The following is a 51,381-nucleotide window of genomic DNA, read 5'->3' as shown; positions in this document are numbered from 1 at the left end:
TCCTCCTTCTCTATCTAAAATAAATTTAATTGATTATGGCATAGTTTTCAATCTGTAATAAATGGTATTCCAGTAATTTCATTCGTTATATACCATGAAAGGATATATATACTTTTTATAACAAAAAAAGAAGGCCTTGATAAGGCCCCATTAAAATTAGAGAAAAACAATAAATAAAGGGTTAAAAAAATGACAAATAAAAATATACCATTTACAGTGCGCACCATGCAAGTGGTGAAATTTGCAACCTGTTGTGAGGAACATATGCGAAACAACTCAAATAATAAAGCGACCCTCTGGCCGCTTGGTCACCGACTTTCCATCAGTTCGTTGGCCACTTTCCAAATGCGTTTCTGGAGAGCTGGCCGATCTCCCATATGAGCTGCGATATCTAACAGCTCATAGTAGCTAAGAAAGACTGCTTGCTCGAGCTGATCATACAGCTCCCTATAGTCGATTTTATTTTTCAAGTGTACCACCACCTTATCATTGTTCCCATTATACATCGATGAATAAAAGGGGCCATTTTTATGCAAGCTAAAAGGGATCGACCGATCCCAACGTGTTTGCTTGAAAAAGGCCTCCATCCCCTATATATCAAGGATGAGGGCCTTTTTGCATAAAAAATGAATTGGAAATGGATAGGTTACGTAACGTTGTCTGTTGCTCTGTAAAAAGGCTGTAAACCTTGGTATACCTATGTTTATGCCGTTTGTAGGGAGGGGGTTACAAGGTTACGTAGCAATCCGTTATACGCTTACCCACACCAAAACGGGCTGTATGCCCTATACAGTCCGTTAAAGCAATCAAATGAGTTTATTACCTAAGTGGTCCTTTAGAGTGCCACAATAAGTAACTATATGCTATTGGTTAAACAAAGCTTGGGTGCGTTGCTAGCAACGATGACACAAAAAAATGGACTGCAAACTCATGCAGCCGATAAGAGAGAGGAATGATTCATGCTACCCTGACTCGGTAGCCTACCTAATATATGAAATTCCATTACAAATTGCTTTGACACTAACGGAGTACAGAGGTATCATTGCTGTTTCCTTACTTGCTGAGGATGCCTTCCCCATACCAGCCTTTATTTTGCTCCAGTTGGTAATTGTGAGCTGGATCCCAGGTGTCTACATAGTAACTGTACGTATAGTTCATCATACAGACTGGTTGATTTCCACTTGGATCATGTTGTAATCCATAATTATGGGAGATTTCGTGTCTTGCAATATATTGAGAAGTTGTTGAATCGTAGTACCGAATGACACTGTAGCCAATATTATTGATGGGACTCAAGTAGGCAACTCCACCGTATGGGAAACGAGAATCATTGGTAATACCAACGACTAGATCATAGGCAGTGCTGTTGTACCACTTTGGGGGCAAATCGCTAAGTAACACCGGGTCAGTACCAGTGGATTGCCATCTAGCGATTCCAACGATTTCAAAATCGATTTGATGGTCACGGATATAAGCATCATCAGATCCTTCTACCACATCGATAGCTCGTTGTTGCCAATCCGAATATTTTGAACGAAACTCTTCATCCCCCACGATAAGAACTTTGACAGTTTGCTCTATTGCCATATCATTCGACCTATTTTTACTTTTCTTTATTTTTAGGGATCCTTCAGATCTACCGTTACTATTAAGTAGTTTGACAGTAGAGTTTTTTTCAACGACCGATTTATTATTCCTTTGTTTTAATCCTTTATCAAAGGCCTCTTTTTTGTCAGTCACAATGGTAGGTTTAGGCAAACTGTTTTTTTGAGAATGGACCATTTGTACTTGAGATAACCCAAAGAAAAGGAGAGCGCATAGCGACAACGCGATGACCTTACTTTTCATTCATATATGCTCCTTTATTGTTTTCCAGTGTAAGCTGGCTAAGAGTATATAAAATATAAGCAACTTCGATATACTAGTAATATATGAACATATTGGGGAGGACGTCCGGGCTATTTAAACGTTATCCTCACACAAAAACGGGACTGCATAGAGTTTGCAGTCCCGTTTTCGAGAATATATGTGGCTACCGGACACCTTATTCTTTACACCCTACACGTTGCTCAGAATCTACGTATGTTCGTTTAGCAATAATAGTTAATTTCAGTAATGATTTCATTCGCCGTCCTTTTAGCGTCTCCCCACCAATTTTGGGATTCATATTCAAGTCGATCCCGAACTACGTAAGGATAGTCGGACGGTTCTGTGATTCCCGCTGAGTAAAGTAGATCTTTTGCATCTTGGACTGAATTGGAACATTTACCCCATTTACTCTTAGCGACTAGGGGTGATTTCGTCATATGATCATTGGTAGGCGTACTGGCCTCACTCACTCCGCTCCCTAGTAGCGAAAAGCCAAGTAACAACGTGAAAACCATAGTGATCTTTCGAAAGTTCAACCCACTCATGTTATTGCCTCCTCATGGCCTTTTTATCTTACAAACTCAGTATATTACTTATATAAAAAGAAAAAAAGAAGGAATTTCATCCTTTATTATTCATAAAATAAATGGATAAAGAATTTTATTTTATGAATGTAGAATAATTTTTATAAATGAAACGACTACCCTAAGAGTAGTGGGTCATCTTAATCAACCGGGGCACATGAAGATAATAAGTGGTGAGGTGGTGAATCATGGCCAGGGCACGTAGCCCGAATAGAGACAAAGCCTTTGAGATATGGAAAGAGCATGATGGAGAGATTACTAACCGGAAGATTGCAGAGATGGTTGCAGAGAAAGAAAAGACCATCAGTGCGTGGAAATCCCGCGATAAATGGAATGTAGTACTACAATCGGATGAATGTAGTACTACAAAACGAAAACGGGGTGCGCCCAAAGGGAACCAAAATGCTAAGGGGCACGGAGTACCAAAGAGAAATAGAAATGCTGTTGGCAACCGTGGTGGCAGGCCAGCCTCGGGTAATCAGAATGCCCGCAAACATGGACTATTCGCTAAATATGTTCCGCTTGAGGTGTTAGAAATCATGGATGCCCTGAATCAAGAAGATCCACGGTTAAATTAGAACGGCAGATTGCTCTTCTAGAGGCACAGATCATTCGTGCCCAGTCCATTATGAATGTCACAGAAATCGATAGCCTCGGCTAGGCACTCCTTTTGATATCAACACCTTCACCGGAGAAATCGGCGAATTAGGGACCATACCTGAAGAAGAACGAGGCAATGAGGTGTTGTTCATCAGCAACCACTCCCCGTAGTCGGATTACTACGGTACTCCTGATGTGGTTCCCGCCCTTGGCGCAATCCTAGGGGATAAACAGCGCGAAGAATATAACATCGACTTCTTTGAGAACTTCGGTGTCCCGGCCTATGCCGTAACAGTGACGGGGACAGAGCTGGATGATGAGGTCGTTCAGCAGATCAAACAGTATTTCCAGAAGGATCTTAAGGAGCATCGACATTCTACCTTGGTGCTCACCGCTCAAAAAGACATCACGGACCCCGAGGCACAGGATATTTCCTTTAACTGGCCAAGAGATAAGGCAGATCACCGGAAACTCCATGGCCAGGTAATCCGGCGAGGAGAGCGATTCTCGAACGGACTTCGGTATCCAAGAGATCGCGAATCCACTCCGATTAAAGAATAGATTCAATGTCGGTGTACCATCGTGCCCTGGATTCCACCCAGGGGGTTGTTAGTAGCCAGCACGCCCTTTACCCCATGAAATAGAAAAAAGCGTCCAAAACGGACGCTAATCCCTAAGCCTCACTATTGAGAGTAAGGTCTTTTTTAATTACGAGACTTCTACTTTTTTAAGAAATTTCATATTGCCGTTCTTATCCACTTCAATATCATAGACGAACTTACGGTGTACTTCTTTCCCATTAAGCGTTCCATCGAATGTTCCATACATTGTGTGAATGCCTGGAGATGGCTTGAAGTTTTCAGGAGCGGTAAAAGACACGCCTTCACCGTTATCGGTCACGTTTTTCGAGTCTACATATAGAGGTTCTTTTCGAGGTTTATTGTCAAAAAAGACAACTCCATAGGTTCCTTCTGCCTTATATTCTTTCCGTAAGAAAAAGAGGCTGAAATCTTTTTTGCCTTCGGCATCTCCTGCAAGTTCAATCTCATCTTTTCCTAGGGATTTTCCTACGGAACTGTTATCTTTTCCGACAAGCTCGTTTCCACTTGCGAAGGCTCCTGGAGTAGCAAGGGTGAAAAAGAGCGCAAAGGCCACCATAAAGGGTAAAAAACGACGAACATGTTGCATGATCATTCACTCCTTAAATATTAATAAGGACCTATTGTAACAAATAAATATAAAATACACAAATCAATTTAGTATTAAAAATAACATATTACATTTAGAGACTATTTTTAATCATTAATCGGTTACTTTTCCTATTATTTAATCAAATTGTGCTTCGTGATACAATTTTTGGTTCTATTCCCTGAAAGAAGGTGAACCGAATGACAGAATTAACGGCCCCTATCATCGAAGGGGCCACAAAGTCGAACGAACAGCGAGTGGTTACCGGGCCTGTGCTCATTCCGGGTGAGCCAGACTTAGACGGTGATATGGTAGACGCAGCCACCATTGAACGCGTAGCCGATGGCTTGATAGAAAGTTACGGCAACATTGACTTACAGCATTCTTTGAAGAACGTCGGCAAGGTGGTTTGATCATGGATCAAGCCACCCAGTTCAAGGGATACGAAGTACCTGCTGGCCCTGGATGATGTCGGTCAAGGTGACTGATGATGCGGCTTGGGGAGCGGTGAAGAAGGGGAAGTTAACCGGGTTTTCCATCATGGGTCTGCGCGAACCGGTATTAAAATCGGCTCAAGGGAAGCTCTTAGACGATCCCGATAAAGCCGCTGCCACATTAAAAGGGGCCATCAAGCGAACAACGCTCGCCGATTTGGGAGATGATTGGTACGTAAATGCGGTCTCTCTAGTCGATGAACCTTGCGTGCCGAAAGCCAAGTTCATAGCGATTAAGTCGAAGGAGACCGCCAATGAGGGCGGTTTTTTTGCGAAGTTATTGAGCGCGATGAAGGAAGAGGTAGCCAACCTGGAAGGAGAGCCACAATCAACAGAAAAGAGCAAAGGAGATGATGAGATGACGGAAGAGGAGATCAAAGCCATTGTTAAATCCGTCCTTGCTGAGGCAGAGGCAGAACAAGAGCCTGAGAAGCCAGAAGAAAAGACAACCGAGGAAATCCCCGCCGCTGAAAAAGCAGTGGTAGCTCACAGACTTTTGAACAATGCTCCGCAGCGGATGCAGGGTATGATGAAGAACGTATCTAAGAAGAGATAAAGATACCGAGAAGAATTGGGTAATGTTTATTATAGATACGAGCGGGAAAACCCAGCCCTTCAGGGTTGGGATGAAAGCAAGCGTCAGACGAGATCTTCCCTCTCGCAAGGCTGACAATCCCCGTATATAATTAGATAAAGGGGAGGTAAACCCATGCACAAAGCGTTTAAATTTCGCTTGTATCCAACAAAGGAACAAACCATTCTCATCCATAAATCCATGGGATGTAGTCGTTTCACATTTAATCACTTTCTAGCCAGATTTATTGGATACATCGAGTGGCATATAACTCGGTTCTATACCGAATATCTGATCCGGGAGGTGGTGATTATGATTTGGAAAATGAAGGAGAAGGCCTGCCAAGCTGGACATTAATCGAGAGGACACATAGAAATAAGAATGGAAATGAACAGGAGGTTAGTACTGAACGGATTCTAGCAGAAATGCATTCTATTTTTCCTTACCGTCATCCTGAGATGTGAGTTGCAAAATTCTGGTTACTTAACAATAGGGGAGATTAAGAATGAAACAAATGATATTGGGTTATCGTCTTGAAAATGGGCTTAGCGTTGTAAATCTGCATTTTCCTGACGATACCCATAAGGAGATAAAACTATGGCAAAAAACAAATTACTAAGAATGGACAATGTCGGCATCGTTGTAGAATCCCTTGATGACGCAATCTCTTTCTTCGAGGAGATTGGCTTGAACCTCGAAGGGCGAGCCACTGTCGAAGGTGAATGGGCTGGTCGCGTAACCGGATTGGGTTCTCAGTGCGTAGAAATTGCTATGATGGTTACCCCAGATGGCCACAGCCGACTTGAACTTTCGAGATTTCTCACCCCACCTACTATATCAGATCACCGGACTACACCTGTAAACGCCCTCGGTTATCTACGCGTCATGTTCACCGTTGAAGACATTGACGAAATGGTATCCAGACTCACTAAGTATGGTGCTCAGCTCGTTGGCGAAGTGGTTCAGTACGAGGACTCGTATCGGCTCTGCTACATTCGTGGAACCGAAGGACTTCTAATTGGTTTGGCGGAACAACTCGGTAACAAATAAGTAAGTGACGTTTTATTTTTTCAAAATCCAAGTCCACGTAACAACAATGGAGCTATGTTAGAGCCTGATATTATTGACTTTGACAGTAGCGAAGAAATTTTGAAACTTTAGTAGATTTCCTCCCTAATAAAGTTGTTGGTGGAATTGTAGAAGTGACGCAAATTTTTCGGCAAAATCATGGTCTTCCTAATAAAGTAATCCCTGTTGCAGTTGATCCTGGAGGTAATTATTTTTGTTTTGACTTTCGTATCTCAGAAACCCACCCTTCTATTGTTTTCTTTGATCACGAAATTGACGCTTTGGATAAGAGTAATCTCACGTACGTTCGACCTAATATTACGGAGCTATTAAAAGATTTGCGTTATCTAGAGGACTGATTAGGGAAACTCGAAAAAGGTTAAATAATAACCGGGGCAAAGGCACCCCCGAGTATATTTGATATGGATACAAACCTCCTTTTGCATAATAAAAACGCCCTACATGAGCGCTCCTATTTAAAACTATGTTATCTCCTTTGTACCGCTTTACAAAGTATACGCTGACCTGGTTTTATCTTCAAAAGGATTAATTTTTTTGCTGTCCTACGACCTGATTTAGGATGTATGCACAGGGCAGCCCCCTGTTTACAACCTCTCGCAGATTTTCCAATAACTATTACGAGGGTATTTGGTGGTACTGGAATAACTCGAAGCCGTTTGTTTTCAATTGTAGGAGAAGGAGGAGCACCACCATTAAAAATTTCTACATCACCTCTCCTTAGATCAGCTACATCTACAGGATCACCATTCACAGGATTATAAATCACTCTCACAACCATCATTGAACACCTCCCTTAGAATAGCGTACTTACTTTGTATGCTCCTTCATGAATGTTGATTGTACGAATATCCATCAGATTAGCCCTTTTTATAGATAAAATATAAAATAAATTACAATCCTATTGGTTTATTTAAGAATGAATATCTCTGTCTCGTCCCTTAGCTAGATCGACTACTCCTGCTAGTGCATCCGGTAAGTCATCGTATGGACTCGTAGTTTTGAGGACTTTATCGAAAAGTTGACCCAAGAGTAGGATTTCTTCTCGGGAGGAAAAAATCGATAATGAGTCGATTTTGGTTCGTTAATATCCAGTCGGAAAAAGTGTGGAAAAAATTACGCCTTCAGTGGATATACTAATAGTACAGGTTGCATTAAGAGTGTAGAAAAGAGGTATCTGACATCAGTCGGGTATCTCTTTTAGTTATTGGAGCTTTGCTGAGAGTCATTTAATTAATTAAATTTCAACTTATTATTAAGTATCCAGTATCAGCAGCGTAAATCAAGTTGTTTAATTACACGAATGTGGTTTTTGACATCACATATCTGTGAAGCAATACAATCAAAAGGGAAGGTTTTGAGGGTGGTCCCTATGAACGCACAGCTAAATCGCTGGCTACCCAAGAGGTCGAAAAAGAAAGAAGTCTAATTTTCGAAAATATACTGGTAAAAGTACAGAGATTTTCAAAAGAAAGATACACCCGACTAAATTAAAGTCGGGTGTTTTTTAGTGTTTGTCCAACTCATGATACAAGCTGGCATTTGAATATATTTAAAACATAATTATTTAGTAGATAGAGGTGGGTTGATTTGAAAAATAGAGAGCTGGAATTTGTAATAATTCCTGGTGAAGAGGACTTAAATCAAATCATTAAGAAACCTATCGTTGATCATGTGAATAGAGAAATGGGCAGAGAAGTTCTGAAAGTAATCTGTCCTATTGAAAATTCAATTTACCCGGTATATAAGGAAAGTACTAAAGCGAAACAAGCTTAAGGACAGATACCAATAAGTTTTTTAAAATAGCTATAATAGGAAATTAGGGATTGTGTACAATTGTAATAATCAAAGGAGGGGCTGTCTTTGTCTAGCGAAAATAATCTATGTGCTGTATATGCTCGAGTCTCTTTGGATAGGCAGTCCGAATCGGTAGAGCATCAAGTAACGCTTCTCAGAGAACTTGCTAAGTCTAGGGAACTAGGTAAAATACCTGATGAGTTTATATATCAAGACACTGGAGTTTCTGCAACTAAACATTCACTTTGGAGTAGACCTGCAATGAAGCAACTGATGAATGATGCTGATTTAGGAAAATTCCAAGTAGTATTGTTTAAAGGTATCTCAAGGTTTGCGCGCAACACACAGGAAGCTTTGGATGCGTTAGATAGGCTTCGTTCAAAGGGTTTGCGGGTGATCAGCTACGAAGAAAACTACGATTCCGCTAAGGATAGTGGAAATTTTACTTTTACGATTCATTCAGCAGTCGCTGAATATGAAGCAGAGAAAATAGCGATACGTGTTAGACTGGGGAATAAAGAGAAGGCAAGAAAAGGGTTGTGGATGGGAATCCCCCCCTTTGGATACGATCTAAAAGATCGTCGGTTAATAATAAATAAAACTGAAGCAGAAATAGTAAGAAAAATATTTGATCTTTACATAAATGAAGGTTATGGGAGTTTTAAAATAGCAGAGTACCTTAATAAACAGCATTGCTATCCAAGGTCCGGAAAGAAATGGTCGAGGGGAACTATAGTATATATCTTGAAGAGAGAAGCTTATAAAGGGTGGATTGTATATAATCGGAAAACTCAAAAACGAATCCGTGATTATGACAGTGATATACAGGGAAAGAAAAAGTGGGTACGGAAACTAAATCCACCTGAAGATTGGATTGTGGTCAAGGATGCCCATGATCAAATTATCGATAATGAGATGTTTGCACGTGCACAAGAGATTATACACAGCAGAAAGTTGAAGGATACCGCTCCAAATGTCTACCACCCCTTAACAGGTTTATTATTTTGCAAGGCCTGTGGAGAAGGTATGGTTTGTCAAAAACGCACTTTTAGTAATAAAGAATATAGATATTATATTTGTAAAACATATCATAAATATGGACGTTCATATTGCAAACAAGCAAATGTGAACGCTGAAAAAATAGAGGATGGAGTCGCCCTGCATCTAGAAAAACTTATTAGAGAGAAGTACAATCACTTAAAGGCAATGGAAGGCATAGAAAAGACAGAAACAGATATAAGGGGGCTCGAGAAAAAGATTAAGGACATTGATTTTAGAACTGAACGACTAAATAAAGATAATGCAGACTTATATTTCGAAAGAGAGAACATGAATATAGAGCAATACCGTTATTTATCTCAAAGAATAAAGGAAGAAATGGACAAGCTGCTTGAAAAGAAAAAAGCCCTTGATTCTGAAAGGGCATCGATTCAAAATGATGATGATATGAATAAAGAGATACTTGATCACATTGAAAAATTTTTTAAAACAGACAGGTCGGATACGCCTAATTTTCGGCGTTTTCTTCATTATTTCATAGAACGTGTTGATATTGAGGAAGAAAAAACTTATATTCAAACAAGATTTAATTTTTGAGTATGTTAGTTAATTAAGGGTGTTGCGGGGATCCCGAGGTATCCATCATGGCGATGACTACAGCGCTGGAGTGAGGAGTAACGATATCTTCCCAGGTTTTGAAGCGAAGGTCTTCTTCGAGAATGGGACCAAAGCCCTTTTTTCCTTTTATTGCGTTGCGCTTTAGAGCATTGAGGAGCGTTCGTTTTTTATCGATGTTGCCCATGAGCCCTTTTTTGCGAACGTCATTGAAGCGGACGTCATGGGTAGTAATTTCGATCTCTTCCTTACGTTGTAGGTTGGGGAGCTCCATTTCCGAGAAAAGAAGGTTTTCCAATTCATCGACGGAGATTTCAGCCTCGTAATAGTCTTGACCAGGGGAATTACCCGCGCCCTGACCTTTGCCCTTCTCCCCAGGTTCCCGACCGAGGACGTCGCCCACTTGGCTTTTACCGTCACCTTGCCCTACATGTTTCCCTTTGTTGTAATTATAGCGGAAGTGATACTCATCCATGGAGCGAATAGGGATCTTTACTACTTGTTCACCGTCAGAGAGGATGATACTTTCTTCTGAGATCAGGTCGGCCATATTTTTTTTAATGGCTTCTTTTACTTTCTCTTGATGGCGTAGCTGATCTTGATGCCCTTTACGGTGCAGGGACCAGTCTTCCTGGGAGACAATGAACAGAGGGTTCTTTATAAAGGGTCACCTCCCATCTCTGTGCCAGGCCGTGTGCTTAAGCTAGCGATTGAGAAGGCTTCCTACATAACGAAGTAATTCATTAGCACTCGCAGTGGTATACGCATATTTGTCCACTAACGTGGCGATTACTTCATTGATTTTTTTCAACTGGCTTTCATCCGGTGTTTTCGAGGAGGTTGTAATTTTAACGACGTCTTTAAGGTCGGCAAACAGCTTTTTCTGGATCGCTTCGCGGAGGCGATCATGACTGTTGTAATCAAATTTTTTCCCTTTACGAGCATAGGCGGAGATACGGATTAATATCTCCTCCCGAAATGCTTTTTTGGCGTTTTCCGAAATGCCGATCTGTTCCTCTATGGAACGCATCAACTTTTCGTCGGGCTCAAGTTCCTCGCCAGTCAATGGATCACGGATCTTCATCCAATTACAATAGGCTTCCACGTTATCAAGGTAGTTGTCCATTAGGGTCTTAGCCGATTCTTCGTAGGAGTATACAAAGGCTTTTTGTACCTCTTTTTTGGCGAGTTCGTCGTATTCTTTGCGCGAAATTGAAATAAAATTCAGACAACGTTCCCGTTCTCCAGTGGAAATAGAGGGGTGTTGATCGAGGCCATCTTTGATTGCACGTAGGATATCGAGGGCATTGATATAATTAGCTTCGGTACGGATGAGTGCACTGGAGATGCGGTTAATCACGTAGCGAGGGTCGATACCTGACATGCCTTCATCGAGATGCTCATTGTGTAGTTCATCAACATCGGTATCTTTATATCCTTCCACGGTTTCACCGTCGTAGAGCCGCATTTTTTTAACAAGATCCATTCCTTGCTTTTTTGAATCCTTAAGGCGAGTGAGAATACTGAAAGTGGCTGCAGCTTTTAGTGCATGAGGTGCGATGTGAATGTGACTGAGGTCACTCTGGCGAATTAGTTTTTCGTAAATTTTTTCCTCTTCGGAGACCTTTAAATTGTAGGGAACAGGCATGACGATGATGCGGGAGTGAAGGGCTTCATTCTTCTTATTACTGATGAATGATTTGTACTCTGCTTCATTGGTGTGAGCAATAATGAGTTCATCTGCACTAATTAAAGCGAAACGTCCCGCTTTAAAATTGCCCTCTTGTGTGAGAGAAAGAAGGTTCCAAAGGAATTTCTCGTCACATTTGAGCATTTCTTGGAACTCCATAATTCCACGATTGGCTTTATTAAGCTCACCATCGAATCGATAAGCACGAGGATCTGACTCTGAACCATATTCGGTAATGGTGGCAAAGTCGATGCTTCCCGTTAGATCTGCGATGTCCTGGGATTTTGGATCTGAAGGGCTGAAGGTACCAATCCCTGTTCGATCATCCTCGGAGAAGAGTACGCGTTCAACCACCATATCTTCGATTCGACCATCATAATCTTCTTTTAATCGCATACGACAGGAAGGACATAGGTTGCCTTCGATGCGTACACCAAGCTCTTTCTCTACCTCAGGGCGCATGGAATGAGGGATTAGATGTAAGGGTTCCTCATGCATTGGACAGCCTTTGATGGCGTAAACCGCCCCAGCATCCGTGCGGGAGTACGCTTCCATACCGCGCTTCAACATGGTGACGATGGTTGATTTACCTCCAGAAACGGGCCCCATTAGGAGTAAAATACGCTTGCGTACATCCAACCTGCGAGCGGATGAGTGGAAATACTCCTCCACCAATCGTTCGATCGGTCGTTCTAACCCAAAGAGCTCTCGGCTGAAAAACAGATAGTTCTTGTTACCCTGGTCATCCTTTTCGACGCCGGATTTTTTGATCATATTGTAAACCCTCGAATGAGCGGTCTGCGCTAATTCTGGATTCCGCTGGACCATTTCGAGATATTCGACAAAAGGACCTTCCCACGCCAGTTGCTCTTCTCGTTGCCTTTGCTCGGCGATGCGTTTCAGGATGTCCATAAGAGCCTCCTCTCAGCTCCCGTTTGCTGATCACTCTCGAATTGATTACCCCCATGGTTATTCACGGTAGCCAGACTGCATGAACCTTTTAAAGTTAATAAAGCGTACCAGTCATTTCTAGCACATCCCTAAAAAGAGAATGCTGTTTGGGGTGCTATATATTTATGCGAATCGTCGGACAATGTTTCTCTTTGAAAGCCCTTGACAACCAGAAAAAGGCCTGTGTCGGGAAAGGGCTCTGCTTAATGAATTACTAGAAAACGGATCTGATTCAGCGGGATGTCGTGACGTTTTTCCTGTACATTTGGAGGACTGTTCGGTGGTAATAAGGTGGGGAGGGATTGTAGCCAAGAAAATAAATAATCATTAAATGAAAGGTTTCTTTAAATATACATTATAAGAAATAATAGGGTTTTTGCTAATATAGTCTAAATAGTCTATTGACCCGAATGAACGATGCGACTATGATGGAGTCGAGGTTGGAATAATTTTGCGTGAACAGAAGAGACAAAGGGGATAGGGAATTGAACAGGAGAAAAAAATCGGGGTTACCCAAGAACAAGAAGCTCCTGATTGGTGCTTCAGTAGCCGCAATTGTCTTAATTGGCTCGGGCGTTTATGCTACCATGACCAATGCGGGTGATGATCAAGCTGCTAGCAGCAAAGTACGTGAAAAGAAACAGGTAACAGCAAAAGCGCCAGATGATGCAAAAACGCCAGATGATGCAAGAGCTCCTGAGGAGTACAAAGATGTATCTGGTGAGAATATGGTGAAGCCCGGTAAGAAGTATTATGATGAGAGCTCCAAAACACCAGATCAAGTGAAACGTGAACAACCGAAAGCAGTTAATGTAGTAAAGAAAGTGACCGGGAGTACCCCAGACCTAAAAACTCAATCTGGCCGGGATAAAGTGCGTGAGGCGATTACCGATGTTGATAAACTAAATTCCACAGATCAAAAAAGTGTAAAAAAACTCCTCGTTGAAGTTTCTAAAATTGAGAATAAAAAGATTAATGCACGTATTCAAGGACTTGTAGCTAAAGGGAAGAAAGGTACGTTAACTTCTGCAGAGAAAGCAGAACTGAGTAGCCTTCTCCCAGAAAAAAATCCGGGACAACCGATTAAACCTGAGCCGGTAAAAACAACCCCTAAGAAGGAAACAAAAAAGCCGGATCAAGCTCCAAGTACACCTACAGATAAGAACGCTCAGGCAGGTATTACTCCCTCAAATGATTCAGAAACTCAAAACAGGAAACAAACCGATACCAACCAACCTGGGGATAACGAGCAAAACCAGAATCCTCAACAACCGGATACCATACAACCCAATCCAGGGCAGCAGGAACCTAATAACCCACAAACGCAAAAACCAACACCACCGAATCAAAACAAGCCTCAACAGAAACCTCGTATCGAAAGCAACGGCTACAATCGTACGAAAGCAGTTGAGTACGCATATAAATGGTGGAACAAACGCAACAATGCTAAATATGGTTACTACAGCAAGGCCAATGGCGGGTGCTACGATTGCTGGCTTGACTGCACCAACTTTATTTCCCAGGTACTTAAAGAAGGCGGATTCAAAGAGAAAAAAGGTCGCTATGACCGGTACGATTACTGGTACTATAGCGATAAGAAACCTGCCCTCACCTGGGGTGTAGCCCATAGCTTCTATAAGCATATGAAACACGTTCGCAAAGCTTCACAAGCAACAAAACCATCCCAACTAAAGGTTGGCGACGTTCTTAATGCGGACTTTGAAAAGGATGGCAAGATTGATCATACTGTCGTGATCTCAAAGATTAAGGACGGTATCATATACGCCACTTATCACACCAGTGATAATAAAGATAAGCCGATCAATGACTGGTTCGAATTGTATAATGTTTACGGTTGGAAAATGGATACTGCAAAATAATTAACGACTATACAAAAAAGAGGTTGATCCTAAGAGGTGTAACGATTCCTTAGGGTCAACCTCTTTTCTTCATCCGTGCTACATAATCTATAACATTAGAGAGCTACAGCAGAGAATATCCCTTTTCCTGCGCGAATGTCAGATAGGAGCTCTACCATGGTGCCTTCTCCATCAGGAGAGAAAGTCGGGGATCCACGATCAATTCGATGTTGGTTTACCCAATAGGTGGTCATACCCACGGTGGAGGCAACAAGATCCTCCTGCATATCGTTGCCAACCATGATGCACTCCTCTGGAGTAACTCCCATTGCCGCAGCTACTTCGCGATAGTAGCCGGGATGGGGTTTACACCAGTGAGTTTCTTCATATACAGAGACCCACTCCACTAGGTCCTCAACACCGGCCCAACGCATCCGCTCTTGGATGGCCGCTTTTGGGAAAACCGGATTGGTTGCAACAGCTACACGATAACCACGGTCTAGGGCACTTTGGACAATTTGCCGAGATAACGGAGCTTCAGCTACATGCTTCTTTAACGATGGAAAGTGATTGTCGTAAAAGTGATCAAAGATGTGCCAGATCTCTTCCCGTTTGAGGCCAGACTTCTCTAAAAAGCGACGCTCAAAAATTTGTTCGTTAGTGTATTGAGGTTCGTCACTTTCGATCATTGCCTTCGTAGCATCCCAGATGAGCGGTATGAGCTGATCGGGCCCCATGACAGGAGCGACATGGGGGGCAAGGGCTTTTAAATATTCACCGATGAATGCATCGGTATCTATTGGTAGCAATGTACCATCAAGGTCAAAACAAATCACTTTGATTATGAGAATCAACTCCCTCTTTGCTCGTGAATGGTGGATAAAATCTGTTAAGTTAAATGAGGAAAATCTAATTGACGGAGTGCTTCATAGATCACGATCGATGCAGCGTTACCCAAGTTGAGTGAACGAACTGTGGGGCTCATCGGAATTCGGATACAAGTGTCCTTATAACGGTCCAGGATTTCAGGGGGTAAGCCCTTCGATTCTTTGCCAAAGATAAAGATGTCTTCTTTCTGGTAGGTAAAGGAAGTATAGCTTTTTTGTGCTTTGGTCGTTGCACAAAAAAACCGTCCTTCTGGAAAAGCATCGGTAAATTCTGCAAAGGAATCATAGTAACGAACATCAACATGGTGCCAATAATCCATCCCTGACCGCTTTAGGTACTTGTCATCAGTGGAAAAGCCCAGGGGGCGTACGAGATGAAGCACAGAGCCTGTTACAGCACAAGAACGAGCAATGTTCCCCGTGTTATTAGGGATTTCAGGCTCTACTAGACAGATATGAAACGACATGAGCGCAGACGTCCTCTCCAACGTAAGTACCCTCCTATTGTAACAAATTGAAAGGAAATTCCCATTAGAAAGCAGGGAACAATTGGTGACAGGGTGTAGAACTATTCATTAAGTGGTTGTAGGATTCTTGTCTCCCGATTATACTTGGGATATTAAAGGGGGTTACCCATTGAACAAGATTGCGTTAGTAACGGATAGTTCCTGTGATTTGCCTATACAAATATTGCGAAAGTTCGATATTGAAAGCGTTTCACTCCGTGTTATATACAAGAATGAAGAGTTTCGGGATGGAGTGGATATTCAACCAACTGAGGTATATGAACGGTTGGAGACGGAAGTGCCAAAAACATCGATGCCTTCCCCCCAAGATATAAAAGATACATTTTATAGATTGAAAGAGCAGGGTTATACCCATTGTATCGTCATGGTGGTTTCATCCCATTTGTCTGGTACTTATAATAACTTTCGTTTGATGGCGGAGGACTTTGAGGGGATGAAGATTGATGTCATCGACTCAAAGGGTCTTTCCTGGATACTTGGTTATATGGTGTTGGAAGCTGCTCGTTCCATTCGTGCAAAGATGGACTACACCGAAATTCTAAAGCGGATCGAAGAAGCCCGTAAACGGGTTCGTGGTTATTTTGTACTGGATACCTTAGATTATCTTAAAGCAGGTGGGCGAATCGGTAAGGTGACTGCCACTCTTGGCACGATGTTGAATCTAAAACCGATCATTACTTTGGATGATCATGGAGGATTTATCCCATTTAACGTAGGGCGGGGTAAGAAACAAGCAGTTAAAAAGATGTTAGAGCATGTAACTAAACAACTGCAAACGACAAAAGCAAATATCGCGATTCTCCAGGGACGAGCTGAAAAAGAAGCAGAGGCGCTAAAGGAGAAGCTAAAGGATATTGAAAATGTGTGTGAATTAACGATTAGTGCCATCAGCCCAGCCTTGGTTGTCCATACCGGACCAGGTCTCGTAGGCCTTGTAGTGGATCCAATCGTTCATGAGAAGAAGTACGAATGATATCATCCATCAACTTATACGATGAATGCCCCCGTTCAGCTTGGGGGCTTTTTTAATAAATAAAAACACCCGTCTGCCTTCTAAAGGGGGCGGGTGTTTGGCGAACAACTGTTGGCATTAACCGTTCAAGGCATTGAACTTTTGCTCCAGGCGTGATTTCTGGCGGGACGCAACATTTTTGTGCAACAGACCCTTGGTCGTTGCTTTGTCCAGCATTTTCTTGGCATCCCGGAGCAGGGTGCCAGCTTGTTCTTTATCCTGTTGGTCGACAGCAGCCAGGAAGCGCTTAACGGAGGTACGTACAGCGGATTTTTGAGCAATCCGATGTTGGCGCCGCTTTTCATTGGTCTGCGTCCGTTTAATGGCGGATTTAATGTTTGGCATGAGTTCACCTCCCGCTCCGAATCGTTCGTCTCTAGGCGAGCAACATTTCAAATTCTATCACGGGGACTTGTAAAAAGCAAGAACCGGTTATATGGCGGAACAGGGGATTTCCTTTCCATTACATACCCGAATGAAGTGACTACGAATAAAGGATATCAATTTTTGGGGAAAATGGAGCTGAACTAATAAAAAGGAGATGGAGTGCATGTTCGATGCCAATGAACAAGAACAACTGAATAAACAGGGTCAATCTACTCAACTAGATACGGGCCGCTTTCCCGTAAGGACTGATTTGGCGCGGGAAGCTCACGATATGGCGGTCCAAGAACAGGAAAGCCCTGAAGAGGGGCTACCGGGTGTACGTATTCAGGAGGAGGAAGAGGAGGGTGTTGTGACTAGTTGGATTTACGTGGAGAGTGAAGAAGGGGAGAAGGCTATAGGAAAAGCTCAGGGTACATACCTAACATTGGAAGTTCCTGGTCTGCGTAGCCAAGACTCGATGTTACAAGAGCGAGTCATGAAAAAATTTACGCAAGAATTTGAGCGATACCTCGGTGAGGTTGGCATTGATCCCAATGCGAGTGTCCTCATTGTAGGGTTGGGTAACCAAAGTGTCACGGCGGATGCTCTGGGACCTAATGTCGTGAAACAGTCCATGGTGACCCGTCATCTCTTTCAATTGATGCCTGATCAAGTAGCTGAAGGATATCGGCCTGTTTCTGCTATTGCTCCAGGGGTTCTAGGTACAACAGGGATTGAAACAAGCGAGGTAATTTTCGGAGTAGTAGAAAGAACGAAACCCGATGTGATTATTGCAGTCGATTCTCTGGCTTCTCGGGCTCTTTCACGGGTAAATACTACGATTCAAGTTTCCGATGTGGGGATCTTTCCAGGCTCCGGAGTGGGTAATAAGAGGCTACCACTTAACCAAGACACTCTAGGTATTCCAGTTATCGCCATTGGAATTCCTACCGTTGTTGATGCGGCGACGATTGCCCATGATACCGCCGAATATGTGCTCGCCCATATCCACCGTGAAATGAACCAAGAGAAACCAACGAACCCCCTCGATCCCATGAACCGCGCCAGTGTGAAGGAACTTCATTCCCAGGAAATAAGTCCTGAGTCCAGACAACATATGATGGGGATTGTTGGAGGGTTAGAGGCAGATGAAAAACAACAGTTGATTCAAGAAGTGTTGGAACCTTTAGGGCAAAATCTGATTGTGACACCAAAGGAAGTGGATGCCTTTATCGGCGATATGGGGAAAGTGGTCGCCCTTGGTATGAATTGTGCTCTACATGATGCCGTTACACCAGAAAATGTATCTTCCCATAGCAACTGAATCACTGATGAATGAGCCAGAACACTTCTCGTAATCTATCTTTTTAAGTTCTAGTTTACCCTTCCTTCTCATATATTCGGAGTAATGTGAGATAAGTTGGGGAGGGGAAGGGATGCGAAAACGGGTTCGTGGCTTTAAGGCGTTCAACATGTCCGCTCCCCAGGTCAGACAATTGTTCGTAGCACTGATCTTGGGAACGGCGATCATGTTTGTTTTAACAGGATTATTTGCAGTGGTACAAGCCAAGCGTAGCGCACAATCAGGAGATATCTCTCAAATTACTGCCCGGTTCTCAACGGAAACCCTTTTATATCTGATGGGGGGAGAAGTGCCCTATCTGAGTACGATGAAAGAAGTAGCATCTAAGGAGCTTAGCATCTCACGAATTACCTTTGAATTAATGACTAGCATTGACCCGAAGGATCCACGCAGTCTATTTGGTAGTGAACTTCCGGGATTTGCTCTCTTTGATACACAGATTGTTGTTGCTGGGAAAGATGTCGATTATACCGATGTTCCCATTGAGTCTACTCCTCCATCAGACTTGGAGAAAAAGCTGACAGAGGATAAAAAAAAGAAGCCCGAGAAAGAAGAGCCCCCTCCGCGTAGAGTATCTGGTAAAGAACGTGTTTTCATCTATCACACCCACTATACAGAATCCTATCTACCTGAGTTGAAAAATACGGATCACCCCAAGAGTGCCTATGACCAACGAAATAATATTACGAAGGTTGGTAGACATATGGGTGAGACCTTGGATCGGTATGGACTTGGAACACAGGTATATAGTGGTGGGTTTAATGCAGGATGGAACCAACTCTATCGAGCCTCTCGAGCCAAAGTAGTGTCTGCTCTCAAGGCAAATAAGGATCTAAGCTATGTGATTGATATCCACCGTGATTCTCAACATCGAGCGAAGACAACAACAGACATCAAGGGAAAGAAATATTCGCGAATTGCTTTTGTCATTGGTACAGGGAATCCCCATTGGGAGGACAATGAACGTTTTGCCCGTCAGCTTCATAAAAAGCTGGACGAGCTTTACCCAGGACTTTCAAAAGGAGTTTTTCGTAAAACACCGATGATGGGTAATGGGGAGTATAACCAATCCCTCAGCAAAAAAGGAATCCTCGTTGAGATTGGCGGAGTGGATAATACTTTCAACGAATCCAATCGATCAGCGGATGCCCTCGCTCGGGCGCTGGCAGATGTCCACTTTGGTAATACCCCAGTTGCGACAAAGTCGAAAGAAAATAAGAGTCCAAAGTGAGAGGAACGTGGTGATCTCCATGCGCTTCACTATTCAGGCTATCGCCCTATTGCTTGCGTTGATGCTTGGGATCGTACTTGGTATCGGCTCAGCGGAAACCAATATTCAACAGATTCAAGGGACGAAAGACTCCCAGCGAGCGGTTCAGGTTACTCCTGATGAAAAGGGGCGAGTGGAGATTGCTGTCCTTGGACATGTTTATGAAACGGATAGTAAGGGTGCGTTAAATGAAGTGAAGAAAAAGAAAGAAGAAGCACAGAAAACAGCTGTACAATTAACGGATGCCAGCAATAGCTGGTTATCTGTTGCTAGTAATGGAGCAGGACAGGGAATTCGTGAAACCGCACGGGCAGTGGTGGAGAAAGTAGTGGGTTGGGTAGGCGGATCGGAGTAGTCTAACAAATCGTTGCAAGATCGTTTTATTCCTTCGTTGCCCCATCCTTCCTGCATTGCTATAATGAACAGGATGCAGTAGTGCGCGTTTTTACGCAGGAGGGAACGGAATGAACGAAAAAAATCGGCAGCAGGAGCGACAACAGGAGAAGATTCGCAATTTCTCGATCATCGCTCACATCGACCATGGGAAATCTACTTTGGCCGATCGTATACTAGAACATACCGGGGCACTGTCTGACCGCGAGATGCAGGATCAGTTCCTTGACTCAATGGACTTAGAAAGAGAACGAGGCATCACCATTAAATTACAATCGGTTCGCTTGCCTTACAAAGCAAAGGATGGACAGGACTACATCCTTAATCTGATTGATACACCGGGTCACGTGGACTTTACTTATGAGGTTTCACGTTCCCTCGCTGCTTGTGAAGGGGCTCTTTTGGTAGTCGATGCCGCTCAGGGAGTAGAAGCGCAAACGATGGCCAATGTGTATCTGGCTTTGGATAATGATTTGGAGATCCTACCGGTCATCAACAAGATTGACCTTCCCAGTGCAGATCCTGAACGAGTACGACAAGAAATCGAGGACCTTATCGGTCTAGATGCTTCAGAAGCTGTACTTGCTTCTGCAAAGTCCGGGATTGGTATCGAAGAAATCCTGGAACAGGTAGTTACCCAGGTACCTGCTCCAGCTGGAGATTCTACAGCACCGCTGAAGGCGATGATCTATGATTCTCTCTACGATGCTTATAAAGGAGTTATCACCTATATTCGGGTCGTAGATGGTTCCATTAAAAAAGGGCAAAAAGTTCGTATGATGGCAACAGGTAAGGAGTTTGAAGTGACCGAAGTGGGTGTTTTTGCCCCTCGACCGATGGCCCGGGAAGAACTTGCTGTCGGTGAGGTAGGCTTTATGGTCGCCTCCATCAAGAACGTGAAGGATACGCGAGTAGGGGATACGATTACCGATGCGAATCGTCCTGCTGAGGAACCATTGGCTGGTTATCGTCGGATTAACCCCATGGTTTTTTGTGGGATGTATCCAGTCGACTCCTCAGACTATGATGATCTGCGGGAAGCCTTAGAAAAACTGGAGTTGAATGACTCTTCCCTGCGTTATGAGCCAGAGACTTCTGGTGCGCTCGGATTTGGTTTCCGATGTGGATTTCTCGGTTTGCTTCATATGGAGATTATCCAGGAGCGAATTGAACGAGAGTATAATATCCCTCTGATCACAACGGCTCCTAGCGTTGTTTACAATGTGTACAAGACAGATGGCGAGGTCATCAGCATCGAGAATCCGACGCATATGCCTCCTTCGCAGCAAGTGGAATATGTAGAGGAACCCTATGTAAAGGCCTCGATCATGGTTCCCAATGATTTCGTAGGTACTGTAATGGAACTTTGCCAATCGAAGCGTGGAGAGTATGTTGATATGCGTTATCTTGACGCAAACCGGGTAAATATCGTCTATCAGTTGCCTTTGGCAGAGATCGTTTACGATTTTTTTGATCAACTAAAATCGGGGACGAAGGGCTATGCTTCCTTTGACTATGAGATGATTGGGTATAAAACCTCCAAGTTGGTGAAGATGGATATCCTGCTCAATGGTGAGCCAGTGGATGCCCTCTCCTTTATCGTGCACCATGATAAAGCATACTATCGAGGACGTCTCTTTGTTGAGAAGTTAAAAGAGCTTATCCCGCGCCAAATGTTTGAGGTACCCATTCAAGCGACGATTGGTAATAAAGTGGTAGCTCGCGAAACGATCCGCGCCCAACGTAAAAATGTGTTAGCAAAATGCTATGGTGGAGATATCAGTCGGAAGCGGAAACTCCTCGAAAAGCAAAAGGAAGGTAAGAAGCGGATGAAGGCTGTCGGAAACGTAGAGGTGCCGCAAGAAGCTTTTATGGCAGTTTTACAGATGGACGATAGCAAGAAGTGAACGGAAATCCACCGCGAGCGAGAAACCGCTGGCGGTTTTTTCAAGAAAGAAGGGCTAGTATGAACAACGTTTCGCCTCGCTCTATCTACATTCACATTCCTTTTTGTAGTCATAAGTGCCATTACTGCGACTTCACGGCCTATGTCGTAGGTGGTCAGCCAGTGGATGAATACTTGGATGCATTGGAACGTGAGATGGCTTGGACGGTGGCAGAAATTCCCCCTGAGGAGATCGAGACGATCTTTATTGGCGGGGGGACCCCTACGGTACTCGATGTAAAACAAATGGAGCGTCTGCTAACGGCGATTCGGCGTTATTTTCCTTTTTGGTCAGATGAGATTGAATATACCATTGAGGCGAATCCCGGTACGACGGAGAAAGAAAAGCTTGAGGTGATGCTGGCGGGAGGGATTAATCGGATCAGTTTTGGTGCACAAACTTTCCGTCCAGATCTATTGGCCAATATTGGTCGCGTTCACTCGGTATCCGATATTGGACGCAGTGTGGAAACCGCACGTGCCGTTGGAATTCATAACATCTCCTTGGATCTGATGTTTGGATTACCCAAGCAGACGGTGGCCGATATGGAAGAGGCGATCCGAGAAGGGGTGGCACTTGCTCCAGAACACTTCTCTGTCTATAGCTTAAAAGTTGAAGAAGGCACGGTTTTCCATGCGAAGCTCCTGCAAGGCAAACTCCCACTTCCTTCCGAAGAAGATGAGTTGATGATGTACCAACTGACACGGGAGAGATTGCAAGCTGCGGGTTATTCACAATACGAAATCTCTAACTTTGCGCGCCCAGGAAAAGAGAGTAAGCATAACTCAACCTATTGGAAAAACAATCCCTACTATGGACTTGGAGCAGGAGCCCATGGATACGCGCGAGGTGTTCGCCATGTCAATGTGAAGGGAGTAGGGGAGTATATCCGTCGCTGTGAAAAGGGACGTCCCATCGCTGAAACATTGGATGTAACTAGAATGGAAGCGATGGAAAATGAGATGATTTTAGGCCTGCGACTAGAAGAAGGCGTACATGAGGGGCGGTTCCGGGAACGATTTGATGTTGCGCTTGCGGTGGTGTTTGGTGATGTTCTAGCTACACTGGAGAAAAAAGATTTATTACAAAAGGAAATGGGTCGATGGTCACTGACAGAGAAAGGACTTCTCTTTGGCAATGATGTATTTTCGGCTTTCTTAGGTGAAGGGGTCGATCACGTTGTTGGTCGTTGACATCGAGGGAGTGGTTTGATACCTTATGAGTAAGCTATTAGCACTCATGATCTTTGAGTGCTAACAAGGGAGGGAGGCAGATGTTGGCCGAGCGGCAGAAGCAGATATTGAAAGCGATCATCGAGGAGTATGTCGTCCATGCGGAGCCTGTAGGATCTCGTACTATTTCAAAGCGAGATGATATTGGCTATAGTGCAGCTACAGTTCGTAATGAGATGGCGGATCTCGAAGATTTAGGTTTCGTTGAACAGCCGCATACATCTGCTGGGCGTATCCCGAGTCAGATGGGATACCGCTATTATGTTGATAATTTGATGGGGCCACAGCGATTGGAGCGAACAGACTTATTACAAGTCAGAGAATTGTTTGCTTCTCAGATGGATGCTGTGGAACTGACGATTCAACAGACCGGTTCCATTTTGTCGCGTCTCACCAATTACACGTCGATTATTTTGGGTCCTGAAGCAATCCATAACAAACTGAAGCACCTACAAGTAATCCCACTCAATGAGCGATCTGCGGTGGCTATTGTTGTATCAGATAATGGCCATGTAGATCAACGAAGATTCACTGTCCCTGATGGAGTTTCCCTCTCTTCCATTGAAAAATTGGTCAACATCTTAAACGTTAAACTGTCTGGTGTGCCACTGGTTCGCCTCAAGCGCAATGTTTACCAAGAACTTTTTGCCGAACTAGATCGGCACGTCGAGCAGTATGAGTTTTTGCTCGGAGTAATTGATCAGATGCTGTTGGCAGACACGGATGACCGAATCTTCACGAGTGGGACGACGAATATTTTGACCCAGCCCGAGTTTACAGATGTAACACAGGTTAAAGCATTGATGGACCTCTTTGAACAGACGGATACGGTAACTAAACTATTTGCCACTAATAATGCAGGTGTGCAGGTACGTATTGGTGAGGAAAATTCCATTGCTACAGTAAATAACTGTAGCATTGTGACCGCTTCTTTTTCTATTGATGGTCGCTCGCTAGGTACAGTGGGTGTATTAGGTCCCACTCGTATGGATTATAACAAGGTAGTTAGCCTCATGCAGGTACTTACAACCGATCTGTCTGAACATCTTCGCCAACTCTACAAATAATATGGGACTCTCATTTTTGTGGACAGGATGAAAACTAGAACTTTTACTATGTGAACCACAGATGGGGAGTCACACTCCACATCCTAAATATAAAAGTAGAGAAGGTGAGGTCGTCGCCGATGGAACAATCCACGTTTAAAAGTCGAACTGTGGCGGAAAATCCTCGTACTGGTGCTCTGCTAGAAAACGTCGAAGCAGTTCGTAGTATCGCGGTGGCGGTAGAGGGAACGCTAGGCCCCAAGGGACTAGATACGATGCTGGTGGGTGAAATGGGAGAGGTGATCGTTACCAACGATGGTGTAACGATCCTAGAGAAGATGGAAATCCACCATCCAGCTGCACGTATGATTTCTCAGATCGCTCGTGCGCAACAGGAAGAAGTAGGGGATGGAACGACGACGGCAACATTACTTGCGGCTACGTTGGTAGAAGAGGGGACAAAGCAAGTGGGCCGTGGTGTCCCAGTGGCTAAAGTAATTGCAGGAATTCGTCGTGGAATTCAACATGCCTTAGAAGGGATGCAAAAGATGGCGCATCCGATCTGGGATTTGAAGGACGAATGGTTACAAGGAATCGCTTTTACAGCTGGGCGCGAGCAGGAGGATGTGACCGATTTGGTCATTGAGGCGGCGCTGATGGTAGGGCGAGAGAAACTTCTCGAGAAGAACTTTCGCTTAAGCGAAGCAGTGACGGCTCATCCTCGTGTTGAAAGTGGTGTCTTTTCTGGCCTTCTCGTTAAGGGAGAGCGTTTAAATCTACAAGTATCTGATACAAAGGAACTGCCGCGCATTCTCGTCATTGGTGGTGACCTGACCCCTGAGCCGGTAGAAACGCAGTCTGAAGCGGGCTTTCGTAAGTTGGAGGAGAATCGAGAAGCATTACTCTCTGCTATTGGAAAATTAGTAGAGAGTAATGTAGAAGTTGTTCTCGTAGAAGGAGAAGTAGACCCGCTTGTGGAGGACCGACTCTCCAGTGCGGATCTACTCGTTGTCTCTCAGATAAGTAGAGAAGACATTAATCGGGTGGCTGAACACATCGGTGCCAGGATATTAATGCGGACCAGTCTATCTAAGCCTATTGCGGAACTTGAAGCGTTTTTTGGAATGGCAGAATTGGTAGAGTGTGAAGAACGCCTTGGGTGTATTCGCGTTATCAGTGGAGCTGGCAAATCCTTTGCTACCATTCTCGTCAGTGCTTCCACGGAGGAAGTAGTAAGGGAGCGGGAGCGGATCGCTAAAGACGCGGCCGCAGCTGTTCAAGCGGCCGTCCGGGGAGGATTCCTTCCAGGAGGAGGAGCTGCTGAACTAGCTTTAGCCAGAGAGGTTGAGAAGCATCGGGATCTAGTCCAAGGTACGGAAGCCTTCGGGGTTTCTGCTGTTGCTGAAGCACTTCATCGACCGATGAGCCAAGTGGTAGCCAATGCGGGTTTTAACCCCTTGGAGAAGGTAGAAGAAGTAAAGGCACTGCAGTGGAAGAGGCAGAGTAAATCGCTAGGGGTGGACTGTGATCGAGGAGTGATCTCAGACATGGTCGATATGGGGGTCGTTGATCCCTTGCCAGTTAAGTACCATGCACTACAAGCCGCTGGCGAAGTGAGTACAGCAATCCTTCGTATCCATACCGTCGTTCCAATGAAGGGAATCGATGCGAGATGATTGAGGTGATAATGTGGAAGAGCATGTGAATGAGTCGAAACGCCCTCGTACAGCGCGGGAACTAAGAAAAGCGAAGGAAGCGGAAGAAGAACGAAAGCGTCGGAAAGAAGGATCCTTTAATAAAGTATCTGAGACAGAAGTAAGTGGGGAATCTCTCTCAGCACCTTCCGAGGAAGAGGCTTACCAGGTTTCTTATGAGGAACAGTCACAGGAAGAACTACATACGGATTACGCTGTTGATTCTTCCTCAGATGAAGGGGAAGAGTCGATTGACGACGAAAATTATTCGCTGGGAGCTACAAACATCGCTGATCTAGAGGAATTGCAAACAGAGCTGGAGAAATGGAAGCGTCAGGCGGAGGAGAATAAAGAGCAGCTGCTTCGCGCACGGGCTGATTATGAGAATTTCCGTCGGCGTTCTCGTAAGGATCAAGAGGATGCTGTCAAATATGGGGCCACCTCCTTGGTTGAGTCTCTCTTACCTGTGCTCGATAACTTAGAGCGTGCACTGGCTGTAGATGAGTCAACGAGTGAGTCCAATGTCTTGCGTCAGGGTGTGGACATGGTCTACCGTCAATTACTACAGTCCTTGACAGAAAAAGGGCTTTCGGTGATTGAGGCAGAGGGTAAGGAATTTAACCCCCATGAACACACTGCAGTGATGCAAGAGGAGGCAGAAGGTGTAGGAGCAGGGATGGTGATTGAGGAGCTTCAAAAAGGTTATCGTTTTAAGGAACGTATCCTGCGTCCTGCTATGGTTAAAGTAAGCTATTGAAACGAATGAGGTTATTTATTTCATTGGGAAAATTATAAGGGGGTACATCTACTATGAGTAAAGTTATCGGAATCGACTTAGGAACTACTAACTCCTGTGTTGCATTTATGGAAGGAAATGAAGCTACTGTTATCGCTAACGCTGAAGGAGGACGAACTACGCCCTCAGTTGTTGGCTTCTCCAAGACGGGTGAGCGTCTTGTAGGTGAGGCAGCAAAACGTCAGGCGATCACTAACCCAGATAACACGATCGCCTCGATTAAGCGTTGGATGGGTACGGATCATAAAGAGTCCATCGAAGAGAAACAGTACACACCTCAAGAGATCTCGGCTATGATCCTGCAAAAATTGAAAGAAGATGCTGAGGCATATCTCGGCGAAAAAGTAACCGAAGCGGTTATCACGGTACCTGCTTACTTTAACGATAGCCAACGTCAGGCAACCAAAGACGCTGGTAAAATCGCTGGTATGGATGTTCTGCGGATCATCAATGAACCAACAGCAGCCGCTTTAGCTTACGGTTTGGATAAAGATGGCGATCAAACGATTCTCGTTTTTGACCTTGGTGGTGGTACCTTCGACGTTTCCATAATGGAAATGGGCGATGGTCTCTTTGAAGTAAAAGCGACCAGTGGGGACAACAAATTAGGCGGCGATGACTTTGACCAAGTAATCATCGATCATCTGGTCCAAGTGTTTAAACAAGAAAATGGCATTGACCTCTCCAACGATCGTATGGCGCTGCAACGTTTAAAAGATGCGGCTGAGAAAGCGAAGAAAGATCTCTCTGGTGTATTGACCACGACCATCTCCCTTCCATTCTTAACGGCAGATGCAAGCGGTCCTAAACACTTAGAAATGTCCCTAACCCGTGCGAAGTTTGAAGAACTCTCCGCCGAATTGGTAGAGCGCACCATGCGTCCAACACGTCAAGCACTGAAAGACGCAGGGATGCAAGCTTCTGACATCGAACGAGTGATCTTGGTAGGGGGTTCTACACGGATTCCTGCGGTTCAAGAAGCGATCAAAAAACTGACGGGTCAAGAGCCAAGCAAAGGCGTAAATCCAGATGAAGTAGTAGCAATGGGTGCGGGTGTGCAAGGTGGCGTACTCTCTGGTGATGTGAAAGATGTTGTTCTTCTCGATGTAACACCGCTCTCGCTCGGGATTGAAACCCTTGGTAGTGTGTTTACCAAACTGATCGAGCGCAATACGACTATCCCAACTGAGAAGTCTCAAATTTTCTCTACAGCGGCGGATAACCAAACGGTGGTAGATATTCATGTACTACAAGGGGAGCGTGAGATGGCTGCTCACAATAAAACCCTTGGTCGCTTCCAATTACAAGACATTCCTCCAGCTCCTCGGGGTGTACCTCAAATCGAAGTTTCCTTTAAAATCGATGCGAATGGTATTGCTCACGTAACTGCTAAGGATACCGCAACTGGAAAAAGTAAGGATATCACGATCCAGTCCTCCAGCGGATTGTCCGATGATGAAGTAGATCGCATGGTGAAGGAAGCGGAAGAAAATGCTGAGGAAGATAAAAAGCGCAAAGAAGAAGTCGAGCTTCGTAATAAAGCGGATCAACTTGTCTTCACTACAGATAAAACCTTGAAAGATCTAGGTGACAAAGTGGAAGATGCTGATAAACAGAAAGCGGAAGAAGCGAAGGAAGCCGTGAAAAAAGCCTTGGAAGGTACAGACCTTGAGACCCTCAAAACGGCAACAGAAGAGCTGGAAACGGCTGTGCAAGAACTATCCGTGAAGCTGTATCAGCAACAAGCTGCTGAAGCACAAGCTGCTCAAGGTGACCAAGCAGATGAAGGTAAGGATAAGGATCGTGACAACGTCGTTGATGCCGAGTATGAAGTGATGGATGAGGACAAGAAAGAAGAGAAATAATTCGTCTCTCTTCACTTTGCTCGGGAAGTCAAAGCCAGTGGACTGGCTTTGACTTTTGGCGTTTTTCACTCACGTAGTAGATTTGACCCCCTTGCTAAGCAAGGCATATGTTGAGGATAAAAGGAGGTGGTCCGGTGAGTAAGCGTGATTACTATGAAGTACTTGGGGTAGGACGGGATGCATCCAGTGACGAGATTCGTAAAGCGTATCGAAAGTTAGCCCGTCAATACCACCCTGATGTAAATAAATCGCCGGATGCTGAAGGAAAATTTAAAGAGGCGACAGAAGCCTATGAAGTACTCCGGGACGATCAGAAAAAAGCACGCTATGATCAATTTGGTCATGCGGATCCCAATGCCGCAGGAGCTGGTTTTGGCGGCTTTGGTGGGGGTGCCTCAGATTTCGGCTTTGGTGATATCTTTGATATGTTCTTCGGGGGAGGTCGGCGTAACCCGAATGCCCCTCGCCAAGGAGCTGACTTGGAATACCGACTTACCATTGAATTTAAAGATGCGGTATTTGGAAAAGAGATGGATATCCCAGTTCCTCGTACCGAGACATGCTCGGATTGTCATGGAAATGGAGCGCAGGCGGGAACTCATCCTGAGGTTTGCTCCGTTTGTAAAGGTTCTGGTCAAGCAGAAAGCGTACAAAATACGCCCTTTGGCCGCGTAGTAAATAAGCGAGTCTGTCATCAGTGTAATGGTCGTGGTAAAATCATCCGCGAAAAATGTAAGACCTGTAGTGGTGCGGGTCAAGTGAAAAAGCGGAGAAGTATTCATATCAATATCCCCCGAGGAATCGACGAAGGCAAGCAGTTGCGCATTTCTGGCGAAGGGGAAGCCGGCGTGAATGGAGGCCCTGCTGGGGACTTATATATCGTTATTGAAGTTCGGCCACATGAGTTTTTCAAGCGAGATGGAATCAATATCACCTGTGAAATGCCGATCACCTTTAGCCAAGCAGCCCTAGGCGATGAGATTGTGGTTCCTACACTCGAAGGGCGAGCTTCACTCAAGATTACAGCAGGTACACAATCAGGGGTTGAATTTCGTCTGCGTGGCAAAGGGGTTCCTCGTTTATACGGTAACGGCCATGGGGATCAATTGGTCAAAGTACGGGTAGTCACTCCGACGCGGATGACCGATGAACAGAAAAAAGCTCTTCGTGAGTTCGGAAAAATATCAGGGGACTATGTTTCTGAGCAAAACAATAGCTTCTTCGATAAAATGAAGCGAGCCTTTACTGGGGACTAAAAGTACTTCAGGGAAGTAGAATCTGTTATACGGGCGCTTAAGCCCGTTCTTTTTTTGTCCAAGGGGATGACATGATGAATTGGATCGAAGTTCGGGTGCATACAAGTCAAGAGGCGGAGGAAGCTGTTGCTGACTTCCTCTTGAGTGAAGGTGCTGGGGGTACTGCTACATGGGACTCATCGGTATTAAAGAAAGACTGGGATACACCCTTTGGTGAGATTTTTGCCTTAGCCGAGAACGACTACCCAGATAAAGGGATCTGGCTGGCGGGTTATTTCTCAGAATCGATCTATGGGGACGACTTATTAAGGAGAATTGAAGAGAAAACGCGTGGACTGGCTCAATTTGACTTGGATCCTGGTCCTGTTACTATCGTCACGCGTGAGATGAGTGAGGAATCCTGGGCCCATGCCTGGAAAAAATACTATAAACCGGTACGTGTTTCGGAACGACTGATAGTAAAACCCGTTTGGGAGGAATACAGCCCATCTCCAGGGGAGGAGATTATCGAATTGGATCCTGGGATGGCTTTTGGTACAGGAACCCATCCAACCACGACACTGAGTATGAAATTGTTGGAGTCGGTTATATCCCCAGGCAGTACAGTTGTTGATGTCGGCTGTGGAAGCGGGATTTTGGCAGTAGCCGCTGCGAAACTAGGGGCTGAGGATGTTCTTGCTCTAGATTTAGACCCAGTCGCAGTGGAACAAGCTAAAGCGAATGTGGCTCTTAATCAGTCGCAGAATCGTGTCCGGGTTGAGGAGAATGACCTTTTGCAAGGGATAGATCGCAGGGTTGACGTGGTTGTTGCCAATATCTTGGCGGAGATTATCCTGCGCTTTGTTCCGGATCTTTCCCGAGTATTAATGAAAGATGGAACCTTTATCGGCTCGGGTATCATCCGCCAAAAGGAAGAGGAAGTTGTACAAGCCCTAAGCGATGCAGGTTACCATGTCGTGGAACGGTTGCAAGAAGGTGACTGGGTGGCAATCACTGCTCGATCGTGATAGGATGATAGGGGTGTATTTATGCAACGATACTTTATTGAAGCCAATCAAATAGATGTCGCCACCCAGTCTCTCACGCTAACGGGTGACGACGTACATCATATTAAAAACGTGATGCGGCTGGAAGTAGAGGGTATCATCCTTTGTTGTGATGGGGTGGGTACAGACTATCGCGTCATGATTGAACAGATCAGTGGGAAAGAAATCCGCTGCCGAATCCTCGAATCCTTTTCTTCAACAGGGGAACCAGAACGGGTGGAAGTAACCATCGCGTTCTCCCTTCCGAAGGGTGACAAAGTCGACTGGGTTCTGCAGAAGGGCACGGAACTGGGCGCAAGCGCCTTTCTTCCCTTCACATCTGCACGTACGGTGGTTAAACTGGATGAAAAAAAGGCTGGGAAGCGAAGGGACCGATGGCAACGTATCGTGAAAGAGGCTGCTGAACAGTCCCGGCGAGGACGGATTCCCACTGTCCATTCCTTGATGAATTGGCGTCAATGTTTGGCACAATTCTCCTCCTACGACCAGATCCTTTTCGCCTATGAAAGGGGTGGAAAGGCTCTTTATCAGTTGCTTACTGGCCGAAAGGCTAGGAGTATCTTGGTAATTGTGGGGCCTGAAGGAGGGTTTACCGAGGATGAAGCAACAGAAGTTGTGAGTGAGGGAGCAGAGCTCTTACACTTAGGCCCACGAATCCTAAGAGCAGAGACAGCTCCTCTCGCGGCAATTGCTTGTATCCACTACACTTATGGAGAGTTAGGGGGTGAGCCACTGTGAGTACGGTGGCATTCCATACACTAGGTTGCAAAGTGAACGCCTATGAGACGGAAGCCATGTGGCAACTGTTTCAACGGCAGGGTTATGAAAAAGTTGATTTTGGAGCACAGGCAGATGTATACGTGATCAATACCTGTACGGTAACCAACACAGGAGATCGAAAAAGTCGGCAGATGATTCGACGCGCTGTGCGTACCAATCCGGAAGCGGTGGTGGCGGTAACAGGTTGTTATGCCCAAACCTCTCCAGCGGAAATCCTGGACATTCCAGGGGTGGATGTGGTGGTTGGTACCCAAGGACGGGATAAGCTCCTTGATTATATTGAAGAGCATCGCGCTCTTCGTAAACCGGTCAATGCGGTTAATAACATCATGAAGACGCGGGAATTTGAAGAATTGGATGTTCCCACTTTTTCTGACCGGACGAGAGCTTCCCTGAAGATCCAGGAGGGGTGTAATAACTTCTGTACCTTCTGTATCATCCCCTGGGCAAGAGGTCTACTGCGTAGTCGTCAACCCGAGAGCGTTTTAAAGCAAGCGCAACAGTTGATCGATGCCGGCTATAAGGAAATCGTACTAACAGGGATTCATACCGGTGGCTATGGGGAGGATCTTGAAAATTATAAGTTGGCAGACCTACTTTGGGAGTTGGATAAATTAGAAGGATTGACTCGGATTCGGATCAGCTCGATTGAAGCGAGCCAGATCGATGACCGGGTGATTGAGGTGCTAAATAAGTCGGACAAAATGTGCCGCCATTTGCACATACCTCTCCAAGCAGGCGATGATGAGGTTCTCAAACGGATGCGCCGTCGGTATACTGTCGATGAATATCGGGAGAAGATTCATTATCTCCATAAAGCGATGCCTGGAGTAGCGATCACCTCGGATGTGATCGTTGGTTTTCCAGGGGAAACCGAGGAGCAATTTGAGAATGGATATCGTCTCATAGAGGAGCTAGGTTTCTCTGAGCTGCACGTCTTCCCCTACTCGACTCGGACAGGAACTCCTGCGGCTCGGATGACCGATCAAGTGGATGCGGAGGTGAAGCAGGATCGAGTACAACGCCTCATTGATCTTTCCAATCGTCTCGCATTAAAGTATTCCTCTGAAAATGTTGGCGAGGTTCTGGATGTTATTCCTGAGCGCCCATGGAAAGAGGACCCTGAAAGTGGTCTTTATATGGGTTATACCGACAACTACCTCCAAGTAGTCTTTCCAGCTTCTGAGGAGCTTGTTGGGAAGGTATGCCGAGTTCAAATCGATAAGCCAGGTTCTGAGTACTGCTTTGGGACATTTGTCCGGACCATGGAAGATGCTCCATCGGAATCAAAAGCAGGCTGAAGTCTAGCGACTTAGCCTGTGAAATGTGGCTACCCTTAGTGCAAGGGTGGCTTTTTCTTTTTGTGATGAAAAAAGTGATTTGTCGAAAACGAAATGTTTGTTCTATACTATAGAGTGTTCTCTGAAATTTTTGAGCAATTATTTAGAGTCCTCTTTTAGTCTTTGAGGGGTTTTATAAGTGTGTGCAAAAGAAAGGAGTTTGGTTTGATGAGTACAGGCGATGAATGGGAAGATGCGCTGGATCAGATTGACTGGAGCTCTGTTCTAAATGACGTAGATCATGAATTGCTAGAAAACTTAGCAATGGAATTACGCTTTTGTACATATGAAGCATTGAAGCAATCCTCCATGATCCTTGGAGAGGGGTATTATCTGACTCATTTATCCGATGGCACCTTGGCCTTTTGGCACGAAGAGCGCTATGTACAGGAAGACGTCACATTTTTCGAAACAGGACAACACTTTATCCATCATGCTATTGAGCATTTTCATCTGGAAGGAGAAAACTTAGAGGTTCTCGTTCAAATGATTAGTGAGAGCCGACCTCTAAAGGTGTGTTCCCATTGTCAGTTCCAGTTTAACTCAGATGAACCAGCTCGGCAGGAATTAGGTATGGAGAGCATCATCGATGAAGAAGGAGGAAAGGTAATTGAATATTGCTCTCCACAATGTGCCATTGATGCGATGGTGTCGGAGATGAAGCAGGGGTAAGGCGGTTAGGATCGTAATGTAATTCATTTGACAACAGTTTTATCATCGAGGTTGCTTAGCATCATTATTTTGTTAGATCCACGTTATCTGAACGTTTAGAGTGGATCCTCGAAGGGTTGATCCATCATCGTCATTTTATTAAAGATGGGGTTTATACTATAATAAAACGCTACGAATAATAGTGCGATTCCACTGATAGCCATTAAAAGTGTGTGCGATATAAATTTAGATAGTATTCCTGCAAGAAAAAAACCTAAGGGGACAAAGAACCTAGTATAGCCATAACCAGCGTAAGTCCACGCCCTCGATATTCAGATGAAAGATTTACTTGAAGAATGGTTTGAAGAAGGACACCGGAAACTCCGATGGCACCCCAAGCAATACTAAAGAAAGCAAGTGCAAAGAAAAGATTACTTATCATGAGGACGGCACAAAGCCAAGATACCCCGGCAATGAAAAAAAGGATGACGAGTAATCGTCTCAAGGGAAATCGGGATAGATACGAGGCGACTAGTCCCCCGATTAATATCCCAATGGATACAGAGGCGGACCAATAACTATACTCTTGTGGAGTTTTTGATAAGATAGGTAGAAGTCCGAGTGAGATACAAACCAACAAATTAATAAGAATAAAGACACTTAACAACTTCTTCATTATCTTCAACTTGCTAATATAAGAGAAGCCCTGTAGAAGTTCTTTCCTGTACTGAGTAAAGAATGAAGATGTTTTTTTAGGTTTCATTAATTTTTCTTTGGTTGGTAAGCGCAGAAAAATTCGCAGCAGGAGGAACGTAAGCAAAAATACACCTGCGTTTACACTGAAGATGGCTCCAACCCCAATTATTGCAACGATAGTACCTGCAACGGCTGTAGCAAGGAGATTTAAGCCACTGTAAGTAAATGAAAAGATCGAGTTCACTTTATGGAGTTCACTTTCCGATACTAAGTCTGGAACGAGAGCGCTTTCGGTAGGATAACTTAATTCAGCAAGTAAGGTTGCCCAGAAGATCAAAAATAGAAGCAAAACGATATATAATCCTCCAGATTAGTAGAGGGTGGCAAGGATTAGAAAGATGCCACCTTGAATACCTGCTGACATCAATAGAAGGTTTTTCTTAGAAAAAGCATCAATCAGTGGGCCAAAGAACATTTGAAATAAAACGGGAAAAGTAATTATAAACCCTGCAATGCCTATATAGAGAGGAGAATTTGTGACTTCTTTTACATACCAGATGGTAGCGATTGTATATAAACTATCCACGATGTTAGTGAGTATTCGACAAAATAATAGAATTTTGATATTATTATCCCTCATGGGACCTCCTATTAACGTTTAAAAATATAATCCTACATAAGGAGACGATTATGACTGAAAGCCAACTCGTTCAAAATACATCCACTCCACGTACCCGCTCTTCCTTAGCTGAGGATCTACGGCAATTGGGTTTGCTGGAGGGAGATCGGGTAATTGTTCATACTTCTCTCTCCTCACTCGGGTGGGTATGTGGAGGTGCAGTGACAGTGATTCAGGCATTGATGGACGTGATCACATCCCATGGAACCCTAATCATGCCTACTCAGTCCCCCACCTTGTCCGATCCCGTTCATTGGGAAGCCCCACCTGTACCCGAAGAGTGGCATCCTATTATCCGAGCCGAAATGCCAGCCTATGATCCGGCAACAACTCCGACCCAAGGAATGGGACAAGTGGCTGAAATTTTCCGTTCATGGCCAGGGACATTAAGAAGTTCACACCCCAAGGTATCCTTTGCCGCATGGGGTAAAGGAGCAGAGGAAGTTGTCGCTCTTCATTCCTTAGACAATTCGATGGGTGAAGAATCTCCGCTAGCATATCTTTACAAAGGAAATGCTGCTGTTTTGTTGCTTGGTGCTGACTACGATACCAATACCTCTTTTCATTTAGCAGAGTATCGAGTCAATTATGCACCCAGGATAGAAGAGGGAGCGCCTGTGATAGAGGGTGGGAAACGGGTTTGGAAAACCTATACGGATCTTGATCACCAGACGCATCTGTTTTCAGAGTTAGGGAAGTCCTTTGAGAGTGAATGTAGGGTGTATAGTGGAAAAGTAGGTTCTGCTAAAACGCGACTTTTTTCACAACGAGACGCAGTGGACTATGCTAGTCGTTGGTTGAAGAGCTACAGTGGCTCATGTTTTTCCAAGGAGTGAGTCTCGTTCAAGCTGCTAAGGTCACTTTTCCCATCTCTTGTTTCCAACTAAAGTAGCCCCAAGTTGCAATTCCAAGGAAGAGTAGGTATAATCCGCTGGTCATGTAGAGTTCTTTATACCAGTACATACCGATTGAAAAAACATTGATGAAGATCCAAATCAGCCAGTTTTGCAATACTTTCCGAGATAGAAAATATTGAGCTATGATACTTGCGACAGCAAGGGTTGCATCAAGATAAGGGATACTGGCGTCAGTAAACTTATCTAGCAGAAACGCCCACAACATTCCACCCACTAAGATCGTACCGATCGTAATGATGGTTTCGTTTTTTGTCATATTACGTGTGACCCGTACATCCTTCGAATTTTTATCACCTGTTAGCCAGAAATACCAACCAATCACGGAAAGAATGAAGAAAAATACCTGCAAGCCCATGTCTGCATAGAGATGTACTTGATAAAACATGATAAAAAATATGGAGACGTTTATTAGCGCGATAGGAAAACCCCAGATATTTTCCCGTGCATTGAGATAGACACAGAGCAGACCTGTAATCGTTGTCCACACTTCAATGTTCATGATCCATGCCATCCTTCTTCCTCCTTCAAAGTAGCGATTAGTTAGACTTGAAAAAATAGTAGGAAAATAAATTGGCTACTATTATTTATTAAATATATCATATTATTGTTTGGTTGATGGGAAAAGATTACTAAATAGGAATTAGGAAGCCTTAATAATAGAAGGTTCCTAGCTATTTATCAGCCACTGAATAAGAGAATGGGGTGATTTTTTATCCCGATGAACCTAAATCCGCTTGGATATGCTAAAATCAAGCCAAGATTAGTCTCGCAGGTGAAAGAAGCGAGCAAGGTGGAAGGAGTGAAGATATTGCAAGAGATTTCCGCCGGTGGTGTTGTTTACCGTCGTGTTCAAGGAGAATTAGAAATTTTACTCATTGAAGATCGATATTCTCGTTGGACATTACCAAAAGGGAAAAAAGAAGAAGGAGAGACCGATGAGGAAACCGCTCTCCGTGAAATTTTAGAGGAAACTGGAGTTCAAGGAAAGATCTGCGAGCGATTAGAGACAATTCGGTATCGTTATTTTCATCCCCAATACGGAGATATTGCGAAAGAAGTTCATTATTTCCTAGTGGAAGCGGATGATGGCACAGTTACGCCTCAATTGTCCGAGATTACTGGTGCGACCTGGTTGTCTCCAGCTGAAGCATGGCAGAAGCAAAGTAATGAAGGGTATGACAATAACGATAGTGTCCTAGAACAAGCCTTTATCCAACTGGGCTTACAGGAGATTCTGAGAGGAGAACAAGCCACATGAATGTACGTGAACTAGCATCCATGATTGACCATACATTGCTAAAGCCCGAGGCTACCTCGGACCAGGTCGATCGGTTGTGTGAGGAAGCGGCAGAACATCACTTTGCATCAGTATGTATTAACCCCTTTTGGGTAGCTCGAGCAGCTAAAAAACTGAAAGGCACTGGTGTCAAAGTATGTACGGTGGTAGGGTTTCCCTTAGGGGCTACTACTTCGGAAGCAAAGGCTTTTGAAACGAAGGATGCGATTCGTAATGGTGCTAGTGAGATTGATATGGTAATGAATATCGGTGCGCTAAAATCAGGAGATTTGGATACTGTTCGTCAAGATATTGCAGCCGTTGTGGAGGCGGCTGACGGTGTTCTTGTGAAGGTGATTCTAGAGACTGGTTTACTTAACTCTGACGAGATTCGCGTTGCTTCGGAAAAGGCGAAAGCGGCAGGAGCTCACTTCGTTAAAACCTCTACTGGTTTTGGCCATGGAGGAGCAACAGAGGAAGCTGTACAACTGATGCGCGAAACGGTTGGGGAGGAAGTAGGTGTAAAGGCCTCCGGTGGTGTGCGTGATTTTTCAGGGGCAAAGAAAATGGTGCAAGCAGGGGCTAATCGAATCGGTGCTAGCTCAAGTGTCGCGATTGTGAGTGGAAAGCAGGGAAGCCAAGGCTATTGATAAGTTCGTTCTGAGAAATTGGATAAAGTATCACATAAAAAAGGATGGTACACGTGTACTATCCCTTTTTTATGTGATTCTATTTTGACAACTCCCACAGCTAAAGCACCCTATGGGCACTTCCTTAATAAAAGTGGGCTCAGTCAGCGAAAGTCTGTAAGTGAGGTTGAGAACCTACGGTTTGTTTTTTTTCTTCTTCCTGAGATTTGGTTGGGCAGTCCATGCGATAATAGTGCGATCGGGCAACATCTTCGTGATCCACGAAGCGAAGTGGCCTGCAAAGGGGAGAACCAGCAGAGAACAAGCCACATTATATAAGGTTTGGATGTGGGCTACTTGTGATGCCAGGTGGTCGGATAAGAAAGGCGTTATATCTACTATCCATGGAATAAAGGGGAGAAAAAGTAAAATTCCTCCTAAGTTAAGAACTAAATGAGCAAGGGCAACTTGTTTTGCTCCACGGCTAGAGCCGATGGAGGCGAGAAATCCAGTGACACAGGTGCCTGCATTACTGCCTAACACAACGGCAATTGCAAAGGGAAGGGGAATGATTCCTGTAGCGAAAAAACCCATCGTAATAGCGATGACAGCACCGCTACTCTGGATGATTGCTGTAATGATGATCCCAACCAAAACGCCCACAAGAATATCATTTCCCGATTGGTTGAGTAACCAAGTGATCCAACCTCGGGTTTTCAGGGGGGCGGCTATCCACTGCATCGCTTCCATCCCTAGAAAGATACAACCAAAACCACTCACGGCCATACCGATGTGAGAAAGCCGTTTCCATGGCATCAGATATAGGGCACCACCGCAAATGATAAGTGGCACTGCAAAGTCCTCTACCTTTAAAGCGAGGATTTCTGTGGTTATTGTCGTGCCGATATTGGTTCCTAATATAATTCCAACAGTTTGTGTGAAGTTCATCAACTCTGCATTAACAAATCCGATTGTGATGACCGTGACAGCACTGCTACTTTGTAGAAATGCTGTTGCTGTCAAGCCGGTGGCAAAACTACGTACAGGCGTCCGTGTGAAACGGAGTAAGAGCTCACGTAATCGATCTGCGGCTAGGGACTCTAAGCCATAACGTAGTAATTGCATCCCAAAAAGAAAAATAGCCAATCCCGTAGCGAAGGGGATGATGATCTCTTTCACAGTCAGCCCTCCTCATGCCTTCTCCCATGTATATGCAATCAAGGGACAGGCATGACGAGGGTTTTTTCAGGCGCTCCTTACCGTTTTCTTATGTGATGGGGAACATAGGGTGGAGGTTTACGGTCGAATGGACCTTGAATGGGTTTATTCGATGCGATAGTGGACTTCGGGTCTGGTTGTGGGGAGCCAAAAATCGCCCATGGTGGTGCAGGTTGTTCTTTGCGACCAGGTGGGGGTAATTTGGCTTTTTTTATGCCACAACGCTTATCTAGTTCCTCTTTAACCAATCGCTGAATCAAGCGGCGCAGTTTCGTTTCCATCGATTTGGATTGCTTGTTCATCAGACTGACTCCTTTGCTCTCTTTTTCCAGCAGAATATGCAAAAGGAGCCCAAAAGGTGTTGAAGAATCTTTTACGGTGGGTATAGCTTTTGGTATAATATCAACAAAACCAGGAAGGATCGGAAAGGGGGAACCAATGATGGCAGAATGTATTTTTTGTGGAATCATCGAAGGAAACATTCCAGCAGAAAAAGTTTACGAAGATGAACTGGTAACCGCTTTTAAAGATATCCATGCACAAGCACCGGTTCACATTTTGGTTATCCCAAATCAACATATCCCCTCGATTCAACAGATAGGAGAGGGAGATAGTCAACTACCTGGCCGCTTTTTTTCTGTGATCAATCAACTGGCGCAGGATTACGGTCTTGCTGAACGAGGGTACCGCATCGTTAACAATTGTGGGGAAGATGGTGGACAGACTGTTCATCATATCCATTTTCACCTGTTAGGTGCTCGTCACCTTACATGGCCCCCAGGTTAACGGTTCCTTTTGACACATCTTTCTGGGGTATTGTATAATGATCGATGGGTTTGCTGTTTGCTTTCATGTCTGGAAAGATGGTCAGATATGATAAGTAGTGTACGCGAAGCGCATGTCCCCTTAGGCGGGGCCAAACCCTTCGCTTATTAATCGCTGGAGGGTGTTCTCCCCGGCGGTTTTATAGCCCCGGGCACCAACAGCCCGCGGAGGGAGGGATCAAGAATGGCGGAAATTCACGTTCGCAAAAACGAAACGCTGGATAAAGCGCTGCGCCGTTTTAAAAAGGCTACAGCGAAAGATGGTACAATGCGGGAACTGAAGAAGCGCAAGTTCTATGAAAAGCCCAGTATCAAGCGCAAAAAGAAGTCTGATGCAGCCCGTAAACGCAAATGAGCGAGGTGCTGAGCTGGTGACTTTGATTGAGCGGTTAACCGATGATATGAAAGCCGCGATGAAAAATAAAGATAAAAACAGATTGACTGTCATTCGTATGGTTCGATCCTCGATCAAAAATAAAGAGATCGAATTAAAGCGACCCTTAACTGAAGATGAAGCACTTTCTGTTGTGGCAAAGGAGTATAAGCAACATCAAGACTCCCTTGCGGAGTTTGTGCAAGCTAATCGTGACGATCTTGCCGAGAAAGCACGGTCAGAGATGGCTATCTTAAAGGATTATCTTCCCGAGCCTCTTACAGAAGAGGAAGTAAGAAGGATGGTTCAAGAAGTCATCGCACAGACGGGTGCTACATCAAGAGCAGACATGAAGAAAGTGATGACACGGCTCATGCCTCAAGTCAAAGGTCGTGCGGATGGGAAAACAGTGAATCGCTTGGTTCAGGAGTCTTTACAGTAGACTTCTACTACATTCACAGCGCACATCTTCGATGGCGCTGTGTTTTTTCGCTTATAGACGGAAAAAGATTTCAGGAACGAGAAACTCATTACTTTCCAACTCGTATTATTGATAGGGGGGTGAATGGATGAATAGATGGAAGGAGAGTATTTCCGCTTTTTATTTGCTGGCATTGTTAGGGACCATTGGTTCGCTCGTTGTACCTTTTGGCTATGCAGCGGCGGAATCATCAGCAAAGGTACCGGACAACTCATCCTTTGCTGAACAATTAGGAGAGTTTGTCACTAACCCTTATGTCGTTATGCTATTGCTAATCTTCGGATTAGCGGGAGTGTTTATCGAGTTATTGACCCCCGGTTTTGGTGTAGCTGGGGGTATTGGGCTCATATCTTTTGGTCTTTACTTCTTTGGCAACTACATCGCTGGGTTTGCTGGTTACGAAACATTGCTATTTATCGTAATTGGGTTACTATTGATGGGGATTGAATTAGTAGTACCCGGCGGCATATTTGGTATATTAGGTTTCATCTCTTTTGCCGCTGGAGTGGTCTATGCCACCTATGATACAACGGTGGGGCTTATCTCCCTTCTCTTGGCGATGGTGATAGGTGGAGTGATCGTAGCTGGTGCAGTAAAAATCCTAGGGATTCGAGATACTTGGAGACGATTCGTGTTATTTTCTTCTCAGAAAAATGAGACAGGGTATGTGTCTCAAAAAGAACGGGCCCAGTTAACCGGACGACAAGGAAAGACGATTACACCTCTACGTCCTTCAGGGACTGCGGAAATCGATGGCGTACGGCAGGATGTTGTAAGTGATGGAGGGTTTATCGCGAGCGGTGAACCAGTAGTGGTTGTTGGAGTGGAAGGAATGAGAGTAATTGTTCGTAAGCTTTTAGAGGAAAAAGAAATTCAAAGTGATAAGTAGAATAAAGTGAGATGTACCAGGTTATAAGTAGAAGGGATTCACCTCTCTCCATAATAAAATGGTTGTGTTGAAGGAATGATTTGAGAAAGGGGATTGGATATGGAAATCGGAATCGGAGCTATTTTACTAATTATTGGTGGGGTCATCGCTTTAGCGCTTCTCTTTACATTTGTACCGATTATGCTTTGGATCTCTGCAATGGCATCGGGTGTATATGTTGGCTTGACGACATTGATCGGTATGCGACTACGACGGATCACTCCTGCTGGCATTGTGAATCCCCTGATTAAAGCTCGGAAAGCTGGGCTGGATGTTTCGATTGAGCAATTGGAGACGCACTACTTAGCTGGGGGGAATGTGAACCGAGTTGTTGATGCGTTGATTGCAGCGCAACGGGCGGATATCGACTTGATGTTTGAGCGTGCGGCGGCGATTGATTTGGCTGGCCGGGATGTGCTAGAAGCGGTACAGATGAGTGTAAATCCTAAAGTGATTGAGACGCCCGTCGTATCCGCAGTTGCCAAAGATGGGATTGAAGTAAAAGTAATCGCTCGGGTAACGGTCCGTGCCAATATCGAACGGCTTGTCGGTGGTGCTGGTGAGGAGACGATTATTGCCCGTGTTGGTGAGGGAATTGTTACCACAAATGGTTCTGCCAATAGCCATAAAGAAGTGCTGGAGAACCCAGATATGATTTCAAATACAGTACTTAATAAAGGCCTGGATTCAGGGACTGCTTTTGAGATCTTGTCCATCGATATCGCAGATGTAGATGTAGGTAAAAATATTGGGGCAACACTACAAATGGACCAAGCCCAGGCCGATAAAAACATTGCTCAAGCGAAGGCAGAGGAACGCCGAGCGATGGCTGTTGCTAAGGAACAGGAAATGCGTGCTCGTGTAGAGGAAATGCGTGCGAAGGTAGTGGAGGCTGAAGCGGAAGTTCCCATGGCGATGGCCCAGGCCCTACGCGAAGGAAAGCTTGGTGTAATGGATTACTACAATATGCAAAATGTGATGGCGGACACCGATATGCGCAAATCCATCTCTCGCTCGGATGAGGAGGATGCTTAAGAGGGCTCTTAAGCAGTAGGAGGTGTCAGCAATGGATTGGTTGTTTAAGTTAGTCTCTGAATTTGGATATTTGTTTTTGATCTTGATCGTGTATTGGGTGGGTTGGTTAATAAAGACCTTTTTCTCAAAAAGTAAATCGAATGGAAAACCAGTTCGGCAACGGAAGCCAATGAATAGAAATAGAATGAAAAAACCTTCTTCGTTACAACAAGGAGAGCACTCTGCCGAAGACGCTTATGGTTCTGCTCAAACTGCTCAAACCCTCGGACGGGATATAGAAATAGAGCGGGATCGACCAACCAACAGGTTGCATATTCCGTTATCTGTAGATAGCCAAAGAACTGTGGTGAGGAAGAAGCGAGGGAGAGCGATACCTAAGCTTTCCCAACAGGGATGGAAGCAAGCCATCATATTCAAGGAAATTCTTGACCCTCCGGTAGCTCGCCGTCGACGGAACAGAATGCGGTAATTGTGAGATAGGAGATAGTGTAGCAATGTTAGGAGCCGATGATTTCATCGGCTCCTTTTCATACGTGGGAAAGCCTATTTCCACTTCTTCCCTTGGAAACAAGTGCGTGACTTGCTTTTCTCTATTCCGTCCACACTAGAGTTACAAGAGGAGGGGGTGAAAGAAAATGGCTACTCGTAATCGTTTACTTGTACCACAAGCTGCTAACGTAGTAAACCAGTACAAAGAGGAGATCGCTGCTGAATTTGGCGTTCAACTCGGTGCAGGAAGTACTTCTCGTGCGAATGGTTCAGTAGGTGGAGAAATTACGAAGCGTTTAGTGCGTCAAGCACAACAACAGCAACCAGGTAAATAACAACTGAATCGAACTCATGGTGAAATTGGCGATGCGTAAAACGCATCGCTTTATTTTTCATCGGACAAATCCATCCTACATATACTGCTACGATCCCCTGACTACCATCTAAGCGGTTTTTTCACATAAAGTGGGACAACGGTGCATAAGGTGGAGTCAAGAAGATGGAGGGCCGTTCCATGCGGAAGATCGGAAGTCGAGTGCGTAAATTCGCTTCGGATTTGTTGGATATCCCCCAGGATGTGATGACGGATGTGCCTCGGATCCTGATAATAGGACCTTATCGAGTTCATGTGGAGAACCACCATGGAGTCGAAAAATTTTCTGATGGGGAGATTCGACTGCGAACCGCGCGGGGAGTATTACAAATCATCGGGGCCCAATTAAAGATCCAGGCAATTTATTCCCATGATATATGGATAGACGGAACCGTTTCCGAGGTGAAGTACCTGGATTAAGGGGAGAGTTCCATGCAAAATCAATGGCCACAATCATTTAAAGGTAGTCTTCACATTGATATCAGAGGAGAGAACCTTGCTGACTTTATCAATCAAGCCACAAAGGCTGGACTACACCTCTCTAAAATCCTCTGGGTGGATGACCAACGAATTTGCTTAACAATTCCTGTGGCAGATTTTTATCGTTTACGCCCCTTTTTACGGAGTACAAAGACAAGGGTGAGAATTCGGAATAAGGTTGGGTTACCCTTCTGGATTGCAAGGGTAAAACGCAGACATTTTTTTTTATGGGGAATGGGTCTTTTTATAGCAATCATTATCTTTCTCTCTTCCCTGGTATGGTCAGTGGAAGTGGAGGGTAATGAAATTGTCCCTACACGAGAAATTTTATCCTCCCTTCAGCAGGAAGGGGTTTATGTGGGACAGATGAAGAGTCAAATCCCAAAAATAAGTCATCTACAACATCATTTAATGGAAAAGATCCCACGTCTCTCCTGGGTAGGGTTTCGGATAGAGGGAACACGCGCGATTCTGACCGTTGTCGAAAAAAAACGAATCACTGAGGAAGAGCAAAAAGGTGAACATCGTCGAGTCAATCTGGTGGCTAAACGAAGTGGCATGGTTACGGATATTCAGGTCGAGAGAGGACACCCTTTAGTTGATGTGAATGATATTGTGAAGAAAGGCCAACTGATTGTTTCCGGACGGTATGGAGATAAAAAAAAGACTCCTGATACGGTTAAAGATGATCCAATAGAGGAAAAGTTTGTTGGTGCAGAGGGAAAGGTATTAGGAGAGGTATGGTATGAGTCCACTGTGACGGTACCGCTCACTCAAAAAAGAAAAGTTTACACTGGCCGTCGAGTTCGTGAGACTCATCCTTATCTAGCGGGCCGAGTCGTACGGTTACCCTTCATTACCACTGATTTGGAGGGAGAGGCAGAATTTATTCAAAGGGTCCATAAAATTAATGTATGGAAATGGACCTTACCCTTTGGGTGGGTCAAAGAAGAGCAATTAGCTATGAAATGGGTGTATCGAAAACTTTCCCAAAAAAATGGGATCTTGATTGGGCGTCAACAAGCACGTGTCCAAATGCTGAGCCGTTTAGGAGAGGATGGACGAATTTTAGAGGAAAAAATTTTGCACGCGAGTGAGCAGAGTGGTAAAGTTGTAATGAAGATCCACTTTACTGTAATTGAAAATATAGCTAGTCCACAACCGATTTTGCAAGGAGAATGAGTCACTTGCCAAAAAAGGAGAACATCATAAAAATCCGACTACGAGATGGAAACGAAGCTCTTGCTCTCTTTGGTCCCCAAGATAGCTTTTTGCGAATGATTGAGGATCGTACCTCTGCTAAGATCGTATCCAGAGGAGAAGAGGTGGTCATTTCTGGCTCTACAGATGAGTTAGAGATGCTTAGTCACCTGTTTCGTGTATTATTAAGTTTGATTAGACGTGGTATCTCGCTGACAGAACGTGATGTGATTTATGCGGAACGATTGGCCAGACAAGGGTTAGCGGACGAGTTACTCGAGTTGTATGATGAACAGATTGGCACAACACATAAGGGGAAATCCATTCATATCAAAACGCTTGGACAGCGTCATTATGTAAGCGCCATCCAAAAGTCCGATATCGTATTTGGGATTGGTCCCGCAGGTACAGGAAAAACCTTCCTAGCTGTTGTCATGGCGGTAACCGCTTTGAAAAATAATAAAGTGAAACGAATTGTATTGACTCGACCTGCGGTAGAAGCAGGGGAGAGTCTTGGTTTTTTACCAGGTGACCTCCAGGAAAAAGTAGATCCTTATCTGCGCCCCCTCTATGATAGCTTATACACGATGTTGGGATTAGAACAGGTGGGTAAGCTGATGGAGCGGGGTTTAATCGAGGTAGCTCCCTTGGCCTATATGAGGGGACGTACGTTAGAGGATTCTTTTGTTATCTTAGATGAAGCGCAGAATACCACCAATGAGCAGATGAAGATGTTCCTCACACGACTTGGCTTTGGTTCTAAGATGGTTGTCACAGGAGATGTTACCCAGGTGGATTTACCGAAGGGTAAACAATCCGGTCTTAGAGAAGCGGAGAAGCTACTGGAGCCTGTGGAGGAGATTCCCTTTGTTTATCTCACCCAAGCTGATGTGGTTCGCCACACCTTGGTGCAAAAAGTGATCGATGCCTACGCCCAGGTGGAATAACCTCTCTTCCTCGTACAAAGTCAATGTGTGACTTAAGCAGGGGAAAGGGTTGCCCCTTGTTGCGCAGGAAAAGTGTCTGGGTTCGGCTCGTGAGGGAGTCAATCTCGGGCTCTTTTGTGTCTTTAGAGTCCTATAGATGAGTAAATCCCTATGAGTGTCACTCGCATCGAGTACCCTGGCTAAGGGTAAAAGGAGCGGAACTACAATGAGTTTACACATAGAAATTGATGTTCAGGTTTCTATAGATGAGGCGGAGAAGCAAGTCTTAGCCAAGGTAGAACAGGCTTTACAAACCGCGGCAGAATTAGAAAAGGTGACAGAGGAGGATGCTGAAGTTTTCCTCATGATCACTGATAGTGAAGAGATCCAACGCCTTAATCGGGAATTTCGCCAAATTGACCGTGGGACAGATGTCCTATCCTTCCCCCAATGGGAACCAGGGGAGCCTCGCCATGTTGAAGAAGGGATGCCCGTACCTCTAGGAGATATTGTTATCTCCTTGCCACATGCCAAGGAACAGGCTATCGAGTATGGGCACTCATTGGAACGAGAGCTTGCATTTCTTGCTGTTCATGGCTTTCTCCATCTACTGGGGTATGATCATGGAACAGAGGAAGAAGAGGAAAAGATGTTTGCTCGTCAAGAGGAGATTTTATCCCCACTAGGATTGTCGAGGTAACGATGATGATCTGGTTGTCCAAGTTACTGGCTAGTTTCCGTTATGCTTTGGAAGGATTGAAGTACACACTAGTCAGCCAGCGTAATATGCGAATTCATTATATCGCAGCTCTGATCGTACTTCTGTTGTCTTTGTACTTACCTTTGCGAAAGGTAGAAGTGCTGATCCTCTTTGTCTGTATTCTGCTTGTGATTGTAGCAGAGCTAATTAATACAGCAGTAGAAGCTGTGATTGATCTGGTGACAGAGGAATTTCATCCCTTAGCCAAGGTAGCAAAAGATGTAGCAGCAGGTGCCGTTCTTCTGTGTTCCGGAATGGCTGTTGTAGTCGGGGTAAGTGTCTTTTATCCCTATATGGGTTTTCTCTCACTTTCTCACCTCGAAGGGACCCCCTATTCGCGCAATATCGGATTAGCGGCTCTCATCGCTTTTAACTTTTTCCTCACCCTAATGATTAAAGCGGTCGCCCATCGACTAGGAAAATGGAACTGGGAACCAAGTATGACAACGTCTTTGGCCAGTTGTATCGCTACTTCCTTGATGGTGATTGTCCATAATCTTTTGGCTACATTGTTACTCATCCTACTGACGGCTTTGATGATGGGGACCATTCTTCATAACAAAGAACGGAAAAACCCGGCTATTTTGGGTGTGATACTGGGAGCTTTAGTAGCGGTCATTGCATTTCGATTGATGTAATTGCTAAAACGGCTGATTACATAGATTGCCCCCTCCTATTGAAGGTGAGAGGGGGAACTGGGTTATATCTATCCGTACAGTTGGAAGAAGGAGATTAAAGTATGGATTACGAACAGTTGGTTGAAGAAGCAAAGATGGCTCGTCAAAGGGCGTATGTACCCTACTCGAAGTTTAAGGTTGGTGCCGCTCTGCTTACAGCAAAGGGAGAAGTGATACAGGGGTGTAATGTGGAGAATGCATCCTATGGACTTGCCAACTGTGCTGAACGGACGGCCTTATTTAAGGCAATTTCAGATGGGGAAACAGAGTTTGTCACTATGGCTGTAGTGGCGGATACAGAGGAGCCCGTGACGCCTTGTGGAGCATGTCGGCAGGTCCTTGTGGAATTGTGTCCTCCAGAGATGCCGGTGGTACTTAGTAACCTGGCTAATAAGATTTCGATGACGACTGTACAGGAATTGTTGCCGGGGGCATTTACAAAGGAGGATTTAAATGATGCGGAATGATGGAGAAACACATAAGCATCGATCTGGTTTCGTAGCACTAATCGGACGCCCCAATGTCGGAAAATCCACCCTCCTTAACCATATCCTTAAGCAGAAGATTGCAATCATGTCAGACAAGCCGCAAACAACACGCAATCGTATTCAAGGAATTCATACAACCGAAGAAGAGCAAGTGGTTTTTTTGGATACCCCAGGGATCCATAAACCTAAATCCCGATTAGGGGATTATATGGTGAAAGTAGCTCGGAATACGTTTGCGGAAGTGGATGTAATTTTACTATTAGTCGATGCAAAAGAAGGATTGGGGCAGGGAGATCGCTTTATAATGGATTTGCTTAAGGATGTAAAAACCCCAGTCTTTCTCATTGTTAATAAGATCGATCAAGTCCATCCCGATGAGCTTCTACCCTTTATTGATCAATATCGGACGCTCTACCCCTTTAGTGAAGTCGTACCGATTTCTGCTTTACAAGGAAATAATACCGACACCTTGATGAAGCTGGTGGTAGAACGGCTACCAGAAGGGCCTGCATTTTATCCTTCCGAGTATGTTACCGATCACCCTGAACGATTTATCGTTGGCGAATTAGTACGAGAAAAAGTACTTCATTTAACCCGGGAAGAGATTCCCCACTCCGTAGCTGTACACGTAGAGGAAATGATGAAAGAAGAGGATGAAACGGTTTATGTACGTGCCACGATTTATACCGAGCGTTCTTCGCAAAAAGGGATCCTGATCGGCAAACAGGGCTCCATGTTAAAGGAAGTCGGTCGACGGGCACGTGAGGATATTCAGCGTCTTTTAGGAAGCCGAGTCTATCTTGATTTGTGGGTGAAGGTAAAAAAAGATTGGCGCAATGAAGAGTTTATGTTACGTTCTCTAGGCTATCAGGACGAACACTGATCAGAGAAAAAATCGATTGTCAACTTTTACGAGGTGGAAACAAATCACAATCGACTTTCAGGTTACCGACTTCCCTTCCAGGTCATACTAACGACGTGAACATGGCAATTCATCGGCGGAGAGGATGATGCACCAGTGCGCAGCTTTTCCTGGAATTGTTTCGAGGCTACAGGCGACATCGATGCTTATCTGTTATTTAAAGACGCAGATATGCTGATGAAGCAAGGGGAAGAAGAGAACCTTCGGGTAACTGAAGAGAAAGTCGAAGTGTAAGGATGGGGGCCAATGCTGACAAAGATCGAAGGTGTGGTCCTCCGTACCCGAGACTACGGAGAGAGTAACAAAATAGTGACGATTTTTACACGGGAACAGGGCAAGTTTGCCGTAATGGCACGTGGTGCAAAAAAGCCCAAAAGTCGGCTGGGAGCTGCAACCCAGCCGTTTACTTTGGGCTTTTTTCTCTGTTTTTCTGGTTCAGGAATGGGAACGATCACTCAAGCAGAAATATTGGAATCCCATGTTCACCTACGTTCCGATTTGCTTTACACCGCTTATGCGGCCTATTGGGTAAAGTACCTTGATAACATGATTCAGGAAAAAGAACCAGCACCCTTGCTATATGAACTATTACTTTCGATGTTGAATCGCTTGGAAGCGGGTGTCGATCCAGAGATTCTTAGCCGGATTTTTGAATTAAGAGTGTTGGAATCAGCAGGTTATCGGCCACACTTGGATAGGTGCGTCAGTTGCAGAGGAACAGAAGAACCCTTTGCCTTTAGTGTTCAGATGGGTGGGATTTTATGCAGTAATTGTTTTTATCGAGATCCCCATCGGATCCCTCTCTCCTCAGCTTCTGCACGTATTTTAAAACAATTGCAACGAATGACACCAGATCGCCTTGGTCAAGTACAGGTGAGAGAGGAGACTCAACTCCAATTAGAACGTGTCATGCGCTGTTTTAGTGACGAATACACGGGTCTGAAACTAAAATCCAGAATTTTTTTGGATCAATTGAAGCGTGATTGGGGTAAGGAGAGGAAATAAGCCAATCTAAAGGAAGACGTTGACAAGACGTCCCGACCTTTGATATATGTTAATTACTAATCAACATTGGCGCGATGACGGAAAAGAGTAGCCGGTAGGATTGCATATAGCGAGCCAGGGATGGTGAAAGCCTGGTAGCAAAGCCGGTGAAGGGCGGTCCTGAGTGCATTGAATTGAGGGGATCGGAAGTGACTCCGATCAAATAGGGTGGAACCGCGGGAGAATCTCTCGTCCCTATGGAGCTTTTTCTATAGGGGTGGGAGATTCTTTATTTTTATATGGAGGTGTCTTTTAGTATGAACATGCAAGATATCATATTGAATCTGCAATCCTTTTGGAGTAAACAAGGTTGTGTCTTGGCTCAACCCTATGATGTTGAAACGGGTGCAGGAACCATGAACCCGATGACCTTTTTACGTAGTCTAGGACCTGAACCATGGAATGTAGCCTATGTTGAGCCTTCCCGCCGTCCAGCGGATGGGCGCTATGGAGAGAACCCGAACCGGGTTTACCAACACCATCAGTTCCAGGTAATTATGAAGCCTTCTCCAGATAATATCCAGGAAGTCTACCTAGAGAGTCTAAAAGCTCTTGGGATCAATCCTTTAGAACATGATATCCGCTTTGTTGAAGATAACTGGGAAAACCCCGCAATGGGTGCCGCAGGGTTGGGTTGGGAAGTATGGTTGGATGGGATGGAAGTTACCCAATTTACCTATTTTCAACAGGTGGGTGGGTTGGAAGCCGATCCTGTTTCTGTTGAACTTACTTATGGTTTGGAACGTCTTGCTTCCTATATCCAGGATAAAGAAAATATCTATGAATTGACCTGGGTGGATGGAGTTACCTATGGGGATATTTTTAAGCAACCGGAGTATGAGCACTCCAAATATACCTTTGAAATCTCCGATGCGGACAAGTTATTCCGCTGGTTTGAACAATACGAAGAAGAAGCAAAGCGAGCCATCGAAGAAAGCTTGGTATTCCCTGCCTATGATTATGTTTTGAAATGCTCCCATACCTTTAATTTGCTCGATGCACGAGGTGCAATTAGTGTTACGGAGCGTCCGGGATACCTTGGCCGAGTACGGGGGTTGGCACGGCGCTGTGCAAAGCTATATGTAGAGCAACGGGAACGTTTAGGGTTTCCAATGCTGAAAGAGGGAGGGGAAGAAAATGCCTAATCGGGACTGGTTATTAGAAATAGGTGTGGAAGAGATGCCTGCACG

At 44.7% G+C, this 51,381-nt stretch carries 58 protein-coding genes and 3 pseudogenes (1 of these 61 only partly in view); 46 read left to right on the top strand and 15 right to left on the bottom strand.

Annotation, left to right across the window (positions count from 1 at the left end; genetic code table 11):
- Positions 1–308: 308 nt before the first annotated feature.
- The 3 genes from BLV90_RS16095 to BLV90_RS02090 form a co-directional block, all read right to left on the bottom strand.
- On the bottom strand, positions 309–470 hold the full coding sequence (locus tag BLV90_RS16095) for a hypothetical protein (RefSeq protein ID WP_177167849.1): 162 nt from the start codon (positions 468–470) through the stop codon (positions 309–311).
- Positions 471–1,053: 583 nt separating this feature from the next.
- A complete protein-coding gene (locus BLV90_RS02095; protein WP_091735363.1) occupies positions 1,054–1,848 on the bottom strand; it encodes a M12 family metallo-peptidase in 795 nt (264 codons plus the stop codon).
- Between the two features lie 242 nt (positions 1,849–2,090).
- Entirely contained in the window at positions 2,091–2,414 is a 324-nt protein-coding gene (locus tag BLV90_RS02090) for a hypothetical protein (protein ID WP_091735360.1), read from the bottom strand.
- Positions 2,415–2,641: 227 nt separating this feature from the next.
- Between BLV90_RS02090 and terS the strand changes: the two genes are divergently transcribed.
- Positions 2,642–3,031, top strand: coding sequence for a phage terminase small subunit (terS, locus tag BLV90_RS02085; RefSeq protein ID WP_091735357.1), 390 nt, complete (start codon positions 2,642–2,644; stop codon positions 3,029–3,031).
- A gap of 217 nt (positions 3,032–3,248) precedes the next feature.
- Positions 3,249–3,614 carry a hypothetical protein gene (locus BLV90_RS02080; RefSeq protein ID WP_091735354.1) on the top strand — a complete coding sequence of 122 codons (366 nt, stop codon included), beginning with the start codon at positions 3,249–3,251 and terminating at the stop codon, positions 3,612–3,614.
- A gap of 147 nt (positions 3,615–3,761) precedes the next feature.
- Here BLV90_RS02080 and BLV90_RS02075 read toward each other — a convergent pair whose 3' ends face one another.
- Positions 3,762–4,241, bottom strand: coding sequence for a hypothetical protein (locus tag BLV90_RS02075; RefSeq protein ID WP_091735351.1), 480 nt, complete (start codon positions 4,239–4,241; stop codon positions 3,762–3,764).
- A 200-nt stretch (positions 4,242–4,441) separates the two neighbouring features.
- Here BLV90_RS02075 and BLV90_RS16460 point away from each other — a divergent pair, with 200 nt between their 5' ends.
- From BLV90_RS16460 to BLV90_RS02055, 5 genes and pseudogenes are all read left to right on the top strand, one after another.
- Positions 4,442–4,654 carry an XkdF-like putative serine protease domain-containing protein gene (locus BLV90_RS16460; protein ID WP_245726218.1) on the top strand — a complete coding sequence of 71 codons (213 nt, stop codon included), beginning with the start codon at positions 4,442–4,444 and terminating at the stop codon, positions 4,652–4,654.
- Between the two features lie 52 nt (positions 4,655–4,706).
- Positions 4,707–5,291 (top strand): hypothetical protein, encoded by a 585-nt coding sequence (locus BLV90_RS02070; RefSeq protein ID WP_245726212.1) that lies wholly within the window; start codon positions 4,707–4,709, stop codon positions 5,289–5,291.
- A gap of 153 nt (positions 5,292–5,444) precedes the next feature.
- Positions 5,445–5,555: pseudogene (locus tag BLV90_RS02065) on the top strand (helix-turn-helix domain-containing protein); the annotation flags it as partial.
- Between the two features lie 351 nt (positions 5,556–5,906).
- Entirely contained in the window at positions 5,907–6,359 is a 453-nt protein-coding gene (locus BLV90_RS02060; RefSeq protein ID WP_091735347.1) for a VOC family protein, read from the top strand.
- 125 nt (positions 6,360–6,484) lie between these two features.
- Positions 6,485–6,736, top strand: a pseudogene (locus BLV90_RS02055) (SMI1/KNR4 family protein); the annotation flags it as partial.
- 128 nt (positions 6,737–6,864) lie between these two features.
- Here the strand turns inward: BLV90_RS02055 and BLV90_RS02050 are convergent.
- Entirely contained in the window at positions 6,865–7,176 is a 312-nt protein-coding gene (locus tag BLV90_RS02050) for a hypothetical protein (RefSeq protein ID WP_143034976.1), read from the bottom strand.
- Positions 7,177–7,985: 809 nt separating this feature from the next.
- Between BLV90_RS02050 and BLV90_RS02045 the strand changes: the two genes are divergently transcribed.
- A complete protein-coding gene (locus BLV90_RS02045; RefSeq protein WP_091735341.1) occupies positions 7,986–8,171 on the top strand; it encodes a hypothetical protein in 186 nt (61 codons plus the stop codon).
- An 87-nt stretch (positions 8,172–8,258) separates the two neighbouring features.
- Positions 8,259–9,788, top strand: coding sequence for a recombinase family protein (locus tag BLV90_RS02040; protein ID WP_091735339.1), 1,530 nt, complete (start codon positions 8,259–8,261; stop codon positions 9,786–9,788).
- 28 nt (positions 9,789–9,816) lie between these two features.
- Here BLV90_RS02040 and BLV90_RS02035 read toward each other — a convergent pair.
- Together BLV90_RS02035 and BLV90_RS02030 are read right to left on the bottom strand one after the other, a co-directional pair.
- Positions 9,817–10,467, bottom strand: a pseudogene (locus tag BLV90_RS02035) (DUF444 family protein); the annotation flags it as partial.
- Positions 10,468–10,509: 42 nt separating this feature from the next.
- Positions 10,510–12,408: a PrkA family serine protein kinase gene (locus BLV90_RS02030; protein WP_091735334.1), complete on the bottom strand. Its 1,899-nt coding sequence runs from the start codon at positions 12,406–12,408 to the stop codon at positions 10,510–10,512.
- Positions 12,409–12,932: 524 nt separating this feature from the next.
- Between BLV90_RS02030 and BLV90_RS02025 the strand changes: the two genes are divergently transcribed.
- Positions 12,933–14,327 carry an amidase domain-containing protein gene (locus tag BLV90_RS02025; RefSeq protein WP_091735331.1) on the top strand — a complete coding sequence of 465 codons (1,395 nt, stop codon included), beginning with the start codon at positions 12,933–12,935 and terminating at the stop codon, positions 14,325–14,327.
- Between the two features lie 95 nt (positions 14,328–14,422).
- Here the strand turns inward: BLV90_RS02025 and BLV90_RS02020 are convergent, their stop codons facing one another.
- Positions 14,423–15,160 carry an HAD family hydrolase gene (locus tag BLV90_RS02020; RefSeq protein ID WP_245726211.1) on the bottom strand — a complete coding sequence of 246 codons (738 nt, stop codon included), beginning with the start codon at positions 15,158–15,160 and terminating at the stop codon, positions 14,423–14,425.
- Between the two features lie 35 nt (positions 15,161–15,195).
- Positions 15,196–15,660: a tRNA (uridine(34)/cytosine(34)/5-carboxymethylaminomethyluridine(34)-2'-O)-methyltransferase TrmL gene (gene trmL, locus BLV90_RS02015; RefSeq protein WP_091735327.1), complete on the bottom strand. Its 465-nt coding sequence runs from the start codon at positions 15,658–15,660 to the stop codon at positions 15,196–15,198.
- A gap of 169 nt (positions 15,661–15,829) precedes the next feature.
- Between trmL and BLV90_RS02010 the strand changes: the two genes are divergently transcribed.
- On the top strand, positions 15,830–16,693 hold the full coding sequence (locus tag BLV90_RS02010; protein WP_091735324.1) for a DegV family protein: 864 nt from the start codon (positions 15,830–15,832) through the stop codon (positions 16,691–16,693).
- Positions 16,694–16,810: 117 nt separating this feature from the next.
- Here the strand turns inward: BLV90_RS02010 and rpsT are convergent, their stop codons facing one another.
- Positions 16,811–17,077, bottom strand: a complete 267-nt coding sequence (rpsT, locus tag BLV90_RS02005; RefSeq protein ID WP_091735321.1) for a 30S ribosomal protein S20 — start codon at positions 17,075–17,077, stop codon at positions 16,811–16,813.
- 205 nt (positions 17,078–17,282) lie between these two features.
- Between rpsT and gpr the strand changes: the two genes are divergently transcribed.
- From gpr to BLV90_RS01935, 14 genes are all read left to right on the top strand, one after another.
- Complete coding sequence (gene gpr, locus BLV90_RS02000; RefSeq protein ID WP_245726210.1) at positions 17,283–18,422, top strand: GPR endopeptidase; 1,140 nt, start codon at positions 17,283–17,285, stop codon at positions 18,420–18,422.
- 112 nt (positions 18,423–18,534) lie between these two features.
- Positions 18,535–19,692 carry a stage II sporulation protein P gene (gene spoIIP, locus BLV90_RS01995; protein WP_091735315.1) on the top strand — a complete coding sequence of 386 codons (1,158 nt, stop codon included), beginning with the start codon at positions 18,535–18,537 and terminating at the stop codon, positions 19,690–19,692.
- Between the two features lie 19 nt (positions 19,693–19,711).
- Complete coding sequence (locus BLV90_RS01990; RefSeq protein WP_245726217.1) at positions 19,712–20,086, top strand: DUF3679 domain-containing protein; 375 nt, start codon at positions 19,712–19,714, stop codon at positions 20,084–20,086.
- Between the two features lie 109 nt (positions 20,087–20,195).
- Positions 20,196–22,031, top strand: coding sequence for a translation elongation factor 4 (gene lepA, locus BLV90_RS01985; protein ID WP_091735308.1), 1,836 nt, complete (start codon positions 20,196–20,198; stop codon positions 22,029–22,031).
- Between the two features lie 59 nt (positions 22,032–22,090).
- A complete protein-coding gene (gene hemW / locus BLV90_RS01980) occupies positions 22,091–23,263 on the top strand; it encodes a radical SAM family heme chaperone HemW (RefSeq protein WP_091735305.1) in 1,173 nt (390 codons plus the stop codon).
- 80 nt (positions 23,264–23,343) lie between these two features.
- Positions 23,344–24,369 carry a heat-inducible transcriptional repressor HrcA gene (gene hrcA, locus BLV90_RS01975; protein WP_091735302.1) on the top strand — a complete coding sequence of 342 codons (1,026 nt, stop codon included), beginning with the start codon at positions 23,344–23,346 and terminating at the stop codon, positions 24,367–24,369.
- Positions 24,370–24,488: 119 nt separating this feature from the next.
- Complete coding sequence (locus BLV90_RS01970; protein ID WP_091735300.1) at positions 24,489–26,024, top strand: TCP-1/cpn60 chaperonin family protein; 1,536 nt, start codon at positions 24,489–24,491, stop codon at positions 26,022–26,024.
- A 13-nt stretch (positions 26,025–26,037) separates the two neighbouring features.
- Positions 26,038–26,799, top strand: a complete 762-nt coding sequence (gene grpE / locus BLV90_RS01965) for a nucleotide exchange factor GrpE (RefSeq protein WP_245726209.1) — start codon at positions 26,038–26,040, stop codon at positions 26,797–26,799.
- A 53-nt stretch (positions 26,800–26,852) separates the two neighbouring features.
- A complete protein-coding gene (gene dnaK / locus BLV90_RS01960; protein ID WP_091735297.1) occupies positions 26,853–28,703 on the top strand; it encodes a molecular chaperone DnaK in 1,851 nt (616 codons plus the stop codon).
- 134 nt (positions 28,704–28,837) lie between these two features.
- On the top strand, positions 28,838–29,959 hold the full coding sequence (gene dnaJ / locus BLV90_RS01955) for a molecular chaperone DnaJ (RefSeq protein ID WP_177167846.1): 1,122 nt from the start codon (positions 28,838–28,840) through the stop codon (positions 29,957–29,959).
- A 74-nt stretch (positions 29,960–30,033) separates the two neighbouring features.
- Positions 30,034–30,966, top strand: coding sequence for a 50S ribosomal protein L11 methyltransferase (gene prmA / locus BLV90_RS01950; RefSeq protein ID WP_091735291.1), 933 nt, complete (start codon positions 30,034–30,036; stop codon positions 30,964–30,966).
- Between the two features lie 21 nt (positions 30,967–30,987).
- Positions 30,988–31,743: a 16S rRNA (uracil(1498)-N(3))-methyltransferase gene (locus BLV90_RS01945; RefSeq protein ID WP_091735288.1), complete on the top strand. Its 756-nt coding sequence runs from the start codon at positions 30,988–30,990 to the stop codon at positions 31,741–31,743.
- Entirely contained in the window at positions 31,740–33,086 is a 1,347-nt protein-coding gene (gene mtaB / locus BLV90_RS01940; protein WP_091735284.1) for a tRNA (N(6)-L-threonylcarbamoyladenosine(37)-C(2))-methylthiotransferase MtaB, read from the top strand. Before BLV90_RS01945 ends, mtaB begins: the two co-directional genes overlap by 4 nt.
- Before the next feature lie 207 nt (positions 33,087–33,293).
- A complete protein-coding gene (locus tag BLV90_RS01935; RefSeq protein WP_091735281.1) occupies positions 33,294–33,797 on the top strand; it encodes a hypothetical protein in 504 nt (167 codons plus the stop codon).
- A 253-nt stretch (positions 33,798–34,050) separates the two neighbouring features.
- Here BLV90_RS01935 and BLV90_RS01930 read toward each other — a convergent pair whose 3' ends face one another.
- Positions 34,051–34,821, bottom strand: a complete 771-nt coding sequence (locus BLV90_RS01930; protein WP_177167845.1) for an MFS transporter — start codon at positions 34,819–34,821, stop codon at positions 34,051–34,053.
- 21 nt (positions 34,822–34,842) lie between these two features.
- On the bottom strand, positions 34,843–35,112 hold the full coding sequence (locus BLV90_RS01925; RefSeq protein WP_091735275.1) for an MFS transporter: 270 nt from the start codon (positions 35,110–35,112) through the stop codon (positions 34,843–34,845).
- Positions 35,113–35,162: 50 nt separating this feature from the next.
- Between BLV90_RS01925 and BLV90_RS01920 the strand changes: the two genes are divergently transcribed.
- Positions 35,163–35,987: an AAC(3) family N-acetyltransferase gene (locus BLV90_RS01920; RefSeq protein WP_091735272.1), complete on the top strand. Its 825-nt coding sequence runs from the start codon at positions 35,163–35,165 to the stop codon at positions 35,985–35,987.
- Between the two features lie 7 nt (positions 35,988–35,994).
- Here BLV90_RS01920 and pnuC read toward each other — a convergent pair whose 3' ends face one another.
- Complete coding sequence (gene pnuC, locus BLV90_RS01915) at positions 35,995–36,579, bottom strand: nicotinamide riboside transporter PnuC (protein WP_091735269.1); 585 nt, start codon at positions 36,577–36,579, stop codon at positions 35,995–35,997.
- Between the two features lie 288 nt (positions 36,580–36,867).
- Between pnuC and BLV90_RS01910 the strand changes: the two genes are divergently transcribed.
- Positions 36,868–37,326 (top strand): NUDIX hydrolase, encoded by a 459-nt coding sequence (locus BLV90_RS01910; protein WP_342707292.1) that lies wholly within the window; start codon positions 36,868–36,870, stop codon positions 37,324–37,326.
- Positions 37,323–37,994 (top strand): deoxyribose-phosphate aldolase, encoded by a 672-nt coding sequence (gene deoC / locus BLV90_RS01905; RefSeq protein ID WP_091735263.1) that lies wholly within the window; start codon positions 37,323–37,325, stop codon positions 37,992–37,994. Before BLV90_RS01910 ends, deoC begins: the two co-directional genes overlap by 4 nt.
- A gap of 174 nt (positions 37,995–38,168) precedes the next feature.
- Here the strand turns inward: deoC and BLV90_RS01900 are convergent, their stop codons facing one another.
- Positions 38,169–39,152 (bottom strand): Na/Pi symporter, encoded by a 984-nt coding sequence (locus BLV90_RS01900; RefSeq protein ID WP_091735256.1) that lies wholly within the window; start codon positions 39,150–39,152, stop codon positions 38,169–38,171.
- A 77-nt stretch (positions 39,153–39,229) separates the two neighbouring features.
- Positions 39,230–39,493 (bottom strand): hypothetical protein, encoded by a 264-nt coding sequence (locus tag BLV90_RS01895; RefSeq protein ID WP_091735251.1) that lies wholly within the window; start codon positions 39,491–39,493, stop codon positions 39,230–39,232.
- A 139-nt stretch (positions 39,494–39,632) separates the two neighbouring features.
- Between BLV90_RS01895 and BLV90_RS01890 the strand changes: the two genes are divergently transcribed.
- The 18 genes from BLV90_RS01890 to glyS all read left to right on the top strand — a co-directional run.
- Positions 39,633–39,977: a histidine triad nucleotide-binding protein gene (locus BLV90_RS01890; protein WP_091735246.1), complete on the top strand. Its 345-nt coding sequence runs from the start codon at positions 39,633–39,635 to the stop codon at positions 39,975–39,977.
- A 222-nt stretch (positions 39,978–40,199) separates the two neighbouring features.
- A complete protein-coding gene (rpsU, locus tag BLV90_RS01885) occupies positions 40,200–40,370 on the top strand; it encodes a 30S ribosomal protein S21 (RefSeq protein ID WP_091735240.1) in 171 nt (56 codons plus the stop codon).
- 16 nt (positions 40,371–40,386) lie between these two features.
- Positions 40,387–40,830: a GatB/YqeY domain-containing protein gene (locus BLV90_RS01880; RefSeq protein ID WP_091735235.1), complete on the top strand. Its 444-nt coding sequence runs from the start codon at positions 40,387–40,389 to the stop codon at positions 40,828–40,830.
- A 127-nt stretch (positions 40,831–40,957) separates the two neighbouring features.
- Positions 40,958–41,758: an NfeD family protein gene (locus tag BLV90_RS01875; RefSeq protein ID WP_091735232.1), complete on the top strand. Its 801-nt coding sequence runs from the start codon at positions 40,958–40,960 to the stop codon at positions 41,756–41,758.
- Between the two features lie 99 nt (positions 41,759–41,857).
- Positions 41,858–42,832, top strand: coding sequence for a flotillin-like protein FloA (gene floA, locus BLV90_RS01870; protein ID WP_091735229.1), 975 nt, complete (start codon positions 41,858–41,860; stop codon positions 42,830–42,832).
- A 31-nt stretch (positions 42,833–42,863) separates the two neighbouring features.
- Positions 42,864–43,301: a hypothetical protein gene (locus BLV90_RS01865; protein WP_091735226.1), complete on the top strand. Its 438-nt coding sequence runs from the start codon at positions 42,864–42,866 to the stop codon at positions 43,299–43,301.
- A gap of 166 nt (positions 43,302–43,467) precedes the next feature.
- Entirely contained in the window at positions 43,468–43,656 is a 189-nt protein-coding gene (locus BLV90_RS01860) for an alpha/beta-type small acid-soluble spore protein (RefSeq protein WP_091735223.1), read from the top strand.
- Positions 43,657–43,835: 179 nt separating this feature from the next.
- Entirely contained in the window at positions 43,836–44,114 is a 279-nt protein-coding gene (yqfC, locus tag BLV90_RS01855) for a sporulation protein YqfC (protein WP_177167843.1), read from the top strand.
- A 12-nt stretch (positions 44,115–44,126) separates the two neighbouring features.
- On the top strand, positions 44,127–45,356 hold the full coding sequence (gene yqfD, locus BLV90_RS01850) for a sporulation protein YqfD (protein WP_091735218.1): 1,230 nt from the start codon (positions 44,127–44,129) through the stop codon (positions 45,354–45,356).
- Positions 45,353–46,321, top strand: coding sequence for a PhoH family protein (locus tag BLV90_RS01845; protein WP_091735215.1), 969 nt, complete (start codon positions 45,353–45,355; stop codon positions 46,319–46,321). Before yqfD ends, BLV90_RS01845 begins: the two co-directional genes overlap by 4 nt.
- Positions 46,322–46,526: 205 nt before the next feature.
- Complete coding sequence (gene ybeY, locus BLV90_RS01840; RefSeq protein ID WP_091735212.1) at positions 46,527–47,000, top strand: rRNA maturation RNase YbeY; 474 nt, start codon at positions 46,527–46,529, stop codon at positions 46,998–47,000.
- 2 nt (positions 47,001–47,002) lie between these two features.
- Positions 47,003–47,698, top strand: a complete 696-nt coding sequence (locus BLV90_RS01835; RefSeq protein WP_091735209.1) for a diacylglycerol kinase family protein — start codon at positions 47,003–47,005, stop codon at positions 47,696–47,698.
- A 101-nt stretch (positions 47,699–47,799) separates the two neighbouring features.
- Positions 47,800–48,204 carry a cytidine deaminase gene (locus tag BLV90_RS01830; RefSeq protein ID WP_091735206.1) on the top strand — a complete coding sequence of 135 codons (405 nt, stop codon included), beginning with the start codon at positions 47,800–47,802 and terminating at the stop codon, positions 48,202–48,204.
- A complete protein-coding gene (era, locus tag BLV90_RS01825) occupies positions 48,194–49,108 on the top strand; it encodes a GTPase Era (RefSeq protein ID WP_091735203.1) in 915 nt (304 codons plus the stop codon). The genes BLV90_RS01830 and era overlap by 11 nt, the downstream gene beginning before the upstream one ends.
- 135 nt (positions 49,109–49,243) lie before the next feature.
- Positions 49,244–49,381: a YqzL family protein gene (locus BLV90_RS01820; RefSeq protein ID WP_091735200.1), complete on the top strand. Its 138-nt coding sequence runs from the start codon at positions 49,244–49,246 to the stop codon at positions 49,379–49,381.
- Positions 49,382–49,393: 12 nt separating this feature from the next.
- Positions 49,394–50,152, top strand: coding sequence for a DNA repair protein RecO (recO, locus tag BLV90_RS01815; protein WP_091735197.1), 759 nt, complete (start codon positions 49,394–49,396; stop codon positions 50,150–50,152).
- A gap of 296 nt (positions 50,153–50,448) precedes the next feature.
- The gene (gene glyQ / locus BLV90_RS01810) at positions 50,449–51,336 is read left to right on the top strand and encodes a glycine--tRNA ligase subunit alpha (RefSeq protein ID WP_091735194.1); all 888 of its coding nucleotides are present in this window, start codon (positions 50,449–50,451) and stop codon (positions 51,334–51,336) included.
- Positions 51,329–51,381, top strand: the 5' end (the start) of a protein-coding gene (gene glyS, locus BLV90_RS01805; protein ID WP_091735191.1) for a glycine--tRNA ligase subunit beta. 2,038 nt of this gene lie beyond the right edge of the window; 53 of the gene's 2,091 nt are visible here — the first part of the coding sequence; it begins with the start codon at positions 51,329–51,331; its stop codon lies beyond the right edge, outside the window. The genes glyQ and glyS overlap by 8 nt, the downstream gene beginning before the upstream one ends.

Origin of the sequence: Marininema mesophilum (assembly GCF_900106775.1) — a bacterium.
Lineage (GTDB): Bacteria > Bacillota > Bacilli > Thermoactinomycetales > DSM-45169 > Marininema > Marininema mesophilum.
Note: the sequence above shows the minus strand (reverse complement) of the source record. Positions and strands in the feature narration are given on the sequence as shown.

What these genes read in the sequence shown, in the direction of transcription:
- BLV90_RS02095 (WP_091735363.1), bottom strand. Translation starts at nt 1,848, where the DNA reads ATGAAAAGTAAGGTCATCGCGTTGTCGCTATGCGCTCTCCTTTTCTTT.
- BLV90_RS02090 (WP_091735360.1), bottom strand. Translation starts at nt 2,414, where the DNA reads ATGAGTGGGTTGAACTTTCGAAAGATCACTATGGTTTTCACGTTGTTA.
- terS (WP_091735357.1), top strand. Translation starts at nt 2,642, where the DNA reads ATGGCCAGGGCACGTAGCCCGAATAGAGACAAAGCCTTTGAGATATGG.
- BLV90_RS02075 (WP_091735351.1), bottom strand. Translation starts at nt 4,241, where the DNA reads ATGCAACATGTTCGTCGTTTTTTACCCTTTATGGTGGCCTTTGCGCTC.
- BLV90_RS16460 (WP_245726218.1), top strand. Translation starts at nt 4,442, where the DNA reads ATGACAGAATTAACGGCCCCTATCATCGAAGGGGCCACAAAGTCGAAC.
- BLV90_RS02070 (WP_245726212.1), top strand. Translation starts at nt 4,707, where the DNA reads ATGATGTCGGTCAAGGTGACTGATGATGCGGCTTGGGGAGCGGTGAAG.
- BLV90_RS02060 (WP_091735347.1), top strand. Translation starts at nt 5,907, where the DNA reads ATGGCAAAAAACAAATTACTAAGAATGGACAATGTCGGCATCGTTGTA.
- BLV90_RS02050 (WP_143034976.1), bottom strand. Translation starts at nt 7,176, where the DNA reads ATGGTTGTGAGAGTGATTTATAATCCTGTGAATGGTGATCCTGTAGAT.
- BLV90_RS02030 (WP_091735334.1), bottom strand. Translation starts at nt 12,408, where the DNA reads ATGGACATCCTGAAACGCATCGCCGAGCAAAGGCAACGAGAAGAGCAA.
- trmL (WP_091735327.1), bottom strand. Translation starts at nt 15,660, where the DNA reads ATGTCGTTTCATATCTGTCTAGTAGAGCCTGAAATCCCTAATAACACG.
- rpsT (WP_091735321.1), bottom strand. Translation starts at nt 17,077, where the DNA reads ATGCCAAACATTAAATCCGCCATTAAACGGACGCAGACCAATGAAAAG.
- gpr (WP_245726210.1), top strand. Translation starts at nt 17,283, where the DNA reads ATGTTCGATGCCAATGAACAAGAACAACTGAATAAACAGGGTCAATCT.
- spoIIP (WP_091735315.1), top strand. Translation starts at nt 18,535, where the DNA reads ATGCGAAAACGGGTTCGTGGCTTTAAGGCGTTCAACATGTCCGCTCCC.
- BLV90_RS01990 (WP_245726217.1), top strand. Translation starts at nt 19,712, where the DNA reads ATGCGCTTCACTATTCAGGCTATCGCCCTATTGCTTGCGTTGATGCTT.
- lepA (WP_091735308.1), top strand. Translation starts at nt 20,196, where the DNA reads ATGAACGAAAAAAATCGGCAGCAGGAGCGACAACAGGAGAAGATTCGC.
- hemW (WP_091735305.1), top strand. Translation starts at nt 22,091, where the DNA reads ATGAACAACGTTTCGCCTCGCTCTATCTACATTCACATTCCTTTTTGT.
- hrcA (WP_091735302.1), top strand. Translation starts at nt 23,344, where the DNA reads ATGTTGGCCGAGCGGCAGAAGCAGATATTGAAAGCGATCATCGAGGAG.
- BLV90_RS01970 (WP_091735300.1), top strand. Translation starts at nt 24,489, where the DNA reads ATGGAACAATCCACGTTTAAAAGTCGAACTGTGGCGGAAAATCCTCGT.
- dnaK (WP_091735297.1), top strand. Translation starts at nt 26,853, where the DNA reads ATGAGTAAAGTTATCGGAATCGACTTAGGAACTACTAACTCCTGTGTT.
- prmA (WP_091735291.1), top strand. Translation starts at nt 30,034, where the DNA reads ATGAATTGGATCGAAGTTCGGGTGCATACAAGTCAAGAGGCGGAGGAA.
- BLV90_RS01945 (WP_091735288.1), top strand. Translation starts at nt 30,988, where the DNA reads ATGCAACGATACTTTATTGAAGCCAATCAAATAGATGTCGCCACCCAG.
- BLV90_RS01935 (WP_091735281.1), top strand. Translation starts at nt 33,294, where the DNA reads ATGAGTACAGGCGATGAATGGGAAGATGCGCTGGATCAGATTGACTGG.
- BLV90_RS01925 (WP_091735275.1), bottom strand. Translation starts at nt 35,112, where the DNA reads ATGAGGGATAATAATATCAAAATTCTATTATTTTGTCGAATACTCACT.
- BLV90_RS01920 (WP_091735272.1), top strand. Translation starts at nt 35,163, where the DNA reads ATGACTGAAAGCCAACTCGTTCAAAATACATCCACTCCACGTACCCGC.
- pnuC (WP_091735269.1), bottom strand. Translation starts at nt 36,579, where the DNA reads ATGGCATGGATCATGAACATTGAAGTGTGGACAACGATTACAGGTCTG.
- deoC (WP_091735263.1), top strand. Translation starts at nt 37,323, where the DNA reads ATGAATGTACGTGAACTAGCATCCATGATTGACCATACATTGCTAAAG.
- BLV90_RS01895 (WP_091735251.1), bottom strand. Translation starts at nt 39,493, where the DNA reads ATGAACAAGCAATCCAAATCGATGGAAACGAAACTGCGCCGCTTGATT.
- BLV90_RS01890 (WP_091735246.1), top strand. Translation starts at nt 39,633, where the DNA reads ATGGCAGAATGTATTTTTTGTGGAATCATCGAAGGAAACATTCCAGCA.
- rpsU (WP_091735240.1), top strand. Translation starts at nt 40,200, where the DNA reads ATGGCGGAAATTCACGTTCGCAAAAACGAAACGCTGGATAAAGCGCTG.
- BLV90_RS01875 (WP_091735232.1), top strand. Translation starts at nt 40,958, where the DNA reads ATGAATAGATGGAAGGAGAGTATTTCCGCTTTTTATTTGCTGGCATTG.
- floA (WP_091735229.1), top strand. Translation starts at nt 41,858, where the DNA reads ATGGAAATCGGAATCGGAGCTATTTTACTAATTATTGGTGGGGTCATC.
- BLV90_RS01865 (WP_091735226.1), top strand. Translation starts at nt 42,864, where the DNA reads ATGGATTGGTTGTTTAAGTTAGTCTCTGAATTTGGATATTTGTTTTTG.
- BLV90_RS01860 (WP_091735223.1), top strand. Translation starts at nt 43,468, where the DNA reads ATGGCTACTCGTAATCGTTTACTTGTACCACAAGCTGCTAACGTAGTA.
- yqfC (WP_177167843.1), top strand. Translation starts at nt 43,836, where the DNA reads ATGCGGAAGATCGGAAGTCGAGTGCGTAAATTCGCTTCGGATTTGTTG.
- yqfD (WP_091735218.1), top strand. Translation starts at nt 44,127, where the DNA reads ATGCAAAATCAATGGCCACAATCATTTAAAGGTAGTCTTCACATTGAT.
- BLV90_RS01845 (WP_091735215.1), top strand. Translation starts at nt 45,353, where the DNA reads ATGAGTCACTTGCCAAAAAAGGAGAACATCATAAAAATCCGACTACGA.
- ybeY (WP_091735212.1), top strand. Translation starts at nt 46,527, where the DNA reads ATGAGTTTACACATAGAAATTGATGTTCAGGTTTCTATAGATGAGGCG.
- BLV90_RS01835 (WP_091735209.1), top strand. Translation starts at nt 47,003, where the DNA reads ATGATGATCTGGTTGTCCAAGTTACTGGCTAGTTTCCGTTATGCTTTG.
- BLV90_RS01830 (WP_091735206.1), top strand. Translation starts at nt 47,800, where the DNA reads ATGGATTACGAACAGTTGGTTGAAGAAGCAAAGATGGCTCGTCAAAGG.
- era (WP_091735203.1), top strand. Translation starts at nt 48,194, where the DNA reads ATGCGGAATGATGGAGAAACACATAAGCATCGATCTGGTTTCGTAGCA.
- recO (WP_091735197.1), top strand. Translation starts at nt 49,394, where the DNA reads ATGCTGACAAAGATCGAAGGTGTGGTCCTCCGTACCCGAGACTACGGA.
- glyQ (WP_091735194.1), top strand. Translation starts at nt 50,449, where the DNA reads ATGAACATGCAAGATATCATATTGAATCTGCAATCCTTTTGGAGTAAA.